54 protein-coding genes are annotated in these 57,671 nt (G+C 33.1%); 15 read left to right on the forward strand and 39 right to left on the reverse strand.

The genetic code is table 11. The features are described 5' to 3' along the window. Positions 1–251: 251 nt before the first annotated feature. The 3 genes from ACQKCJ_RS12790 to ACQKCJ_RS12800 all read left to right on the forward strand — a co-directional run bounded on the left by ACQKCJ_RS12790 (position 252) and on the right by ACQKCJ_RS12800 (position 2,141). The gene (locus tag ACQKCJ_RS12790; RefSeq protein WP_271336937.1) at positions 252–704 is read left to right on the forward strand and encodes a thioredoxin family protein; all 453 of its coding nucleotides are present in this window, start codon (positions 252–254) and stop codon (positions 702–704) included. A gap of 273 nt (positions 705–977) precedes the next feature. Then, positions 978–1,424 (forward strand): thioredoxin family protein, encoded by a 447-nt coding sequence (locus ACQKCJ_RS12795; protein WP_271336938.1) that lies wholly within the window; start codon positions 978–980, stop codon positions 1,422–1,424. 267 nt (positions 1,425–1,691) lie between these two features. After that, entirely contained in the window at positions 1,692–2,141 is a 450-nt protein-coding gene (locus ACQKCJ_RS12800) for a thioredoxin family protein (RefSeq protein ID WP_427402117.1), read from the forward strand. 14 nt (positions 2,142–2,155) lie between these two features. Here the strand turns inward: ACQKCJ_RS12800 and ACQKCJ_RS12805 are convergent, their stop codons facing one another. The 5 genes from ACQKCJ_RS12805 to surE form a co-directional block, all read right to left on the reverse strand. Further along, positions 2,156–4,177, reverse strand: a complete 2,022-nt coding sequence (locus tag ACQKCJ_RS12805; RefSeq protein WP_427402118.1) for a ComEC/Rec2 family competence protein — start codon at positions 4,175–4,177, stop codon at positions 2,156–2,158. A gap of 58 nt (positions 4,178–4,235) precedes the next feature. Then, positions 4,236–4,721 (reverse strand): C40 family peptidase, encoded by a 486-nt coding sequence (locus ACQKCJ_RS12810; protein ID WP_271336941.1) that lies wholly within the window; start codon positions 4,719–4,721, stop codon positions 4,236–4,238. A gap of 12 nt (positions 4,722–4,733) precedes the next feature. After that, the gene (lpxB, locus tag ACQKCJ_RS12815) at positions 4,734–5,852 is read right to left on the reverse strand and encodes a lipid-A-disaccharide synthase (protein WP_271336942.1); all 1,119 of its coding nucleotides are present in this window, start codon (positions 5,850–5,852) and stop codon (positions 4,734–4,736) included. Between the two features lie 67 nt (positions 5,853–5,919). Then, on the reverse strand, positions 5,920–6,192 hold the full coding sequence (locus ACQKCJ_RS12820) for a hypothetical protein (RefSeq protein ID WP_271336943.1): 273 nt from the start codon (positions 6,190–6,192) through the stop codon (positions 5,920–5,922). Then, positions 6,185–6,964 (reverse strand): 5'/3'-nucleotidase SurE, encoded by a 780-nt coding sequence (surE, locus tag ACQKCJ_RS12825; protein WP_271336944.1) that lies wholly within the window; start codon positions 6,962–6,964, stop codon positions 6,185–6,187. The genes ACQKCJ_RS12820 and surE overlap by 8 nt, the downstream gene beginning before the upstream one ends. 212 nt (positions 6,965–7,176) lie before the next feature. On the opposite strand from surE, the gene ACQKCJ_RS12830 reads away from it, so the two are divergent. Continuing rightward, on the forward strand, positions 7,177–9,363 hold the full coding sequence (locus ACQKCJ_RS12830; protein ID WP_271336945.1) for a carboxy terminal-processing peptidase: 2,187 nt from the start codon (positions 7,177–7,179) through the stop codon (positions 9,361–9,363). 96 nt (positions 9,364–9,459) lie between these two features. Next, positions 9,460–10,230 (forward strand): DNA/RNA non-specific endonuclease, encoded by a 771-nt coding sequence (locus ACQKCJ_RS12835; RefSeq protein WP_427402119.1) that lies wholly within the window; start codon positions 9,460–9,462, stop codon positions 10,228–10,230. Between the two features lie 187 nt (positions 10,231–10,417). Here ACQKCJ_RS12835 and ACQKCJ_RS12840 read toward each other — a convergent pair whose 3' ends face one another. Further along, a complete protein-coding gene (locus ACQKCJ_RS12840) occupies positions 10,418–11,953 on the reverse strand; it encodes an MFS transporter (protein WP_271336947.1) in 1,536 nt (511 codons plus the stop codon). Positions 11,954–12,041: 88 nt separating this feature from the next. Between ACQKCJ_RS12840 and ACQKCJ_RS12845 the strand changes: the two genes are divergently transcribed. Beyond that, positions 12,042–12,881: an AraC family transcriptional regulator gene (locus ACQKCJ_RS12845; RefSeq protein ID WP_271336948.1), complete on the forward strand. Its 840-nt coding sequence runs from the start codon at positions 12,042–12,044 to the stop codon at positions 12,879–12,881. Between the two features lie 73 nt (positions 12,882–12,954). On the opposite strand, the gene rpe is transcribed toward ACQKCJ_RS12845, so the two are convergent. From rpe to ACQKCJ_RS12915, 14 genes are all read right to left on the reverse strand, one after another. Then, positions 12,955–13,617 carry a ribulose-phosphate 3-epimerase gene (rpe, locus tag ACQKCJ_RS12850; RefSeq protein ID WP_271336949.1) on the reverse strand — a complete coding sequence of 221 codons (663 nt, stop codon included), beginning with the start codon at positions 13,615–13,617 and terminating at the stop codon, positions 12,955–12,957. A 344-nt stretch (positions 13,618–13,961) separates the two neighbouring features. Continuing rightward, entirely contained in the window at positions 13,962–14,825 is an 864-nt protein-coding gene (locus ACQKCJ_RS12855) for a sigma-70 family RNA polymerase sigma factor (RefSeq protein WP_140508168.1), read from the reverse strand. 129 nt (positions 14,826–14,954) lie between these two features. Further along, positions 14,955–16,691, reverse strand: a complete 1,737-nt coding sequence (locus ACQKCJ_RS12860; RefSeq protein WP_271336950.1) for a hypothetical protein — start codon at positions 16,689–16,691, stop codon at positions 14,955–14,957. Next, entirely contained in the window at positions 16,679–17,902 is a 1,224-nt protein-coding gene (locus ACQKCJ_RS12865) for a DUF4249 domain-containing protein (RefSeq protein WP_427402120.1), read from the reverse strand. The genes ACQKCJ_RS12860 and ACQKCJ_RS12865 overlap by 13 nt, the downstream gene beginning before the upstream one ends. Positions 17,903–17,908: 6 nt before the next feature. Then, on the reverse strand, positions 17,909–20,650 hold the full coding sequence (locus tag ACQKCJ_RS12870) for a TonB-dependent receptor (RefSeq protein WP_427402121.1): 2,742 nt from the start codon (positions 20,648–20,650) through the stop codon (positions 17,909–17,911). A 20-nt stretch (positions 20,651–20,670) separates the two neighbouring features. Continuing rightward, a complete protein-coding gene (locus ACQKCJ_RS12875) occupies positions 20,671–21,390 on the reverse strand; it encodes a hypothetical protein (RefSeq protein WP_271336953.1) in 720 nt (239 codons plus the stop codon). 199 nt (positions 21,391–21,589) lie between these two features. Then, entirely contained in the window at positions 21,590–21,841 is a 252-nt protein-coding gene (locus tag ACQKCJ_RS12880) for a hypothetical protein (protein ID WP_271336954.1), read from the reverse strand. A gap of 197 nt (positions 21,842–22,038) precedes the next feature. Next, positions 22,039–22,785, reverse strand: coding sequence for a LytR/AlgR family response regulator transcription factor (locus ACQKCJ_RS12885; protein WP_271336955.1), 747 nt, complete (start codon positions 22,783–22,785; stop codon positions 22,039–22,041). A 250-nt stretch (positions 22,786–23,035) separates the two neighbouring features. Then, a complete protein-coding gene (locus ACQKCJ_RS12890; RefSeq protein ID WP_271336956.1) occupies positions 23,036–23,173 on the reverse strand; it encodes a hypothetical protein in 138 nt (45 codons plus the stop codon). A 27-nt stretch (positions 23,174–23,200) separates the two neighbouring features. After that, positions 23,201–23,341 (reverse strand): hypothetical protein, encoded by a 141-nt coding sequence (locus ACQKCJ_RS12895; protein ID WP_271336957.1) that lies wholly within the window; start codon positions 23,339–23,341, stop codon positions 23,201–23,203. A 57-nt stretch (positions 23,342–23,398) separates the two neighbouring features. After that, positions 23,399–23,539 carry a hypothetical protein gene (locus tag ACQKCJ_RS12900; RefSeq protein WP_271336958.1) on the reverse strand — a complete coding sequence of 47 codons (141 nt, stop codon included), beginning with the start codon at positions 23,537–23,539 and terminating at the stop codon, positions 23,399–23,401. Between the two features lie 372 nt (positions 23,540–23,911). Further along, entirely contained in the window at positions 23,912–25,642 is a 1,731-nt protein-coding gene (locus tag ACQKCJ_RS12905) for a tetratricopeptide repeat-containing sensor histidine kinase (RefSeq protein ID WP_271336959.1), read from the reverse strand. A 134-nt stretch (positions 25,643–25,776) separates the two neighbouring features. Further along, positions 25,777–26,205: a hypothetical protein gene (locus tag ACQKCJ_RS12910; RefSeq protein WP_271336960.1), complete on the reverse strand. Its 429-nt coding sequence runs from the start codon at positions 26,203–26,205 to the stop codon at positions 25,777–25,779. Between the two features lie 211 nt (positions 26,206–26,416). Beyond that, complete coding sequence (locus tag ACQKCJ_RS12915; RefSeq protein ID WP_271336961.1) at positions 26,417–27,379, reverse strand: hypothetical protein; 963 nt, start codon at positions 27,377–27,379, stop codon at positions 26,417–26,419. A 102-nt stretch (positions 27,380–27,481) separates the two neighbouring features. Between ACQKCJ_RS12915 and ACQKCJ_RS12920 the strand changes: the two genes are divergently transcribed. Beyond that, positions 27,482–28,228 carry an LA_2272 family surface repeat-containing protein gene (locus ACQKCJ_RS12920; RefSeq protein WP_427402122.1) on the forward strand — a complete coding sequence of 249 codons (747 nt, stop codon included), beginning with the start codon at positions 27,482–27,484 and terminating at the stop codon, positions 28,226–28,228. A gap of 3 nt (positions 28,229–28,231) precedes the next feature. Then, on the forward strand, positions 28,232–28,834 hold the full coding sequence (locus ACQKCJ_RS12925) for a CDP-alcohol phosphatidyltransferase family protein (RefSeq protein WP_427402158.1): 603 nt from the start codon (positions 28,232–28,234) through the stop codon (positions 28,832–28,834). A gap of 153 nt (positions 28,835–28,987) precedes the next feature. Here ACQKCJ_RS12925 and ACQKCJ_RS12930 read toward each other — a convergent pair whose 3' ends face one another. From ACQKCJ_RS12930 to ACQKCJ_RS12945, 4 genes are all read right to left on the reverse strand, one after another. Continuing rightward, positions 28,988–31,123: a polyribonucleotide nucleotidyltransferase gene (locus tag ACQKCJ_RS12930; protein WP_271336963.1), complete on the reverse strand. Its 2,136-nt coding sequence runs from the start codon at positions 31,121–31,123 to the stop codon at positions 28,988–28,990. Positions 31,124–31,301: 178 nt separating this feature from the next. Next, positions 31,302–31,568, reverse strand: a complete 267-nt coding sequence (rpsO, locus tag ACQKCJ_RS12935) for a 30S ribosomal protein S15 (RefSeq protein ID WP_041516556.1) — start codon at positions 31,566–31,568, stop codon at positions 31,302–31,304. An 88-nt stretch (positions 31,569–31,656) separates the two neighbouring features. Further along, the gene (locus tag ACQKCJ_RS12940; RefSeq protein ID WP_427402123.1) at positions 31,657–32,610 is read right to left on the reverse strand and encodes an energy transducer TonB; all 954 of its coding nucleotides are present in this window, start codon (positions 32,608–32,610) and stop codon (positions 31,657–31,659) included. A 38-nt stretch (positions 32,611–32,648) separates the two neighbouring features. Further along, entirely contained in the window at positions 32,649–33,104 is a 456-nt protein-coding gene (locus ACQKCJ_RS12945) for a GAF domain-containing protein (RefSeq protein ID WP_271336965.1), read from the reverse strand. Positions 33,105–33,280: 176 nt separating this feature from the next. Here ACQKCJ_RS12945 and ACQKCJ_RS12950 point away from each other — a divergent pair, with 176 nt between their 5' ends. From ACQKCJ_RS12950 to ACQKCJ_RS12965, 4 genes are all read left to right on the forward strand, one after another. Next, positions 33,281–33,679 (forward strand): HYC_CC_PP family protein, encoded by a 399-nt coding sequence (locus tag ACQKCJ_RS12950; RefSeq protein ID WP_427402124.1) that lies wholly within the window; start codon positions 33,281–33,283, stop codon positions 33,677–33,679. 113 nt (positions 33,680–33,792) lie between these two features. Then, positions 33,793–35,799, forward strand: coding sequence for a TonB-dependent receptor plug domain-containing protein (locus ACQKCJ_RS12955; RefSeq protein ID WP_427402125.1), 2,007 nt, complete (start codon positions 33,793–33,795; stop codon positions 35,797–35,799). A 36-nt stretch (positions 35,800–35,835) separates the two neighbouring features. Beyond that, positions 35,836–36,177: a heavy-metal-associated domain-containing protein gene (locus ACQKCJ_RS12960; protein WP_427402126.1), complete on the forward strand. Its 342-nt coding sequence runs from the start codon at positions 35,836–35,838 to the stop codon at positions 36,175–36,177. A 130-nt stretch (positions 36,178–36,307) separates the two neighbouring features. Further along, positions 36,308–36,988, forward strand: a complete 681-nt coding sequence (locus ACQKCJ_RS12965; RefSeq protein ID WP_271336970.1) for a DedA family protein — start codon at positions 36,308–36,310, stop codon at positions 36,986–36,988. Positions 36,989–37,520: 532 nt separating this feature from the next. Here the strand turns inward: ACQKCJ_RS12965 and rodA are convergent. The 6 genes from rodA to purH form a co-directional block, all read right to left on the reverse strand. After that, on the reverse strand, positions 37,521–38,756 hold the full coding sequence (rodA, locus tag ACQKCJ_RS12970; protein ID WP_271336971.1) for a rod shape-determining protein RodA: 1,236 nt from the start codon (positions 38,754–38,756) through the stop codon (positions 37,521–37,523). Positions 38,757–38,770: 14 nt separating this feature from the next. Beyond that, complete coding sequence (gene mrdA / locus ACQKCJ_RS12975) at positions 38,771–40,726, reverse strand: penicillin-binding protein 2 (protein WP_271336973.1); 1,956 nt, start codon at positions 40,724–40,726, stop codon at positions 38,771–38,773. Further along, positions 40,723–41,229, reverse strand: coding sequence for a rod shape-determining protein MreD (locus ACQKCJ_RS12980; protein WP_271336974.1), 507 nt, complete (start codon positions 41,227–41,229; stop codon positions 40,723–40,725). The genes mrdA and ACQKCJ_RS12980 overlap by 4 nt, the downstream gene beginning before the upstream one ends. Further along, on the reverse strand, positions 41,222–42,046 hold the full coding sequence (mreC, locus tag ACQKCJ_RS12985) for a rod shape-determining protein MreC (protein WP_271336975.1): 825 nt from the start codon (positions 42,044–42,046) through the stop codon (positions 41,222–41,224). The genes ACQKCJ_RS12980 and mreC overlap by 8 nt, the downstream gene beginning before the upstream one ends. A gap of 109 nt (positions 42,047–42,155) precedes the next feature. Continuing rightward, on the reverse strand, positions 42,156–43,184 hold the full coding sequence (locus ACQKCJ_RS12990; RefSeq protein WP_026983887.1) for a rod shape-determining protein: 1,029 nt from the start codon (positions 43,182–43,184) through the stop codon (positions 42,156–42,158). Between the two features lie 54 nt (positions 43,185–43,238). Further along, positions 43,239–44,765 (reverse strand): bifunctional phosphoribosylaminoimidazolecarboxamide formyltransferase/IMP cyclohydrolase, encoded by a 1,527-nt coding sequence (purH, locus tag ACQKCJ_RS12995; RefSeq protein WP_271336977.1) that lies wholly within the window; start codon positions 44,763–44,765, stop codon positions 43,239–43,241. A 165-nt stretch (positions 44,766–44,930) separates the two neighbouring features. Here purH and ACQKCJ_RS13000 point away from each other — a divergent pair, with 165 nt between their 5' ends. Beyond that, positions 44,931–46,178 carry an ABC transporter permease gene (locus ACQKCJ_RS13000; protein ID WP_427402127.1) on the forward strand — a complete coding sequence of 416 codons (1,248 nt, stop codon included), beginning with the start codon at positions 44,931–44,933 and terminating at the stop codon, positions 46,176–46,178. 99 nt (positions 46,179–46,277) lie between these two features. Then, positions 46,278–47,324: an NAD(P)-dependent alcohol dehydrogenase gene (locus ACQKCJ_RS13005; RefSeq protein WP_271336980.1), complete on the forward strand. Its 1,047-nt coding sequence runs from the start codon at positions 46,278–46,280 to the stop codon at positions 47,322–47,324. A gap of 585 nt (positions 47,325–47,909) precedes the next feature. Here the strand turns inward: ACQKCJ_RS13005 and ACQKCJ_RS13010 are convergent. The 5 genes from ACQKCJ_RS13010 to ACQKCJ_RS13030 form a co-directional block, all read right to left on the reverse strand. Next, positions 47,910–48,311 carry a helix-turn-helix domain-containing protein gene (locus tag ACQKCJ_RS13010; protein ID WP_271336981.1) on the reverse strand — a complete coding sequence of 134 codons (402 nt, stop codon included), beginning with the start codon at positions 48,309–48,311 and terminating at the stop codon, positions 47,910–47,912. A gap of 196 nt (positions 48,312–48,507) precedes the next feature. After that, a complete protein-coding gene (locus tag ACQKCJ_RS13015; protein WP_271336982.1) occupies positions 48,508–49,110 on the reverse strand; it encodes a hypothetical protein in 603 nt (200 codons plus the stop codon). A gap of 87 nt (positions 49,111–49,197) precedes the next feature. Continuing rightward, positions 49,198–50,052 carry an acetyl-CoA carboxylase, carboxyltransferase subunit beta gene (accD, locus tag ACQKCJ_RS13020; RefSeq protein WP_271336984.1) on the reverse strand — a complete coding sequence of 285 codons (855 nt, stop codon included), beginning with the start codon at positions 50,050–50,052 and terminating at the stop codon, positions 49,198–49,200. A 113-nt stretch (positions 50,053–50,165) separates the two neighbouring features. Next, entirely contained in the window at positions 50,166–51,233 is a 1,068-nt protein-coding gene (gene fbaA, locus ACQKCJ_RS13025) for a class II fructose-bisphosphate aldolase (RefSeq protein ID WP_271336987.1), read from the reverse strand. Positions 51,234–51,291: 58 nt separating this feature from the next. Further along, positions 51,292–53,865, reverse strand: a complete 2,574-nt coding sequence (locus ACQKCJ_RS13030; RefSeq protein WP_271336988.1) for a BamA/TamA family outer membrane protein — start codon at positions 53,863–53,865, stop codon at positions 51,292–51,294. A 34-nt stretch (positions 53,866–53,899) separates the two neighbouring features. Here ACQKCJ_RS13030 and ACQKCJ_RS13035 point away from each other — a divergent pair, with 34 nt between their 5' ends. Beyond that, on the forward strand, positions 53,900–54,628 hold the full coding sequence (locus tag ACQKCJ_RS13035; protein WP_271336989.1) for a TrmH family RNA methyltransferase: 729 nt from the start codon (positions 53,900–53,902) through the stop codon (positions 54,626–54,628). A gap of 9 nt (positions 54,629–54,637) precedes the next feature. Here the strand turns inward: ACQKCJ_RS13035 and ACQKCJ_RS13040 are convergent, their stop codons facing one another. The 4 genes from ACQKCJ_RS13040 to ACQKCJ_RS13055 all read right to left on the reverse strand — a co-directional run bounded on the left by ACQKCJ_RS13040 (position 54,638) and on the right by ACQKCJ_RS13055 (position 57,494). Beyond that, on the reverse strand, positions 54,638–55,348 hold the full coding sequence (locus tag ACQKCJ_RS13040) for a porin family protein (RefSeq protein WP_271336990.1): 711 nt from the start codon (positions 55,346–55,348) through the stop codon (positions 54,638–54,640). Between the two features lies 1 nt (position 55,349). Continuing rightward, positions 55,350–56,081, reverse strand: coding sequence for a bifunctional demethylmenaquinone methyltransferase/2-methoxy-6-polyprenyl-1,4-benzoquinol methylase UbiE (gene ubiE, locus ACQKCJ_RS13045; protein WP_271336991.1), 732 nt, complete (start codon positions 56,079–56,081; stop codon positions 55,350–55,352). A gap of 572 nt (positions 56,082–56,653) precedes the next feature. Further along, positions 56,654–57,136 carry a dihydrofolate reductase gene (locus tag ACQKCJ_RS13050; protein ID WP_427402128.1) on the reverse strand — a complete coding sequence of 161 codons (483 nt, stop codon included), beginning with the start codon at positions 57,134–57,136 and terminating at the stop codon, positions 56,654–56,656. A 13-nt stretch (positions 57,137–57,149) separates the two neighbouring features. Continuing rightward, positions 57,150–57,494, reverse strand: coding sequence for a 2TM domain-containing protein (locus tag ACQKCJ_RS13055; RefSeq protein ID WP_271336993.1), 345 nt, complete (start codon positions 57,492–57,494; stop codon positions 57,150–57,152). Positions 57,495–57,671: the final 177 nt, after the last annotated feature.

Genomic DNA, 57,671 nt, shown 5'->3' on the forward strand with positions numbered 1-57,671 from the left:
TATCGTAAATTAAGAACCGCCTTGGTACGGATCCGTATGCCGGGTGGTGTGGAAGGTCGCCTAGGGAATTAATCCCTAGGCTCCTATCCGATTAGTAAGAAAAGTTATTCAATGTTTTGTGCTGTTTTAGGATTTTAATATTTTATTGTATTAAAAAAAACATATAATATATTTTTTGTATTAATAAAAATTGGAAAATTAAAATAATATGTTAATTTCGTCATGCTATACTAACCAAGACCAATTATATTATGACTAAAAAATTACTTATCCTACTATTTTTTTTAGGTTCATTCTTTCTGCATTCGCAAAACTTAGTTTGGAGAACAAACATGACTGATGCTATTGCAATAAGTAATGAATTAAGAAGACCAATGTTAATTTTATTCACTGCCTCAGGTGTACCCGAAAATCTTCAAAACGAAATCTTTAAAACCCCGGATTTTGCCGTATGGTCCCGTGATAATGTAGTCCTTGTTAAACTGGATTTATCAGATCCTAACGCAGATCAAAGTGATAAAGATCAGAATATCAAATTAAAAAATGCTTTTGGTGTTCAGGACCTGCCGGAAGTTTGTTTTGCAAGTGCTTCGATTCGAAAAAGTAAAACAACATTTAGTGCATTAGGAAAAATTGCTTACAAACCAGGCGGCGCAAAAGCTTGGATAGCAGAATCAAATGCAATTTTGCACCCAAGTGAATAATAAAATTTAAATTAAGTTTCTTAGTTTAATTTGTAGATTCCCTTTTCGTTTTTTAAACGGAAAGGGATATTTTTTTATAGGTCTGTTTCAGCAAGTTAATTAGGAGTTTAGCTATTTAAAACGGATTATTTTTTAGTTTTCTTAAAAAATTAGTGTTTTATTATTGTATTGCTGTTTTTGTTGTTTTTTATGTATTTTGTGTTTGAATATAGCTTGTTTGGTGAGGATATTATGTTAATTTAGTCGCGTAAACCTACTTAAAACCAATTTAATATGACCCAAAAACTACTTATTCTACTCTTATTTTTAGGCTCATTTTTTCTGCATTCACAAAACTTAGTTTGGAAAACAGATATGAATGATGCTATCGTGGCAAGTGATACACAAAAACGACCATTATTGATTTTTTTTACTGCTACCGGTATTTCGACAAGAATCCAGAGCGAAATTTTTGCAACACCGGATTTTGCAGTCTGGTCACGCGACAATGTTATTTTAGTCAAACTGGATTTATCTGATGCTGCAGCATCTGATGTTGTAAAAGAACAAAATGTGAAATTAAAAAATGCTTTGGGTATTGACGAATTGCCACAGGTATGCCTTTTATTGGCTTCTGTCAGAAAGGGAAAGACAACTTTTAATAATATGGGTTTGATTCCTTATAGACAAGGAGGGGCAAAAGTGTGGATAGCAGATGCAAATTCGATCCTGAATCCATAAATAATTTAAGTTAAACTCCTTTAATCTAAAAGACCCCTTTTTGTAGTTTAAGCAAAAAGGGATTTTTTATTTTAATCTCTTTTTTTGATTGTTAGTCAGAACTTTATAAAATAAAGCTTGATTTTTTATTAAACAATTAAAAACCTATGGATTTATTGTTTAATCTGTATTTGTGTGTCTTTTTTAGCATTTTTAATTAATAAATATTAATTTTTAGTGTCATTTGTGTTAAATTGGCTAAATAAATGTAATTTAAAAAAGCCTCATATGATTAAAAAATTACTTGTCCTGCTATTTTTTTTAGGTTCATTTTTAGTTCATTCGCAAAATTTGGTTTGGAAAACAAATATGAATGATGCAATCAAAATGAGCGATGAGCAAAGAAAGCCCTTGTTGATTTTTTTTACTGCAAATGGTATTTCTAAAAGCATACAAAGCGAAGTTTTCGAAACATCAGATTTTCTGGACTGGTCAGGTAAAAATGTTGTTTTATTGAGGCTCGATTTGTCAGATTCTTCAATATCTGATGAAGAGAAAGAACAAAATATTAGATTAAAAGAAGCTTTGGGTATCGAAGAGTTGCCGCAAGTGTGTCTTGCTGCAGCATTTATTAGAAAAAACAGGCCAAGAATCGACAAACTGGGACTGCTCAGTTATAAAGTTGGAGGAGTAAAACAATGGATCTCTGACGCTAAAATAATATTGCTTGGCGAATAAAAGCAAATTTCAATTTAGTTTAATTTATAAAATCCCTTTTCATTTGTAGCGTGAAAAGGGGTGTTATTTTTCAGGCAGGTCGTTTTCCATATTTTCTGGATAGCATATGAATTTGAAGCATCGGCAATTATAATTTTGGGATGTAAATCTTCTAAAATGCGTTCTAAGTTTATTTTCGGTGATTGGGTTAGTATCAAAATATCAGGTTGAATTTTACTTTCGTAAGTTCCTGAACTATCGATTACAAAAATCTTTTTTCCGTTGTAGAATAAAGTGTTTTTAATTCTTTTAGTGGATTTTATTTTACTGAAATTTCCAACTAAATAAGAATTCAAAGCGTTATTTTTAGAAAAAGTGTCTTTTGTAAAGACAGTGATTTCTTTGCCTTTTCGTTTTGAAATCAGTGTGTTTTTCTTTGTGTTGTATACAATTAATTCATTTCCGTTTTCGATTTCTTTTTTTGTGCAGATCAAAGAAGCCTGTAACGAAACTATTGTGATTAGTAAGAATACTAATTTGCTGTACGTTGGTTTTTTACTCCAGATTACAGCTGAGATAATCACTAAATAAAGAGTCAGCAGATAATAAGAATTAAAACTAATATCTCGTATAACAAACCATTCAAACGATGCTACAATGTGAATTGTTTTGTTTAAAAGATAAATGCTTTTTTCGAAAATTTCAATTAATAATATTGGCGGAGAACAGTAAATGGCAATAAGCATTACGATGATTCCCGCAATCATTATAAAGGATAAAAGTGGAATTATAATAATATTGGTAACAAAAAATAAGCCCGGAAATTGATGAAAATAGTACAAGCATAACGGCAGAGTGCCTATCTGAGCAGCAAATGAAACGGTAAGTGCATTCCAGATCGTTATTTGGATTTTGTTTTTAGGAGTCCATATTTTTTTTAATACAGGCTGCAGCCAGACAATAAAAAATAACGCAAGATAACTCAGCTGAAAACCAACATCAAATAAAAAATAAGGTTCAAAAAGTAATATTAGCAACATAGAAACTAATAAGGTATGATAAATACTTCCGCTTCGTCGCAAATGGTTGCCTATTGCCAGAAACGAAAACATTACGACAGAACGTAAAACAGACGGAGATAATCCTGAAATTACAGCAAAAGTTGTGAGAGATAATAAAATAGAAAGCAGTTTTATTAGGGAGCCTTTTCGTGTATTTGGAATTGGTTTTAAAATAAAATTGATAAAAATCATGATAAATCCCACATGCAATCCTGAAACCGAAAGTATGTGAGTCGCTCCTGAATATTGGTAATCCTGAATAATATCTGACGCAATTTCTTGTTGCTGTCCCAGGATAAGAGCCAATGCTACATTCATTTCTTCTTTGTTGAATTTGGCCTTTTCAAGATTGCGGACTATTCGGGAATGAAGTTTGCCGGAGTAGTACCAAATATCTTTTTTGAGTTTTTTATTAATTGTAATTTCAGCTTTGTTAATATAAACCTGAGCATAAATTTGCTTGTTGGCCAGATATTTACTGTAGTCAAATTGGTTTGGATTTTTGTTTGAAGTGTTTTGCTGTAATGTAGTTTTTACTTTTATGACGCTTCCTATAATTGGGTTTTTAAGGCTGTCTTTTTGTATGTTGACAATTATTTTGCCGGAATAAGCCTGATTGTTAATCGTGTTTATTACTACAGTAAAGCGGTCGCTATAGGAGTTGCTTTTGAGTTTTTCCCGTAATGTAAAGGTTATAAATTGTGGCGTTTCGAAGGCTTTTTTGCAATGAATGTAATTGGATTTCTGAAGGGAATTAGTGTGCAGTAATAAAGTTAAAATACCCACGAAGAAAGAAATGAAATAAGTGCTTGAACCAAAAAGGATATTCAGGTTTTTATTTCTTTTAATCGTAAAATAAGAAAGTAAAAAAATAATTAAACCAATACTAAATACTGGAAGGACAACATATATTGACGGTTGACAGTAGTAACAAAATAAAATACCGATAAGAAACCAAATTGTAATTTTTGTTAAAGGAAAATCTAATACTTTCATTTGCTAAAAGTATTAAATATTTTGTAAGAAAAGAATTGTATTTTATTTTTAAGGCAATCTATTCGATAACCCTGTTAATCTGTACATATGAATTTTGATAATAGGCTTCTTTAGTAGACGAAATAATGACTCCTTTTGAAGTAGAAGAATGCACAAATTTTATTTCGGTAGAATTGACTTCGACAATAAGGCCAACATGATTGATTTGTTTACTTCTGTTGGTTTTAAAAAAGATCAAATCACCTTTTTGAGCATCGCTGAATTTGATTATTTTTCCAACCTTTGCCTGTTCATAAGAAGGTCTTGGCAATTTAATATTTTCAGACTCAAATGTAGTATATACTAAACCGGAACAATCATAGCCATTTCTTGTTGTTCCGCCAGCTTTATAGCGAACACCAATATTATCTGTGGCTTTGCTGATCAAATTGTTTACCACGTATTTGTTCTCTTTTTTCGACTCTTTTTTGCTCACAGCAGTCGAAGTCGATTTACAAGAAGCAAAAAGCACTGATAAAAGGAGTAAGATGTATATTTTTTTCAAACCAAAAAATCTTTAAACTTGTTTTAAATCAGCAACAATAAGTTTCGCCGTTTTTTTGCTTGCACCAACTCCGCCTAATTTTTGCTCAAGGATATCATAATTCTTAAGCAGTTTTTCGCGATAATTCGGTTCCAGTAATTTTTGTAATTCTTCTTTGATTCGTTTTGTATTGCAATCGCTCTGAATCAATTCAGTTACAACCTCCTCGTCCATGATTAAATTCACCAGAGAGATGTATTTTAGAGTAATAATACGTTTTGCAATTTGATAAGAAATAGTACTTCCTTTATAACAAACTACTTCCGGAACTTTAAAAAGAGCCGTTTCAAGAGTTGCAGTTCCTGAAGTTACCAAAGCCGCAGTCGAAGAACGCAATAAATCATAGGTTTTATTCGAAATGAACTTAATGTTTTTATTGCTGATAAATTGTTGGTAAAACTCAAAATCCTGACTAGGAGCTCCTGCGATTACAAATTCATAATCCTGAAAATCATCGACAACACTTAGCATGACACTCAGCATTTTGGTAATTTCCTGTTTTCGGCTTCCGGGCAAAACCGCAATAATAGGTTTTTCGCCTAACTGGTTTTCTTTTCTAAAAGTAGCTTCATCAAAAGGCGGCTGATTCTGAATAGCATCAATTAATGGATGCCCAACGAATTCTACAGGAAAATGATGTTTGTCCTCATAGAAGCTTTTTTCGAAAGGTAAAATCACAAACATTTTATCAACGTCATGTTTGATCGCTTTAATTCGGTTTTCCTTCCAGGCCCAAATTTGAGGTGAAATATAATAATGAGTTTTATAATTTAATTCCTTGGCCCATTTTGCAATACGCATATTGAATCCCGGATAATCAATAAAAATCAAAACATCAGGTTGAAATTCCAGAATGTCTTTTTTGCAAATTTTGATATTGTTTAAAATGGTTTTCAGATTAAAAATCACTTCAATAAAACCCATAAATGCCAATTCACGATAGTGTTTTACTAAAGTTCCTCCGGCTTTTTGCATTAAATCACCTCCCCAAAATCTAATATCAGCCTGAGGATCTTCCTCATATAAAGCTTTCATTAAATTAGAACCATGCAGATCTCCGGAAGCTTCGCCAGCTATTATGTAATATTTCATATAAATTTTCTTGAAAGTGTGCTCCAATAATCAAACACAACATTTTTTTGCATAGCAAAGATAAGATTTAAATAAATAAAGTAGAAATTGCAAGAACAATCACTGCAAGAACAACACCTCTTGCCATGAGTTCCTCATTTCTTTTTAACAGAATTCCAAAAACCGCAAGATCCAATACTGTTCCTATAGTGATTACTTTTCCCATGTATCCTTGCTGTTTTATGGTTTGAATTCCTGTAGAGATGTCAAACTTTGTAAAAAAAGCAACAAATAAATAACTGCCTAATAATGCAGTAAAAATCCCGATGATAAAACCAATAAGGATGTCTTTCTTACTCATTTAAGTTCCATGTATTAAGGAGTTGCATAGAATGATGTGCCGTTAGGTCAAATTGCACCGGAACTACAGAAATATAACCATTTTCTAAAGCCCATTCATCAGTATCTTCACCTTGGTCTTCGTTAGTAAATTTGCCTGTAAGCCAGTAATAATCTTTACCGTGAGGTGTTTGGCGCTTGTCGAATTTCTGTGCATAGTACGCTTTCGCCTGACGGCAAATTTTGATTCCCTTAATCTCTTCTTCTTTTAGTTTCGGGAAATTAACGTTCAGAACAACACCCGGAGGAAGCTTGTTTTTAAGCGTTTCCAAAGTGATTTTTTTTACGAATGATTTTATTTGTTCAAAATCAGCATTCCAGTCAAAGTCTAAAAGGGAGAATCCAATGGCCTGAATTCCTTCTATTCCTGCCTCGACAGCAGCACTCATGGTTCCGGAATAAATTACATTTATAGAAGAATTTGTACCGTGATTAATACCTGAGACACATAGATCAGGTTTTCTTTTTAGGATTTCATTTACTGCCAGTTTTACACAATCAACAGGAGTTCCTGAGCAGCTGTATTCGGTTATAGGATCTTCTTCTTTCGAAATTTTGTCAAGAAATAAAGTGTTGTTTATGGTAATTGCATGACCCATTGCGCTTTGAGGTTTGTCCGGAGCTACTACAACTACCTCTCCAATAGTTTCCATAACACTTATCAGAGCCCTGATTCCGGGTGCTAAGATACCATCATCATTGGTTACTAATATTAGGGGTTTTTCATTTTTCATGCTGTGATATTTATTCTGATTTGTCAAAATTAAGACTTATAAAAACAAATGTAGTAACAGATTTTAGTAGAATACTAACAAATAAGTAAAAATTGTAAACTAAATTCAAGAAGACTTTTGAGCGTCAAACATTTTTATATCTTTAACAAAAAATTATAGTGAACTTGGCAAGTTGACATAATTTTTACAGTTAACTTAGATTAAAAAATTTGATGAATGCTATTATTAAGTTTATGAAAAGAAATTATAAAATACTTATAGCCGTATTATGCTTGTCTTTAACCTTATTTGCTTTTAAAATTAATGCAGATAAGTCAGTTGATCCGGACCCGAACAGAGATAAAACACTTTTAGAATTACTTGCATTTGTTATTGAAAAAGGACATTATAGTCCTGCGGAAATAAATGATGAATTTTCTAAAGGAATTTTTAAAGATTACGTAAATGCACTGGATCCTTCAAAAAGATTCTTCTTACAGTCTGATATTGATGAGTTTAAGCAATATGAGCTGCAATTAGATGATCAGTTTTTGAATAAGGATTTAACGTTTTTCAATCTTACTTACACAAGATTGATGAAACGTATGGAAGAAAGCAAAAAACGTTATAAAACGATTTTAGCTCAGCCATTTAATTATGATGTTGATGAAACTTTCAATGCTGATTATGATAAGCTGCCTTATGCAAAAAATGCGACAGAGATTAATGAAAGATGGAGAAAACAAATTAAATTGTCGACACTTTCTTCACTTGTAACGAAGCAAAAACTAGAAGAAGATAAAAAGAAAGCAGATCCTAATTATAAGGAAAAATCTTTCGAGACTCTGGAAAAAGAAACTCGTGATAGTTCTTTAAAATCATTAGATGATAACTTTAGCCTTATTAAAGATCTTAATAAAGAAGATTGGTTTTCTGTATATGTAAACTCAATTATGAGTCGTTTTGATCCGCATACAAGTTATTTTGCTCCGGAAGAAAAAGATCGTTTTGATGTAAATATCAGTGGAAAACTAGAAGGTATCGGAGCAAGATTAACCAAGAAAAATGATTTCACTCAAATAGATGAGTTAATTTCCGGCGGACCAGCCTGGAAAGGAAAACAACTGGAAGCAGGAGATTTAATCTTGAAAGTAGCACAAGGAAACGAAGAGCCTGTAGATGTTGTAGGGATGCGTCTGGATGATGTTGTGAAAAAAATTAAAGGTCACAAAGGAACAGAAGTAAAACTAACAGTTAAAAAAGTAGACGGAACTATCAAAGTAATTTCGATTGTCAGAGATATTGTCGAAATTGAAGAAACCTATGCTAAATCTAGTATTGTAGAAAGAAACGGATTGAAATATGGTGTGATTTATTTACCTAAATTTTATATCGATTTTGAAAATAAAGACGGTCGTGATGCAGGAAAAGATATCGCTCTTGAAGTTGAGAGATTGAAAAAAGAAGATATCAGCGGTATTGTACTTGACGTTCGTGATGACGGAGGTGGATCTTTATCTACAGTGGTTGATATTGCAGGTTTATTTATTGAAGACGGACCAATTGTTCAGGTAAAATCAGCAGGTAAAAAGAAAGAAGTTTTATACGATAAAGATAAAAAAATCGAGTGGGACGGACCATTAGTAATTATGGTAAACAGCTTCTCAGCTTCGGCATCAGAGATTTTGGCTGCTGCAATTCAGGATTACAAAAGAGGTGTGATCATTGGTAGTAAACAAACTTACGGAAAAGGAACTGTGCAAAATGTTCTGGATTTAAATCAATTCGTTCGTAATGCCAATTATGGTGATTTGGGAGCATTGAAAATTACAGGACAAAAGTTTTACAGAATCAACGGAGGTTCAACTCAATTAGAGGGTGTTCATAGTGATGTTGTTATGCCGGATCGTTATGCTTACCTAAAAATGGGAGAGCGTGATAATGAAAATGCTATGCCATGGGATAAGATTGATCCAGCGGATTATACTACGTGGAAATCGAATGAGAATTTTGCTAAAGCAATTGGCAATAGTAAGAATAGAATCGCTCAAAATGCACAATTCAAATTAATTGAAGACAATGCAAAATGGATCGATGTTAAAAACAAAGAGAACACTTACAGCTTAAATATCAATAGCTTTAAAGCAACTCAGGAGCAAGTTGAAAAAGAAGGTAAAAAATACAAACCAATTTCAGATTATAAAAATGATCTGGTTTTTAAATCTTTGCCATACGAAGAACTTGAAATGAAAAGTGATGCGAGCTTAAAAGAAAAAAGAGATGCATGGCATCAGTCATTGTCTAAAGATATTTATGTAGAAGAGGCATTGAATGTTTTAGATGATTTGCAATCTAAAGGTGGTGTCGCAAAAGGATCTGTTTCTCCTAAAATGAAAAAGGATAAATTAGTAAAATCTTAATTCTTTAAAGGATTAATTTGTTAGAAAACGCTTCAAAAAGTACTGCTTTTTGGAGCGTTTTTTTTGTAAGTTTAACTCAAAATTAAATACGGATAAATGAGGAATTGTATTGTTTTAGGTTTGATGGTCTTTGCATTATTGTCATGCAAAAAAGAAATGAGTGATAATGTTATGATTCAGGAAAAGGAATCTGGTTTTGTTTCCGGTCAAAATAGTACAGACTCACTGTATACATTTGCCTATCTGCCAAGTTCTACAACCAGACAAATTGTAAAACATCAATATTATACACTTTCTTATAATGAAAAGTTTGAGCAGGCTGAATGGGTTGCTTATGAATTAAAGAAAGAATACCTGAAAAATTCAAATTACAAACGTCCTTATTTTATTGAAGATCCAAAGGTAACAACACGTTCTGCAGATTGGAGAAATTACAAAAATTCAGGCTATGATAAAGGACATCTTTGTCCTGCCGGCGACATGGAATTTGATCAGAATGCTTATAATGATACCTTTTATACTTCAAATATTTCACCTCAGGATCATGATTTTAATAGCGGAATCTGGAATAGACTGGAGCAAAAAACACGCTATTGGGCAGATAAATACAATGATATTTATGTAGTAACAGGAGGGATTCTGAAAGATTCAGATAAAAAAATAGGAACAGAAAAAGTAGCTGTTCCTAAATATTTTTATAAAATTGTCCTCGCTAAAACGGGAAAAGAGCATAAAGCGATTGCTTTTTTGATTCCAAATGAGGACAGCAAGAAATCGCTTTATGATTTTGTAGTTCCAATTGAGACTTTAGAAAAAATGACAGGAATTGATTTCTTTCCCAATTTAAAAAACAGTAAGGATTTTTAGGATAGCGCTGCTTTCATAAGAACTCATTACTAAAGATATTTAGCGCAAAATAAACACGAATTAGTTGGTAAAATAATGTCACAAACTAAGTTAGCGTAATTAAACTTTGTGCAAGTTCTTACAATTGGTGTTTATAATATTTTTGTCTATAATAGTAGCTATTGGAACAGTCATCAGAATTGGAAAATTACAAGTTTTTTTGTGCTTTTCCCGGGTTAAATAGCATATAACTTAATAAGGCTAAAATCCAGACACCAATTCCTCCGTACAATAATACCATCTCAAAACCATGGGCAAGAGCTGCATGTAAAACAGATCCGGAAGAGTCTAAGATATTCAATTCCGGAAAATCCTGATTCAGGGACGAAAAGTTTCCGGCTGCCACTTTTTCTGCAATAGTGTGCAAGGCTGTTTTATTAAGAGATCCTGCAAAAGCAGCATTCAGATAAGAATAAATTCCCTCGACCAGAATAAAGCCCATTAATGCAATGTTAATAGATAGTGCAATCATTCTTGCGCTCATATCGATACCGGATGCCATACCAGCCCGATTACTCGAAACTGAACCTGTGGTGGTATTGGTCACCGGAGTATTAGTAAAACCAAGTCCAATACCGGCCATCAAAGAACCCGGAAGCATTGTAACCCAACTTGGATTGTCTGCAATCATACCATATCGCATCAAAATAAACCCTAATCCTAATATAAAAAGGCCAAATGGAATTACGATTCCTGAACGATATCGAACCGAAAAATATTCGGCAAATGGAGGAATGATTAAAGTAGGCAGCGTGTAGGCAAGCAAAGAAAGTCCTACTGAGACCACATCATATCCTAAATAGGTTTGAAAATAAATAGGCAAATAAATTATAAAGGGCCAGAAGCTGAAATTCATTCCTATAGAACCCATGATTGCGCCCGAAAAATCACGTATTTTGAATACAGAAAAATCAAACATGGGATATTCATTTGTTTTTTCGACCCATATAAATAAGATAAAACTTATTGCTGCAACAATTATACTGCCCAAAGCTATTGGGCTTGTGAAACCTAGATCCGGTCCTTGTGTAATAAAATAAATTAAGCCAAAAATAGCTGCCGACAAGGTAATCATACCCCAAATGTCGATTTTTTTAGCATGAGAATCCTTAGACTCGTCTACATAACCGTAAACCAAAGCCACGGCAAGAATAGCAATGGGAAAATGAATTAGAAAGACCCATTCCCACGATAATAATGCTATTATTGATCCGCCAATAATAGGTCCGAACCCTAATCCGACACCAAGAATAATTCCCCAGATACTAAATGCCCTGCTGCGTTCCTTTCCTTCCTGAAATTGATGGGATAAAGTGGCTACCTGACAAATTAACATTGCCCCGCCGCTTACTCCCTGAAAAAAACGGCTAATAACCAGAAACGTTATATTTTGAGCGAGACCGCAAGCTAAAGAAGAAATCCCAAATAAAATTAAGGTTATTATAAGAATGCGTTTTCGGCCATATCGATCAGCAAGAGTTCCTGCGGCCATTAGAACCGTAGTACAGCCAATAGTATAAATATTCATGATCCATTGCATGTCTCTAAGGTTCGCTTTTAGTACTTTTTCTAATGTTGGGAGTATTACGGGAACACTTGAGATTTCGAGAGAAAACATTAATGTAGCCAGGCAAATGGCGATTAAGGCAATTGTGTTTTTGGTTGAGGAAATTTTTTGCTCCATTTCTTATGTTGTTTTATGTTTGGCAAAAATAAACTGCTATAAGATGTTATTTCAGTACTATTTTGTTATAAAAAGGTATCTTTGCAGGATGAGAAAAGAAAACATGCATCAATCTGTCGAAGTGCTTTATAAAAAAGTAGATGAATGCCCAATTGTAAATTCACAATTTAGTTTCTTTCAATTGGTATATGTTATTTCAGGAAATGGATTTCTTCATATCAACGGCAATTGTATTTCTTATCAAACAGGGAATCTGATGTTGCTTACTCCAAATGACTATCACACATTTGATATTACAAATACAACTGAGTTTTTGTTGGTAAAGCTTAATAGCGAATATGTAAAAGAGTACAGGTCTAAAAGTATTGATCATATCGAATGTTTGTTGCATTATGCAACGCATTTGTCAGGCTGTATTTTGAATAGAAAAGAAGACGAGTTTCTTGTCAGTTCAATATCAGAATCGTTAGTACATGTTATAAACAGCAAAGATATTTATGATGAGGATTTAATAATTCACTATGTAAATGCGCTAATTGTAATTGCCGCAAGAAACATTGCAAAAATAAAACCACTGGGAATAAAAGAAAGTGCTGATAAAAGAATTCTTGAAATCATCAATTATATTCAGGCTAATATTTTCTGTCCTCAAAAAATAAAGGTCTCCGTTATAGCAGAGAAATTTGATATATCAGATTCCTATTTAGGAAGTTATTTTAAAAATCATTGTGGCGAAACGATCCAGTCTTTTGTCTCCAATTATAAAATAAGATTAATAGAGCACCGCTTAAGTTTTAGCGATATGAGGATCAATGAAATTGTAGATGAATTTGGTTTTTCTGACGAAAGCCATCTCAATAAATTTTTCAAGAAACATAGAAATATAAGCCTCACAGGATATCGAAAAGCTAAGATTCTGTTGGCTTAATTTTCGCTCTAAATGGATACAAAAAAAGCCGAAGATTACTCTTCGGCTTCTGTTATTTTTATCAGTTTTGAGCTTAGAAAGCAGTCAAAGCTTTTAATTCTGCAATAGTCTGAGTTGGATTCTCTGCTTTAAAAACAAAGCTTCCTGCAACTAATACATCAGCACCGGCTTCTACCAATTGTTTGGCATTTTTGCTCGTTACACCACCATCAATTTCGATAATTGTAGAAGCATTTTTGCGGGTAATTAAAGCTTTTAGCTTTTTAACTTTATCATAAGTGTTTTCTATAAATGATTGTCCTCCAAAACCTGGATTCACGCTCATAATGCAAACTAAGTCAATATCGTTTATTACGTCTTCCAGCAAATCAATATTAGTATGAGGATTAATCGCTACTCCGGCTTTCATTCCTTCTGCTTTGATTGCCTGAAGAGTTCTGTGAAGGTGAGTACACGCTTCATAATGAACAGTTAGGTTATTTGCACCTAAATCTGCAAAAGTTTTGATATATCTGTCCGGATCAACAATCATCAAATGAACGTCGATTGTTTTTTTTGCATGTCTTGAAATTGCTTCTAAAACCGGCATTCCAAAAGAAATATTAGGAACAAAAACACCATCCATAATATCAATATGAAACCAATCAGCCTGACTGTTATTGATCATTTCGATATCACGTTGTAAATTGGCAAAATCAGCTGCAAGAACAGAAGGAGCAATAAGTGTATTCTTCATTGTGTAGTTGTGTGTAGTGTTATTTTTGCAAAAGTAAGACTTTAGTTTTTGTTTACAATGAAATTAGATTTCATTTTTTATGAACCATTAAGAGATTAAGCTAATTAAGTTTAGTTTGCTTAATTAGCTTATTTTAAATTCATTGATAATTTAACTTTATGAAGCTTAATATGTTAATGGTTAAAATAAACACAATAAAAAACTCCGGTAATCAGCCGGAGTTTCAATCATCAATCAAAAAACGAACAGTCAATCAAACTGTTGTTTGCGTTAAAAAAATTCCAAGTTTTAAGTTTCAAGTTACTCAAAGTAGCCTGAAACCTGAAACCTGAAACAAATATTTTTTATCCTAAGTAAGTTTTAAGAATTTTACTTCTTGAAGTATGTTTTAATCTACGGATTGCTTTTTCTTTAATCTGACGAACACGCTCACGAGTAAGGTCGAAAGTTTCTCCAATTTCTTCTAAAGTCATTGGGTGCTGATCGCCAAGACCAAAATACAAACGAACAACATCTGCCTCTCTTGGAGTTAATGTTTCTAATGAGCGCTCGATTTCAGTACGTAATGATTCGTGAATTAACTCTCTGTCCGGGTTTGGAGATTCTCCAGAACGTAAAACGTCATAAAGGTTAGAATCTTCACCTTCAACAAGAGGTGCATCCATTGATAAGTGACGACCGGAGTTTTTCATAGACTCTTTTACGTCATTTACAGTCATGTCAAGTTCTTTTGCAATTTCTTCAGCAGAAGGCGGACGCTCGTTAGATTGCTCTAATAAAGCATACATCTTGTTGATTTTATTGATAGAACCAATTTTGTTTAATGGTAAACGAACAATACGGGATTGTTCAGCCAAAGCCTGAAGGATCGATTGACGAATCCACCATACAGCATAAGAGATGAATTTGAAACCACGAGTTTCATCAAAACGCTGAGCAGCTTTGATCAAACCTAAGTTTCCTTCATTAATTAAATCCGGAAGAGTTAATCCTTGATTTTGATATTGTTTAGCAACCGATACAACGAAACGCAGGTTGGCTTTTGTTAATTTTTCTAAAGCTTTTTGATCACCAGCCTTTATTCTTTGTGCTAATTCTACCTCTTCATCAGCGGTAATTAGGTCAACTTTTCCAATTTCTTGTAGGTATTTGTCTAACGATGCAGTTTCACGATTGGTTACCTGCTTGGTGATTTTAAGTTGTCTCATGTTTTTTGTCTCCTCAATTTTTAAGTGTACAAGTAGTTATACGTAAAGAGATGCGAAAAGGTTACAATATTTTTTATTTTTTTATTTTTCTAATAAAAAGAAAGCTCTTATTTGAGAATTGTTAAAGTTCTAATTCAGGCTTGAGCCCTTTATATCGATGATTTCTTTGATGAAAACGGGTTTTCCGGTGGACGAAAATCCTTCTAAAATTATTTCGAATTTACCTGAAACATCAGATGCGTAAAACTTTATTTTTGAATCAGCGGCACTTAAATCTACTTTTGGCAACCATAATAACTGATGTCTGTAATCAGGAATTCTGGCATTTTTAGGAGTGGCATAATCAGGACTGAAATATTCTTTTTTAGACTGAGGTCTCAAAAGCTCCGGTCTTATGATAAAACTTCCTTTAAGTTTTGTTTCATAATCTCCGTTTTTGGTAGTAAACGCAACCACACCATTAAAAGATTTTGAGCCATAATAGTAGATTCCTTTTACAACATTGATTTTATAAATATTTTTAGGATTATAGGCAAAGAGTTCATTCAGGTCTTCTATTATTAATCCGTCAACAATGATTAGTGGAGGCAGCTCAGATTCGTAATTTTGGTCGAAGTCGTAAACATGAATCGCATAGTTGTTTTTGTTCTTTGTATAGTACGTACCGTAGACAACCTCAGTTATAGTTTCCTGTACCGTTGGAAATCTTGTATAATCATCTAGTTTGTATTCTTTTGATAAATTACTGTAAAAAGGAATCGTATCGTTTGAAGATAATATGCTGTCTTTTTTGATGTTGTAATAAGCATTCTCTATTTGACTCGCGATTAACCTTTCGGAAATGTTTTGTTTGAATTCTGAATTGAAGGAAAGAGTAGGGAATGTCAGGCTTGAGAAATCGAGATCTTTTGGTTTGTCTATTTCAATAGTATAATCCTGTTTGTTGTCTTCGATGATTTGAACAACGAGATTTGAACCGGTATTGGATTTTCCCAGATTAAAAATGAATCTGCTTTCAGCATCAGTTTTGGTTAATTTTAAAACATAATTTTTGCCTACTATAGACAGGGCAACTTTTTTATTTTTAGTGTCTGAACTGGCGGAGGATATTTTTCCTGAAATTATTTCACCACGTAATTCCGGTAGAATATAATTGGTATTGTGTATTGCATTATCAGAGTTTTTATTGAGATTGCTTATTTGCAATTCTTTGAAGTTGGTTTTGTTTTGAGATAAAAAACCATCCGCTTTTTTTATTGAAAGGCTATAGTTGCCCTTGGTAAAATCATCAGAATTTGTTTTTATTTTAAAAGCTATTAAATCCCTGTTTGTATATGTTTTGCTTGTTAAGTCAAAAGATATATTTTCATCAGTTGCATTTTCTGAAAGATTTGATTCTTTCTGAGAAATTGTGTTTGTTACTTTTTCTTTATAGGGATTTACAATATAGAGATCGATATTGCAATATTCCGCAGCTCTTTTGTTTAGCATCCAATTGGTATAACCAATTAGTTTATAGTTTCCTGTTTCGAGCGTTGTAGGAATAAAAAAATCACTATTAGCCGTGCCGTCTTCAAGAAATAACTTATGAGTAAAAACGGTTTTTTTATTGCTGTCGATCAGTTGTAGGTAGGCAATCTTGCTGTATTTCGAAACTTGATTTGTTGATTTGTCGATACAGAAAACCTTGTACAATAAAGTTTCTCCCGTAAGATACGCATTAGCATTTGTGCTGATATAAAGCGACTCGTTTAGCGTTTTGTCTATCTCATTGAGTTCAGTAATAGAATTGGTTTTTTGAGCAAACGAACTTTGCTGTAAACTAATTGCCAGAGCTACGAGTAATATGTATTTTAATCTATCCAAAATAATGGTTTTATATTTGATGAAAATGAAGTGCAGTCTCCGCATTCTATAGGATATAATATATAGTCTCCGCTTTCGTCAGGAAAGTATGTTCTTAGTCCGCTTGCCAATAAGTTTAGAATTACATCTCCTTGGCAAGGCGGTTCATCAAAGCAATATTTATAAATATAGCTGTCCTTATCTGCTACAGGAATTGGAGCCGGACAATCATACTGATATTTTGGGATAAACTGCCCGGGAAGAACATCAATAAAATTGAAAAATAATCTCTTTTCTGAATAAGAAGATACCTCAAAATAACCAATTACTTTTTCTCCGGGGTTGTCAACCGGATTAATGTTTCCGTAAAAGAAACCGGGCTGGGTTTGTGATAAAATACTTCCGTTATTTGATATTTCTTTCAATGTTTCAAAGAAAGTATGAGCAGCAAGACTCTGAACATATTGTTTGACTAATATGCTATATCTGCTTCTGATAATAGGATCTTTACTGCTAATGAATCTCACAGGAAAATTAATTACTCTGTCCTCGCTCAGCTGGTTGGTATTTGTTAAGATTAATTCATTTGATTTCTGGCTTAAATAACAAATTCGGGCTTCTGAGGTTCTGTCTTCAAAAACGACTTTTCCTCTTGGTTTTGTACCGGGAGTAAAAAGAACCGGAACAGCTTTTTGATAATACCATTTAGGGGCAACAACCCTATAGGTTTCTTCGTATTCGTACCTGTAATATCTTGATTTATTGGTAGGATCTGCACTGTTTACGGTAATTTCGACACCAAGTTCACCATTTTTTGTTACCGCTTTAGATTCTAAACTGTTAATCTGGGTTTGTTGCGGCAATTTTTCTGTAGTCGAAACATAAGATCTTCCATTGCTTGTGCGAACATGCAATTGATATTGTCTGTCCGGACTTGCCTGAAATTGATCTGAAGAAACATACAAATCTTTAGTTTCCTGAAAATCATATTTAGTGCCAAGATCATCCGTTATAAACACTGTTGCTTTAGTCTCGAAGGTTGGTGTTTTTTCTTCAAGTTTATAGGTTCGGGATAATTTTATTTCCTGATGCTTATATTCATTAGTAATTGTTGCTTCTATCACAATAGCATCTTCAAACCCATTGGTCTGATACTGATAAGGTGTCGTACAGCCCAATACCGAAGAAAGAACTAATAGTACAAGAAATCTATATAGGAAGATTTTTTTCATAACCTTTTAAAATTTAAAATTATAGGTAATAGTTGGTATCGGCACCGAGAAAATAGAAGTCTGGTAGGCTTTTACCTGGCCTTCTTTAGTCACAAAAAAGATAGAGTACGGATTGTTTCGGCCTAATACATTATAAACAGAAATATTCCAGAAACTGTGAGCCAGTTTTTTTATTTTGTGATTCCCCTCAATATTTAATCCAATATCTAATCTGTAATAATCCGGTATTCTGTATCTGTTACGATCACTATACATCGTGTATTCTGCTCCGTTATACGTATATTTTCCAATAGGATATGTAATTGGACGTCCGGTTTGATAAACAAAATTCGAAGAAAAACTATAGCGATGAGTGATCTTATAATTCATTACGATACTCACATCATGAGGTTTATCAAAATTCGTTGGAAAGAAAGCACCATTGTTTACTTTTTCATCATTAAACTGACTGTCCAGTTTTATAAATGTTCTGGAATAAGTGTATCCAATCCAGCCATTAAGTCTTCCTGTTGATTTTTTTAGTAAAAACTCAATACCATACGCCTTACCATTTCCTTGTAATAATTCTGTTTCTAAATTTTCATTTAAAAGAATGTTTGCACCCACCTTATAATCTAATATGTTTTTAGATGTTTTATAATAACCCTCCAGGCTCAACTCAATATCTTTATAGTCTAGTTTTTTAAAGATCCCCAGAGAATACTGCAAGCCGCTTTCAGGTTTTACATTCAGGTCAGACAGTTTCCAGGTGTCAGTAGGCGATTGGGTTGTATTGTTCGTCAGGAGATGAATGTATTGATAGTTTTTATCAAAACCGGCTTTAACGAACAGGCTTTCATCAAAAATATAACGTAATCCTATTCGGGGTTCAAACCCTCCGGAAGAATTTATGACTTCATTATTCGCATAAACTTTTTCTTCTGTTACAGTCGACGGAGTTTTGGGAACGCCCTCTTGATAAATTTTTTGAGTAGAAGGGCCAAGAGCTGCATAATAAGAATATCGGGCACCAATGTCTAACAATAATTTTTCGGTGATTTTATATTTGTCAGAGAAAAACAAAGCCGATTCCAGACCTTTTTCATCGTCAATTTTTATAGAATTCACTAAGGATGATGCTCCGTTTGGATTAATTTCTCCCGGATTGACTTTGTATAATTTACTGGCTATTCCGTAAGTTAATCTGTGTTTGCTGTTCAACTCACTATTGAATTTCAGGCTTGCCTGAGTTTCGTTTATTTTATATTTAAAAATAAAAGATTCAGGATTCGCTGATTCATAATCAATGCTAAATTTATATTCACTGTTCGTCACATTAAGCTCACTGTTGTTTTTCTCGTTAAAAGAATGTTTCCATTTCAAAGAAACAAGACTGTTGCTGTACCTGTACAAAGAGTCAGGCGTTATGCTGTATTTGTCTTTACTATAATAACCCGTAGCCTCAACTGAATTGTTTTTATTTATTTTGTGACTGTATTTTGCAAATAAATCATAGAATGATGCCTGGCTATTTTTCAGGTTCTCATCGTCTAATGATTTTAAAATCCAATCAGAGTATGTGGCTCTTCCGCCCACTAACAAACTCGCTTTTCCTTTTACAACAGGAATAGAAGCAGTAAGATTACTCGTTACAGGACCAATACCTCCTTCTCCGGAAAATTTTTCAGTGTTGCCGTTTTTAGAAGTGATATCAAAAACAGAAGACAATCGGCCTCCAAATTCTGATGGTATGCCGCCTTTATAAATATCAACTTTATTTATCGTGTAGGGATTAAGAGAAGAGAAAAATCCAAAAAGATGAGCAGGATTGTAAATGGTTCCGTTATCCAGCAACATCAAGTTTTGATCTTCTTTTCCGCCTCGTACATTAAATCCTGAAGAACCTTCTCCAGCCGTTTTTATTCCCGGAATGGTTAAGGCAATTTTTAGTACATCTCTTTCTCCCAGAACCAACGGAACGGTTTTTATGCCCTCGGCTTCAATTGTTGTAACGCCTGTTATGGCAGTTCTGATGTTCTGACTGTTCTTTCCTTTTACAATAACCTCTTTTAATTGATTTATTTTTTCGATTATAGAAAAATCTAACGTTCCGTTACTATAGATCATTATTTTTCGGGAAGTATTATTGTACAAAATCGACTGAATTTCGATCGTAGCCAAACCTACCGGAAGTTTTAAACTATAAAATCCTTCACTATTAGTTATCGTTGATATTTCCGTATTTTTTACCTTAACAGTTACATCTCCTAATTTTTTGTCATCTTTTAGATCTGTTATATGACCGGAAAGCGTATAAAAATCAATCTCAGTATCTATCGTTTCCTTACCGATTAATGCGATTGGAGCTGTTTTTTCGGCTTTGTTTTTGGTAACCGAGTCGTATTGCTGAAAAAACACCGGGACATTTATATCCTTTGTTTTAGTATTCTGAAACGTATTATAAATGATGCTGTTTTTTGTTAAGATGATCCTGTTCTTATCCATAAAGAAGTTAAGGTCAGTATCTTCAAAAACTTTAGTCAAAACATCCTGGAACGGTTTGTTCGAAAAATTTCCTGACACTAATATCGTCGTATCAAACCAATCGTCCTGAAAATAGAACCTGTAATCAGTAGAAGTTTCTATTTTTTTTAAAACATCTATCCTGTTGATGTTGCTGTAACTAAGGTTGATATTGTTTTTTTGATCTTGTGAATAGAGCAATGGATTAAAACCGAAAAATAATAAAAAGATGATAAATATTCTCATTTGGCTAATTTCTACTGATTTTAATTATTGATATATTTTAAAAGATTCTTTGTGAATAGCGGAATATTCTCTTTTTTTAAGTTTCTATAAGTAAGGTAGAAATCATTTATTTTTCTTTTGCTGTCAGGGAACAATGCTATGATTTCTTTTTTATCATTGGCGGGGTAAAATTTGCCTTCTTTAAGTATGATAAATTCATGTTTGGGTATGAATTCTATTAAATCAATTTCTTGGTTGCTGTTTTTCTTCCTGTCTTTATAATATTTTATATAAAGAACAATGTTATTTCCTGCCGGAACCTCCTGATAGTATCCTTTTCTAAAAATGGCAGAATTAAATTCTTTAAGGTTGACAAATTTTTCAGTTCCTATTTTAAAAGAGCTGATGTTATTTTTAATAAGATTGATTTTTGTGGTGTTTTGGTCACCATACGGTTTTAGAACCAGTTCATCGCTATAAGTGTCAAGATTTAGAAGCAAATCAAAATATTCCTGATCGTTATAACGAATGCTTCCTTTTATAAAATCCTGCGAAATATAATAGCGATTGTGACCACTGATGGCCCTGTCAAAGTTTAAATGGGCAGGTCCGTTTTCAAATTCCAGCGATTCTACACCAAGGTTTTTATCGAACCAATTGTAGGCAGTGATTTCATTGCTGGTTTGGCAATAAATGGCGGGAGTATTTAATAATATTCCAAATAGAATAAAAGAAAGAGACTTTTTTTGAAGTTTTTTCAAAGGATTGGTGGTTTGAATGTTTTGGTATAGCTTTCCAAAAATATCAAAAAAATGTTAATATTTGATTTATTTTTATTAATATTTGTTATTTTAATGTGAATTTTGAGTAAAATAAGGGCTTGGTCTAAAATAAAAAAAACACCCAGACTTAAAAAAATTAAGCTGTAGTGTTTTTTAGCGAAAAAAGGGGCAAACTTTTTTATTCGGATAAGTCATCATATGCATCAAGCATATCATCGAATATTTTTTTTAATGATTTTATATAAATCGGAAATGCAATGAATAATAATATATATTCCTTTCTGAAAACAGTAACGTCATCAAGAATTTCATATAAGCTAGGAATAATTAATGTTAATGAAACCGCAACACCAACCCACGGATTATCTTTTATTTTTTTTAAAATGTCTAAAATTTTCATGTCTGCTTGTTTGGTTATTGCAATTTTCATTTTAGGCTATCTTGATTTTGGGGTTTCTAAGGGTAAATGTAATTTTGATTTCCCCGTTTGGTATAAAAAATGTCACGAAAGCCTTTTTTTATGTCATGAAATCTGGAGAACTTCTTTTGGATTGGGATATTTCTTTCAAAACAAAAAATCCTCCCGGGATGGAGAGGATTTTTAGAAATGTTTTTCGGATTGGTTTTTTAAGATAAAATATTCATTTTCTTTAAAAAATCTTTATACGTATCGCTAAGATTTATTTTATGATCGCCTTTCAGGATAATCAGATTATCTGCCAGAATAATCTCTTCGATTTTATCTGTATTGACAATCGTATTGCGGTGTGTTTTTACGAATTTATTCTTATCTAATAAATTACTGATTTTAGTCAGTGAGATCTGAATGACAAATTTTTCCTTTTCAGTAATGATATTGCAATAACGTTCTTCGACTTCAATATAGATAATGTCATTTAAGGCTACTTTTTTCAGAGAGCTTTTTTTCTTTATAAACAAGTAATCATTGCTAATCACGGTATCTTGTTCTTCGCTCATGAAAACATTTGTTTGAGCATAGAATTTTTCTACAGCCATTTCGATCGCATATAGAATTTCAAGTTCATTAAATGGTTTCATCAAAAAGCTAAAAGGTCTTGTGAGTTTAGCCCTTTCAAAAATTTGACGGTCTTGCGAACTGGTCAAAAACACGAATGGTTTCGAAGCATTAGGAATAATATTGATGGATTCTGCAAAAGTTATTCCGTCTGGTTTCCCGTCCAGAAAAACATCGATGATAATAATGTCTACAGGACTTTCGTAAAAAAGTTTTAATGCGTCTGTAAAATTTGCAGCAACTCCCGCAACGTTATAATTGTTTTCAAGTAAAACCTTGATAAGGGCATCACTTTGTTCAGGAGTATCTTCTATGATTAATACATTGATATTATCCATTGTTTATTGTTTTTGGAAGGCAAGCAGGTATGTGGTATTTTAAAGAAGTAAAGTAAAGAATTATTATAGAGAAAATGATTGTTTAAAAAAGGATTTTTTCAGGATGTTTGTTTCAAACAAAAAGACATATAGTTTTTTTTAAGATCAGTCAGGCTTATTTATGTTAGAGCATGCGCTAAAATGAAACCCCAATGTTTCTATTTAAAGAAAGATTGGGGTTTGTAAATATTAGTTTTTTAAATTCAATGAATTAATCTGATATACTTGTTTTTGTACCTCTAGATGTTTTAGGATCTTCCCCTCCCGCAATAACTTGTAATTGTTTTCTGGAAAGAGCAGTAAAGTTTTTAAGGCTCGATGTTTTTGCCGTGTTTGTTTTATTTTTCATGGTCTGTCTTATTGATTTGGTTTTAAATTAATCAGCTACACTCGTCTTTGTACCTCTAGATAGTTTTGGATCATCTCCTCCTGTGATAACTTGTAATTGTTTTCTGGAAAGAGCAGTGAAGTCTTTTAGGTTTGATGTTTTTGTAATTGCTGTGGTTTTGTTTTTCATAGGTTTATATTCTTTTTAGTTATCTAATGTTTCAATTTGTCTTAAATCATTTTTGAATTAATCATTTACACTCGTCTTTGTTCCTCTAGATGTTTTAGGATCGTCTCCTCCTGTAATAACTTGTAGTTGTTTTCTGGAAAGAGGAGTGAAGTCTTTTAGGTTTGATGTTTTTGCCGTTGCTGTGATTTTGTTTTTCATGGTATTTTATTTTTTTGATTATAGCAATAAAAATAAACAAAAAAATAAGGCGAGTACATAAAAAAATGTAGGATAATTTAGAGTGAAATAAGTTTATTGATTTGTTTAGTAGATTATTACGAGAAACCCGTTGGGTGAAATGCCTAAATATTTTAATTGGCACCCATAGAAATATAGCATTTATGATTGTGAAAAAAGTAAAATAAAAAGAAACTCGTTTCTCACACATAGTCCAGATAGCTATCGGGATGTGTTAATGCTGGTGAAACGCCTTTTTTAAGTTCAATAATTCTATGTTTCTATGTGTTAAAAATAATTACACCCAACGAACGGGTTATGAGAAATAAAAAAGATTGCCCAATAGAAAGATTTTTAAGCAATCGTTTTTGGGAAAGTCAATATCATTTTAGTTCCTTTTCCAATTTGACTTTCTATGGCTAGCGTGCCACTATTTTTTCGGATCATTTGTTTGCATAGTTGCAAGCCTAAACCAGTTCCTATAATCTCTGAGTTTTCTTTTTTTGCCAACAATTCGTTCTCAGTAAGCAATTCTTGAATAGTTTGCTGGCTCATTCCAATTCCGTTGTCCTCAATGATAAGGGTGCAGAAATCGGGATTAATTTCCTGAGTATAAAAACTTATTTTTCCATCTCTATTAGAGAATTTAATGGCATTGTCTAGTAAATTCCTAAGCACAATCTTTAGGGAATCAAGATCTACATAAATAAAAATATTTTTCGAAACCGAATTATCAAAAGTAATCGATTTGTCCAGAAGCAAAGGTTTGTAGTTGTATTCGATTTGCTGAACGATAGAATACAAATGAATAGATTCCTTATGAAAATACAATTGTTTCGTTTGCAGCATCGCCCAATGCAGTAAATTGTCTAGTAAGCTATAAGCGCCATTGGCAATAGTGCTATTCTGGATGATAAGTTGATGAAGTTCATCATAGTTTTTAGTTTCGAGTGTAGCAGATAATTTAGCGTTACTCGTTTTTAGTGCATTTACAGACGATCTCAAATCATGACTAACAATAGAGAACAATTGATCTTTAGTAGCATTGAGTTCATCGAGTTTGTTTTTTTGGAGTAAAATGGTCTTCGCGTTTTTTACTTTTTGACCGTATAAGTAAACGCCTCCGGTTAAAATTAAAAGTAAGCCTATTGAGGCAAAAAACAGACTGTTGCGTTGAGTATCTTTTAGCTTGTTCTCGACTTCTAGTACTTTAATTTGTTTTTGTTTTTGAGCAACAGTAAACTTTTTCTCAAAATCAGCGACTGCCCATATTTTGTTTTGGTTGTTTAGAGAGTCCTTCCAATCTTCTGCTTCTTTTCTGTAATCTATAGCTTTTTTATAATTGCCTCTATTTTCTTCTACAACAGCCATGTTGAAGGCTGTGGTTTGTTTAAGGTCGAAATCTTTTATGTCTTTAGATAAATTATAAGCTTTTTGAAAATAGTATATGGCTTGTTGGTCTTTATATTGTGCATAATAGAAATTGGCGATGTTTATGTTAGCTCGTACAACACTTTTTGTAATATGTTTTGGATTTAAAAAAATATCGTTTGTTAAATAAAACTCCGCTTTATCAAACTGTTTTAAGTGTAAATAACAGATCCCAATATTTCTGTATAAATCGGCTATTTCAGTTTCGTCTTTATGATTTAATATTTCTTTTTGAGCCTTTAAAAAATAAATAATTGCTTTTTCAAAATTTTTCTCAAAATAAAATAACAATCCAATATTATTATCAACTAAATAATAATATTGGAATGATTTACTTATTAAGTCAAATTCAATACGTGATTGTTGGTAGAGCCCTTTCATCATCAATGAGTACCCTCTGAAATAATGACAATATTGTTTAGTTGCTAAATCGGTATTAGAGTTTAATTGTTTTACAGAATATACTAATGTAGAGTCCCATTCTTTTCTTAAAAAAAAAAACTGTGCCTTGCTGAAGTTTTTTTCGCTTTTTATGGTAGCTGCTTTTTTTTGAACAGCAATATCAAAATACTTCGAGTTCTTTTCTTGTTGAGAGAAAATTATTGAGGGTAAAAAAAGAAACAATAAAAGAAAGGTGTGTATTTTTTTTGTCATTATTAGTATTTAATAAAATCAATAATGTTCAATTGTATTTATGATTTATGGATTGTAAACTTAATAATTGTCAAATATTTACTGCAATGTATATACAGATGATGAAAATGTGATAGAGATGCCTTTCTTTTATATTAAGTTGATGCACTTGTTTTTGTGCCTCTAGATATTTTTGGATCTTCTCCTAAACCACCTCCAACATGAGTTGTTGAATTTAAATTTTTCAAATAAGAAACAACTTCTGTGATGTTTCCAACGGTTTTAGAAGTGTAGTCGATCTCTACGTACCAAACATCATAAGTTTCTGGTGAGGCATCATCCCAATCGTAATCGAAAAAAATTTCGAAAACATTCTCATCTTCTGATAGGCTTCCCACAACCGGGGTTTTTGAATCTTTAGAATTAATGTAGATCGTAGCACAGATTTTTAATGTGTCTACGCCATTGTCTGAAAAATGGTTTGCCGAAGCTAGGGGAGGAACAGGAAAGGTAAGATTCTCTGTGTCTGTGAATTTGAAATCGATGTTGTTGATTTTGGTAATCTGGATAACTTTAAATTCCATAAAAGGGGTTTTAGGGTTAATATGTTTATTTTTGGTGGGTTAAAGTTATTTTTTTTCTTCGAATAAAGAGTGAATTTGGTGTGTTTTTTTTGGTTGTATTCTTGTTAAAAATGTTTTTTATTGTGATTGCCGTTTTAAGATAAAAACGAAAAACCCCAATTCAACTAAATGAACTGGGGTTTGTGTGAATAAACTTTTAGTAAAAGATGCTTCAAAAAAATAAATCAACTTGAGCATTTATTTTTTCGACATAATACTCTATTTTTCTAATCGCTCTGTTAAAGAATAGATTTTGTTCTTTAATCCCGGACTGTCCTAAAGGCTTAGAATTGGAGATTTGCTGTTTGAAAAACCGATATACATTTTTGCAGCTCTCTTCATTATCAGTAATAAAGTAACCTAAAAGTGTATAAGGTACAAACATCGTTAGTTTTTCGTTTGCTTCTATAAGCATGTTATTATTCAGTAATATTAGCTCATTATAATAGATAGAGAAGTTGTTATTGGGGTCGTTGCATTTTTCTTTAATCAAATTGATGATTCTCTTTAAGTCAGTGCATAATGCGTTGGCATTTTTCAGATTAAGCAAGCCAGCTTCATAGAAGTATAAGATTTGCTGTAAACTGCTGTTTATCGTAGTGTCGTTCCAGATTTCATTTACCGTTCTGTTTTCGTAGGCATTTTTTAGTTTTTGCATGTATTCTGTAAAAGATTCTTCGATTACAAAGTTTTCAAAGGCAACTTTATTCTGATTTGTATTCAAAAGATTCAACCATACGAAAGCTTTAAATTTTGATAAAATAGTGCCGTCCATAAAATAGAATAACGGAATATCCTTAGCAGAATAGAAAAGTGTGGTTTGCGGGTTTTTAGTCAGTAGTTCAATTTGCTCCGCCGATGTTTTGAAATAGTGGTGCATGTCTTTCAGTGTCTCAATTTCGATTGTTTTCTCTACAATTACTTTTTCCTTTTTTGAAAATAAATTATCAAGAGAAATATTGAAATGATCCGCCAGCGTAATAGTTTCATCAATAGAAAATTTACTTTTTCCCGATATCCTGCGATGCGATGCATCGTAACTGATTTCTAAAACAGTTGCAATTTCATCTATTAGAGAAATTGAGGTTTGAATTTTATTTCTGATTGCTTTTAAAAACGTTTCCTGATATTTCATAATTTGCGATAATCGCAAATATACAAAATACCATTATTGATTTCTGCAAAATTATATGTGATAATTGCAATAGGTTTGTCCTGTAATTTTAAAACTATAATTATGAAAACATCATTTTTAGTGCTCTTGTTATTTGTCTTTGGAGTAATGCGCGCTCAGGATACAATTAAAAATCAGGCCATTGATTCTGTTGAGCAGCATTCGAGAATTTTTAGTCTTTCGCCCATTTCTAAAAAAACAGACAAAGTAAACGGATTGGTTCTGGGGGTTGGACATGTTGAAAATAAACGCATAAGTTCTCAGACAATTAATGGTATAAATATAGAGGCAAATCCGGCGCCGGCAGCAGGAGTTTTATATGCTTTTATGTGTTTAATGTATATGGAAAAAATAATCGAAAATTATAAAAAGGAAGTGATTGTAAAAGCGACCGAAGAAGATTATAAGATTAAAAACATGAATTATACGCCCTATTTAAAATTAAATGGTCTAAATGTTAGTTCCGGGTGTTTTTTTACAACCACAAGTATGAACGGGCTGAATATTTCTGCTGGAAACAAATTCAAAAATTTCAACGGACTTTCAGTTACTGTTTTGGGAACTATTGCTGATCAGCAAAACGGAATTTCAATTGGATTGTATAGTGCAAATAATAATTTGACAGGTTCAGCGATTGGTGTTTACAATAGATCGTATCAATTGAGCGGTTTGCATATAGGAGTTTTTAATCAAGCCAGAATTAATAAGGGGTTGCAGATTGGTATTTTTAATAAATCAGACTCTAAGGGTTTTCAACTGGGTTTTTGGAATGTAAATAACAAAAGGGCAATGCCTTTTTTAAATTTTTAAATGATGAAAAAAGTTCCTTTTATACTTATTGCTATTCGATTAGTGCTAGGTTTTGTGATGATTGTGATAGCAAATAACAATTTTACTTATGCCAGATTAATTTTAGTGGCACTAATGATATTGGGATTATTAACCGATATTCTCGATGGTATCATTGCGCGAAGAGTAGGTGTGTCATCAGAAAAATTAAGAAGGATGGACAGTCAGGTCGATTTGGTTTTTTGGCTTTGTGTTGGTTGGTGCGCCTGGTTGTTAAATCCCGAAATTATTATAGAACATAAATATGCTATTTATTTAATTTTTGTGATGGAAGGACTAACCTATGTTTTCAGTTTTTTAAAATTCAAAAAAGAAACCTGTACACATGCTCTTTTGTCTAAATTGTGGGGAGTAACATTGTTGCTTGCATTTGTCTCTATGATTGGTTTTGGTCACGCTGGAATTCCTTTTTTTCTGGCTGTTTTTTTTGGTGTAGTGGGGCATATTGATGTATATCTGATAATCTATTTTCTTCCTAAATGGACACATGACGTTCCTAGTTCTTATCATGCATATTTAATCCGTAACGGAAAATCAATTAAAAGACATAAATGGTTCAATGGATGATTGTTCAATAATTACTCAATTAATGGTTGGAACTTGACTAAATGAGTGTAATGTTGTAATTATTTAGCAGTAGGCATAAAAAACGAAAAACCCCAATTCAACTAAATGAACTGGGGTTTTCTATGAATAAACCTTTAGTAAACTAAGATCTGATTACTCTTTTTTCTCCTCACGTGGAGGTCTTGGTAAAAGTGCTTTTCTTGACACTTTTTCTTTTCTTGTTTTAGGATCAAGTCCTAAATATTTCACCTGGAATACATCTCCCATGTTTACTACATCAGTAACATTTTCTGTACGTTCCCAAGCAAGTTCAGATACGTGAAGCAATACTTCGTTTCCTGGTGCAGCAGTATATTCTACTACAGCTCCAAAATCAAGCATTTTGATTACTTTAACTTCGTAAGCTTCTCCCATTTGAGGTTTGAAAGTGATAGATTGGATTTTTGCCAATACCGCTTCAATTCCAGCAGGATCTGTACCTAAGATTTCGATAACACCTTCTTCGTTTACTTCGTTGATCACGATAGTTGTACCTGTAGCTTTTTGTAATTCCTGAATTACTTTTCCACCAGGTCCAATTAATGCTCCAATAAAGTTTCCAGGAATAGTTCTGGTAATGATTTTTGGAGAATGCGCTTTAACATCTGCATTTGGTTTTGCAAGTGTTTCAAGTAATTTTCCTAAAATATGCAAACGTCCATCACGAGCCTGAGCCAAAGCCTGCTCCATGATTTCGTATTTCAATCCGTCAATTTTGATATCCATTTGACAAGCTGTGATACCTTCAGAAGTTCCAGTTACCTTGAAATCCATATCTCCTAAATGATCTTCATCACCTAAAATATCAGATAAAACTGCAAAACGGTCACCATCAGTAATTAATCCCATTGCAATTCCAGAAACTGGGCGAATCATTTGAATACCAGCATCCATTAATGCTAATGTTCCTGCACAAACTGTAGCCATAGAAGATGAACCATTTGATTCCAATACTTCAGAAACAACTCTGATTGTATAAGGATTTTCAGCAGGGATCATGTTTTTCAATGCTCTTTGTGCTAAGTTTCCGTGACCAACTTCTCTTCTTGAAGTTCCTCTTAACGGACGAGCTTCTCCTGTAGAAAATGGAGGGAAGTTATAGTGCAAATAGAATTTTTCTTCTCCTTGTTCAGATGGTGAATCAATTTGGTTTGCTTCTCTGGATGTTCCTAAAGTTGCAGTTGCCAATGCTTGAGTTTCTCCACGTGTAAACAATGCAGAACCGTGTACAGATGGTAAATAATCTACTTCACACCAGATAGGTCTGATTTCTGTAGTTTTTCTTCCGTCAAGACGAGTTCCTAAGTCTAAAGTTACGTTACGAACAGCTTCTTTATTGGTTTTGTAGAAGTATTTAGAAACTAAATCTCCGTTTTCTGCCAATTCTTCTTCTGTAAATAATGCTTTTACTTCCTCTTTTACAGCATCAAATGCAGCAGAACGTTCGTGTTTAGCCGAACCAACTTTTGCAATGTTGTAAATTTTATCATAAGCCGCTGCTTTTACTTTTGCGTAAATAGCATCGTCAGTTTTTTCAGTTTCATAAGTACGAACTTCTTTTTTTCCAAAAGCAGCCTGTAAACGTTCTTGAGCAGCAATTTGGTTTTTAATATGTTCGTGAGCAAATTTAATTGCTTCTAACATTTCAGCTTCTGAGATTTCTTTCATTTCTCCTTCTACCATTGCGATAGAATCAGTCGAAGCTCCAATCATCATATCTATATCAGATAATTCTAATTGTGCGCGAGATGGATTGATGATAAATTTACCGTCAATTCTTCCAACTCTTGCTTCAGAAATTAAAGTTTCAAAAGGAATGTCAGACAATGCAAGAGCTGCCGAAGCTGCTAATCCTGCTAATGCATCCGGCATCACTTCTTCGTCATGAGACATTAACTGAATCATAACCTGAACTTCTGCGTGATAATCACTTGGGAAAAGCGGACGTAAAACACGGTCAACTAATCTCATTGTTAATACTTCGCTATCGCTTGGGCGAGCTTCTCTTTTGAAGAAACCACCTGGAAAACGACCTGCTGCTGCAAATTTCTCGCGGTAATCTACCGTTAACGGTAAAAAGTCAATACCCGGACTTGCTTTTCTTGATGATACAACTGTTCCTAAAATAACAGTTTTACCAATTCTTACTACTACAGAACCATCAGCTTGTTTGGCTAAACGTCCTGTCTCGATTGTGATGCTTCTGCCATCACCTAAATCGATACTTTCTACAAATAATTGTGGAATCATAATTTTTTCCTTATTGGTTATACAATGGGTTTTAGTTGTGTTGTAGTTGTTGTGTGTAGTTGTTGTTTATTCTAAAACCCAATGAAAAACCAAACTTTTTTTCTTTTTAAAAATGCTTGTAATATATATAATCTGTAAAAACAAAAAGAGGCACTTTCGCACCTCTTTTCTATATTGATTATTTTCTGATATTCAATACTTTGATAATCTCACGATATCTGTTGATCTCTTTCTTTTTCAAGTAATCAAGCAACGATCTTCTTTTACCTACTAATAGTACTAATGAACGCTCAGTATTATAATCGTGACGATTTTTTTTCAAGTGCTCAGTCAAGTGACTAATTCTGTAAGTAAACAATGCGATTTGAGCTTCTGCTTTTCCAGTGTTTGTTGCTTCACCGTGTTGTGCAAAAATCTCTTCTTTTTTCTCTTTAGTTAAATACATTCCAATATTATTTAATGATTTTTATGTATGTCATACATCTTTTGTAAGACGGGTGCAAAATTAGAACTTTTTTTTGGAAAAAAGAATTTTACGACCTGTTTTTTACAATTGTTATAGGTAACGAGTAACGAGCTCTTACCGGGATACCTCTTTTTGTGCCCGGATTCCAGTCTTTAGCATTTTTTATAGCCAGGATTGCAATTTCATCCAATCCGTATCCAACTCCTTTTAATATCTTAGGATCAACTAAACTTCCGTCTTTATCGACGATAAAAGTCAGGTATATTTTTCCATATGCTTTATTTCTGGCTTCTAACGGTATGTACATTGCTTTACTAATATAACTATAAAAGGACTTAATACCTTTTTTAGGACTAGGGCGCTGTTCGGCAATAGTATAAGGATGTTCAATATTTAAAGAATCTAGGGTTATTCCGGAAACCAGTTTGCCGTTTTCATGATTCTCTGTAAAACTATATTTTGATTTTAGAAACTTACCTTTCCAGATTCCATCTCGTAAACCGTTTTTTACTTTTCCATTTTCTTCTATATATTCATCTTTATAGTCGAGATCTCCATTGCCCGAAATTACTTTTTGCTCCTTTTGATCGTTCCAGTAATTATTTAATTTATAATCTGTGTTATCATCATTAGTAGTAAAATATTCAAATTCAGATTTTATGTTGCCGTTTTCATACCAGTTAAATTCTTTTCCGGTCTTTTTTCCGTTCAAATAATTAACAGTCGATTTTTTGTTTCCGTTTTCATAATAGTAAACAAACTGGCCTTCACGCTTGATAACATCTTTATCTGCAGAAGTCCCAATCATTTTTAAAACTTTGGATTTGTAGTACTCTTTTAAAACGTAAGCCTTCTTGTCTAAAAAATATTCTTCAACAATTCTAATGTATTTATAGTTGTCCTCCGTACTTTCGACCCAACTGGAGTCCAGATAAGTGATCTTGCTCGCTGGAATTGTAGTTTGAGAAAATAGTTTTGTCGAAATTGTGAAGAAAATAAAAACGCGTAAAATTAGTTTCATATTAATAGTTAAAAGTAAGTTAGGCGAATGTGTTATTTTTAGTACAATTTAGCAACTTCCTGATTTACAAATTCTAAAAATCTTTCATCAGCTTCTGTAAATGGATCTATCACATGACTGTCAATATCAATTTGACCAATGTTTTGCCCGTTGACAAATAAAGGAACAACGATTTCAGATTTTACCGTAAAGCTACAGGCGATGTAATTGTCCTGAGCGGCAACATCCGGCACCACAAAATTGGCGTTACTTTCGGCTACTTGTCCGCAAATTCCTTTTCCAAATGGGATAACGGTATGATCTGTTTCTGCTCCTATATATGGACCTAAATGTAATGTTTTGGTTTCGTGATTGGCAAAATAAAAACCAACCCAGTTGTAGTATTCGATTTCTGCATTTAAAAGCTGGCAGATCGATAATAATTTTTCGTCTCTAAGAGTTTTAGTGTCAGCAACAATAGCGCTTATTTTTGGTTGTAATTCCTGAAATGTCATGATGTGAAAATTTTATACAAAAGTATTTAAAGCTAATCTCAAAAAACATATAAATCTCAAAATTTTTTCTTTAAAAAATACCTGCTAAAATTTAAGTCTTACTGGGATACTATATATTGCATTTTTTCCTGTATAGATAAATTAGTTTATATTCTTTTTTTAGGTAATTTTGCAGCATGAATTTAAAAAAGTGCACAGGACTATTTTTAGCATTGCTCTTGTTGGTTTCCAACATAGGGTTTGCTTTTGATGTGCATTATTGCGGAGGTAGAATCGCTTCGGTTTCATTAAATACTTCCGTTTCTGCATCTCACGGAAAGAAATGTTGTGGAGTGTCTGAAAAAGAATCTTCTTGTTGTAAGGACAAAGTGGTTCATTTTGAAAAAAAATCAGACGATGCTACTCTTAAGTTTTTCTTTTTTCAATTTGCTTTTGCACCTGTAGTACAGGAATTCAAATCAATTGTTTTTGTAACAATTCCAATTTTTAAAAGCAGTCAGATCATTTCGTATTATTCTGATGCGAATGCTCCTCCTTTATTTAAATTATATCACCAGTATATTTTTTATTCCTGATTTTGATAGTTTAGAGTCAAGCCATCTTTTGGTTTGCAATACGCTGTTTGCTTATTTCTCAATTGAGGATATGCTTAAAAACAGCTTTTCTAATTACTATTAAAATCTTTTTCATGAAAAAAAATATGATGCTTTTGGGCGTGATTTTACTTTCTTTTTCTGCTTTTTCACAAGAGAATTTAGAGGAAGTGAAAATTACCAAAAAGCAAAAAGGAATCAAAAAATCCTATACGCTTACTGCCAATACAACTGTTATTACAAGCAAAGAACTGTTAAAAGCCGCTTGCTGTAATCTGGCCGAAAGTTTTGAGACAAATCCTTCAATCGATGTGAATTTTTCTGATGCTTTAACAGGAACCAAGCAAATAAAAATGCTTGGTCTGACAAGTCCTTATTTAATGATTACAGAAGAAAATATTCCTTCGGTTCATGGCGCTTCCCAGGCTTACGGTTTGTCATTTACACCCGGAACATGGATCGAGAGTGTTCAGATTACCAAAGGTGCCGGTAGTGTTGTAAACGGTTACGAGAGTATTTCAGGACAAATAAATACAGAACTTCTAAAACCTTTAAGCGACATTCCGTTCTTCCTGAATGTTTATGGTTCTACCGATGCCCGTTTTGAGGTAAATACTCATTTTAATAAAAAACTGTCTGATAAATGGGCAACAAGTTTATTTGTTCACGGGAATGCCCGTGTTGCAAAAAATGATATGAATGATGATGGTTTTCTGGATAATCCGTTAGGGAAACAAATCAATGTCCTGAACCGTTATCAATATTATAATCCCGAAAGCGGTATTGTGAGTTTTATCAATTTTAGATATATGAATGATAAAAAACAAACGGGAGAAGTTGATTTTGATAAAGACAGAGATCGCGGTACTACAAATCATTGGGGATCTGAAATTAATACAGAACGTTTTGATGTGTCTACAAAAGTAGGTTACGTTTTTAAGGATATGCCATATCAGAGTATTGGTTTTCAGAATGCTTTCAACAGTCACAATCAAAACTCTTATTTTGGGTTGAATTTATATGATATCAGACAGAATAGTTTTTATTCTAATTTAATTTTCAATTCGATTATCAATAATACAAAACACAAGTTTTCGACCGGTTTAAATTTTACTTACGATCAGTATCAGGAATTTGTTAATGTAACGGATTACAGTAGAATTGATAATTCGGTTGGAGCATTCTTTGAATATACATATGATAATAATGATAATTTCAGTTTGATTTTAGGAGGCAGAGTTGACAATCATAATCGTCTGGGGTTCTTCGCGACACCTCGTTTGCATATGAGATATAATCCCTGGAAAGATGGAGTACTTCGTTTTTCTGCAGGAAGGGGAAAACGCTCAGCGAATATTTTTGCTGAGAATCAACAGCTTTTTGCTAGTTCCAGAACGTTCTCCATTTTAGATACCGGAGGAAAGATTTATGGATTGAATCCTGAAATTGCATGGAACTACGGTGTGAGTTTTTCTCAGAAATTTAAACTTTTCAGTAAAAATGCTGAGGTAGGATTTGATTTCTATCGTACCGATTTTAAGAATCAGGCAATTGTAGATTTGATGCAAAGCCCGCAAGAGGTTTCGTTCTATAATTTAAGAGGAAGCTCTTTTGCAAATAGCTTTCAGTTCGAGTTTAATTATGAGCTGATTCATAACTTGAATTTAAGAACTGCTTATAAATATTATGATGTTCAAACGGATTATTTAACGGGTACTTTTCAGCGTCCGTTGCAGGCAAAGCTTCGTTTTTTAGGAAATCTGGAATATGAAACCCAATTGAAAGATGAAAAACAATGGAAGTTTGATTTTACCTTTAACTGGTCCGGAAAACAACAGCTGCCTTATACAGCATCAAATCCTGTGGAGGATCAGTTTCCTGATTTTTCGCCATCATATGCCGTTATGAATGTTCAGGTAACAAGAGTTTTTTCGTCAGTTTTAGAAGTATATGCAGGAGGGGAGAACATTGGAAATTACAAACAGAAGAAAGCTATTTTGGGTGCCGGAGATCCTTTTGGTCCTAACTTTGATGCTTCTATTGCATATGCTCCAATTTTTGGTCAAATGTATTACGCAGGATTACGATTTAAAATAAAATAAAGAATTCAATTTCAAAAATCAATAACAAATAATAAAATGAAAAATTTAATTTTAATTGCAATGATCACTTTTTTAGGATTTTCGGCTCAGGCTCAAACTAAAAAAAATAAGAATTTAAAATACACAACAGAAGTAAACGGTAATTGTGAGCAATGTAAAAAGCGTATCGAAAAAGCAGCATTTAGTGTTCCTGGAGTAAAATCAGCTATCTGGGATATTAGTTCGCATCAATTGGCAGTAATTTTAAATGAAGAGAAATCGTCTCCGGAAGATTTGAATAAAGCCGTTGCTAAAGTAGGGCATGATACTAAGGATGTTAAAGCAACTGAAGCTGATTATGAGAATTTGCATTCTTGTTGTAAATATGTAAGAGAATAATTATTTTGAGAGCCCATGTTTTTGTCAGGGCTTTTTAATAGTTAATTTATCTTTAAAATAGAGCAAATTATTGGTGTTGAAGCAAATTATTGTTAATTTCACGAACTTATAAATATAACCAAACGCATTTATGAATAATTTTGATTGGAGTCAATTAATTAACCCTGAATTTTATATTACATTAAGTATAGGAGGTGTTCAAATTGGTTTGTTTATTGTTTTGTTTATTGTTTTTGCAGAGACAGGACTTTTTGCAGGTTTCTTTCTTCCGGGAGACAGTTTACTTTTTTTAGCGGGTATTTATAGTCGTGACTTAATGCTGAATGTTGTTGATATTCCGGCAGATTTCATAAATGTATTTGTCCTTTCTACTCTTGTTGCAATAATGGGAGTTTTGGGTAATATGACAGGATATTGGTTTGGTGCCAAAAGTGGATATTATTTGTTTAAAAAAGAAGATTCATTTTGGTTCAAAAAGAAGTACTTGTTACAATCTAAGGATTTCTTTGAGAAGTATGGCGGTAAGGCGATTATCTATGCGCGTTTTCTTCCAATTTTCAGAACATTTGCACCAATCATTGCAGGGATCGTTTCTATGGATAAAAAGAAATTTATGTTCTTTAATGTTTTAAGTTCATTTTTATGGTCGTTCATCCTGATTTTTGCAGGTCATTATTTGTATGGAATTTTTCTAAGACAAGGAATTGATCTAAAGCACCATATTGAATATATCATTATCATAATTGTTATCATATCTACATTTCCGGTTTTGGTAAAGCTTTTAAAGAAAAGACCAAGCGAAAAGATATAATTAAATATACAAATACAAAAAAGTCCGAAGTTTAAAGCTTCGGACTTTTTTTATGCTTGATAGTTTTTTTAAGTATGGCGATGATTTAAACGTTGGAGCACAATATGAATCAATGCTAAATCTTGTGGAAAGTATAAAAAAATATACAAAGTGACTATTTTTTACCGCAGAGAAAGCAAAGATTTTTCGCAGAGTTCACTAAGATTTAAGTTGTGTTTACATAATCTAAGTGTACAAAGCTTTGTGTCTCGAGGCTTTGGGCAGTATCATTAAGTTAACGAATGGGTAATAGACAGAGAAGTAACCACAAAGTTTGTCATCTCGACGAAGGAGAGATCACACTAGTATTTCCGTTCAGCTATTCGCTAATCTTTGTCGATTTTTTTGTATGATCTCTCCTGCGTCGAGATGACAAGATTACGGATTCTGAAAGAGTTAATTCGCATTAAAAAATTTCTTAACTTAATGACATTGTCCGAGCGATAGCGAACAGGTGCAGCAATTTTTTAAATTTAGAATTTATCCCAAAGGATTACCATTCATTTACTTTATTGGCATCCATTTTCAAGAAGATAAACAATAAAATAGTGAATCCCCAAAGTCCGGAACCGCCATATGAAAAGAACGGCAGGGGAACCCCAATTGTTGGGAAAATTCCAATAACCATTGCAATGTTTACAAAAAAGTGAGTGAATAAAATTCCGGCAACACAATAGCCATAAACTCTGCTGAATTTTGTTTTTTGTCTTTCAGCCAGATAGATTACTCTTAATAATAAACCAACAAAAAGTGCGATCACAACCATTGATCCTGCAAAACCCCATTCTTCGCCTACAGTTGTAAAAATGTAATCGGTGTGTTGTTCCGGAACGAATCCTCCTTTTGTCTGAGTTCCTTCCAGAAAACCTTTTCCAATCCAGCCTCCTGATCCAATGGCAATTTCTGATTGGTTGGTATTATATCCGATCCCTTTCATATCGACAGTTTTACCTAGTAATATGTTAAAACGGTCACGGTGGTGTTGTTTGAAGATATTGTCAAAAACATAATCTACAGATAAAACAAAAGCCGAAATAACAGCTAATAAAATACTGCTTAAAATTATATTTCGATCAACGGCCCTGCCTTTAAAATGTATAATAATTAATACACCCAAGGCAATTAAAATAACTGCGTAAGGTTCTAAAACAAGCGTTAAGACAAATAATACTATGGTGATAAAACCAGTCCAGACATACCATGAAGGCAGCCCTTCGCGATACAAAACAACAATAAAAATACTGTAAATTAAGGCACTCCCGGGATCCGGTTGTGGTAAAATCAATAATACAGGCAAAAATACAATGGCTAAAGCCTGAACTTGCCTGTTTACATCTTTCAGATTGATTTGTGTATCACTTAGATATTTGGCCAGCGCTAATGATGTGGCAGCTTTTGCAAACTCAGAAGGCTGTATGGTAAAACTTCCAATAGCGTACCAGCATCTTTGTCCTGCGATGGTTTTTCCAAAAAGAAATAAACCGGCTAAAGACAAAAGGGAAACCCCGAAAATAATACTGGCATATTTTTCATAAAACTTTCCATCAACAAAAAGTACGATAAAAATCAAAGGAATTGTACAACCAATAAAAATTAATTGCTTTTGATAAGTTCCGTCCGTAGATAATAATGATGAGGAATAGATGTTGAGCCACCCCAGTATTACCAACGCAGTGTAAATAAAAACACTTATCCAGTCAATGTTATTTTTTATACTTTGGTTTTTCATTTGAAATAATGGTATTAATTTTCTTGGGTGGTGTCTAAACGTACTTTTTTTACTTCTACTTGTGGTTGCTTTACCATTTTAGCTCTCATAACAGAGTCTTTTGGAGTAGATTCAATAGCGCTCGCTGCAGTCATTCCTCCTAATTTTGCATATTCGCTTACAAGACTTTTGTTTAATACCCTAATTTCTAAATCATTTCTAGTAATTTTCTTTCTTAGGTATTTTTCTATCATCAAACTTGCAATTGGTCCGGCAACTGCAGCACCAAAACCTCCATTTTCAATCATAATTGCGATTGCGATCTTAGGATTGTCTTTTGGCGCAAAGGCTACAAATATTGAGTGATCTTTAAGCTGTGTTCTTTTTCCGTTTATTTTAGCAAAATTCTCCGCTGTCCCGGTTTTTCCACAAATATCAATACCTTCAACTCTTAATGCACGCGCAGTACCAAGGTTGTAAACATCAAACAAACCGCTGATAACCGGAGGGAAATATTTTTGATCTACCGTAGTAACGTGTTTTGTGGTAAACTTAGCATCAATTTTTTTGCCCTCAATTTTTTTTATGATATGAGGTGTATAATAATAACCTTGATTCGCTACAGTAGCCATCATATTCGCTAACTGAATAGGCGTCATTAAAACCTCTCCCTGACCAATAGCATTCGATACAATTGTGGTACTTCGCCATCCTCCGTTAGGATATATTTTTTTGTACGTTTTAGATGTTGGTATATTTCCTCTTTTACCGGTTGGTAAATCATATCCCATAAACTGACCTAGCCCAAAACTTTTTACGTGATCACTCCATACATCTACAGCTTTAGCCGGATCTGCATATTTATTTATAGTTAGCATATAAGTCTGTGCGAAATAAGTATTACATGAATTGTAAATACCATTATGTAACTGTTGGTTTGGTGCGTGACTATGGCATTTCATAAAACGACCTCTTCCATAACTGAATCCATTATGACAAAAAAACGTGGTGTTTTCGTTTATTACCTGTTCCTGTAAGCCAATTAAACCTGTTAAAATTTTGAAAGGTGAACCTGGCGGGTATTCTGCAAGTAATCCACGGTCATATAATGGTTTTGCTATAGAATCATGATATAATAAAGTATAGTTTTTAGAGCGTTGTCTTCCTACCAAGATACCCGGATCATAAGACGGTGCAGTAACTAGCGCTAAAATTTCTCCTGATTTAGGTTCAATAGCGACAATTCCTCCTCTTTTATTGATCATTAATTCTTCTCCGTACTTTTGAAGTTCAGCATCAATAGTCAGATTAATGTCTTCTCCGGCAACAGCGATAGTGTCGTATTTACCTTCTTTATAAGAACCAATTTCTCTATTATATTTATCTTTCTGGATGTATTTTACGCCTTTTATTCCGCGTAAAACTTCTTCGTAGCTTTCTTCAACACCTTGTCTTCCAATCAAGTCACCGCTATTGTAATAAGGGTTTTTAGCAATTAATTTTTCATTTACCTGTAAAATAGAGCCAAAAATATTGGCGCCATAATCTACTTCGTAATCACGAAGTGATCTTTTTTGGAAATAGAAACCTTCATATTTTCTGATCTTTTCCTGAAAAGCGGCAAATTCAGATTTATTTAATTGCGGTAAAAATACAGAAGGTAATCGTGGGCTGTATACTTTGGCTTTTGCAATGCGCTTATCGTAGTCTTCTTTGGTGATATTCAGTAATGCACAGAATTCAGTGATATTTAAGTCATCTTTGATTTCTCTCGGAATAACCATGATATCGTAAGAAGCCTGATTGGCTACTAATAATTTCCCGTATCGATCATAGATATATCCCCTTTCAGGATAGTCGTACTGTTTCTTTATTGCGTTATTATCTGATTTTAACTTGAAAGAATCATCTATAATTTGCAAATAAAATACCCTCATCACAAGCAAAGATGCTGCGATAATAATTAAAGAGGGCAGCAGAACTTTTCTCATCGTTTATTGGGCTTAATAAGGTAAATTATTATAATTGAGGTGATTATTGTAAATATAGAACTAAATAAAGTTCGGAGCAAAATGTCTCCAATAAATCTAAATTCAAAAGCTTCCAGTATAAATAATACAATATGATGTATTACAACAGAGACCAGAATAAATGAGAATCGTTCAGGAGTTAATGAATCGTTCAGCTTTATAGTTTGGTATTCATAACTAAGCCCAAATGAGAACTTAAAAATATAAGGTCTGTAATAGGCGAGAATAACACATGCCGTAGCATGAATTCCTCCGGAATTGCAAAACATATCCATTGTTAGACCAAGTAAAAAGCTCGAGAAAATTAATCCCGCCTTGTTGCCGTTTACCGGATACAAAATAATGTATAGGATGTATGGGAAGGGACTTATGTACCCTAAAAAATTCATATTATTGAAAATAACAATTTGAATTGTTAGTAACATAATAAAACGAAGAATATTGACTAACAAAGCGCTATTCATTTTTTTTCTTGTTTTCTAAATTAATAAGTTCCTCTCTGTCCCTGCTCTTAATAATATAAACGTGTCCTAAGTTGGTCATATCGTTAAATAGTTTAACGTTTATGACATAGGAACTAGTGTTCGCTTTTGTTGAAATCTTATCGACAGTACCAATGTTGATTCCTTCAGGGAAAATTACAGATTGGCCACCTGTAACAATTGTATCTCCTTTTCTGATAGAAGCTAATCTTGGCACATCTTCTAATTGAACAAATCCGGTGCTTTTTCCGTCCCAGGTTAAAGAACCAAAGTGATTTGATTTTTTAAGTTTTGCATTAATATGCGATCTCATATTCAAAATACTAACTACTGTAGAGTATCTTGGCGAAGTATTATCAATTATACCAATAATTCCTAAGCTGTTGATTACTCCCATATCCGGCTTGATTCCTTCGTTTGCTCCGGAATTTAGCGTGATAAAGTTCTCATGCGTATTGTATGAGTTATGAATTACTTTTGAAACAATAATATCTGCAGGTTTTACGCCTTTGATAGTATCCGGTGGAGGAAGTTTTGTGGTATCTTCTTTATTAAATAACAGGCTTTTTAATCTTGCATTTTCAAGTACAAGTTCGTCATTTTCAGTTTTTAAATTCAAATATTCGTTTACACGATTAATTTTTTCATAAACACCGCCGCTTAAAAAATTAGCAGAACTGATTACTTTACTTCTATGATAAGAATGGGATTGAATTGTGAGAGCCAACGAAATGCCTAAAAGCAGCAAAAACAGCAATCGATTACTGTTTCTTATAATAAAATTAAAAATTTGCTGCATTTCTTGTTCGATTATTTTGTTTCAGGATATGCTTTTGGGTTCAAGTTTTACAAGAGTCAGATTAATCGAACCTGACTCTTGTAAGGATATGTTTTATTTGTTTAGTGTCTTATTTGATTAAGATACTTTTGAATTTTGCAATGTTTTTAAGTGCCATTCCGGTTCCACGAACTACAGCTCTTAACGGATCTTCGGCAATATAAACAGGTAAATCTGTTTTTAGCGAAATACGTTTGTCAAGACCTCTTAGCATAGATCCACCACCAGCTAAATAAATACCGGTGTTATAGATATCTGCAGCTAATTCAGGAGGAGTTTGCGATAATGTTTCCATTACAGCATCTTCAATACGTTGAATCGACTTGTCTAATGCTTTAGCGATTTCACGGTAAGAAACATCAACCTGTTTTGGTTTACCCGTAAGTAAATCTCTACCTTGAACTGACATATCTTCCGGAGGTCCGTCTAAATCTTCGATAGCAGCCCCAATTTGAATTTTTATTTTTTCAGCAGTACTTTCTCCCACAAAAAGATTGTGTTGTGTACGCATGTAATAAACAATATCGTTTGTAAAAACGTCACCTGCAATTTTTACAGATTTGTCACATACAATACCACCTAAAGCAATAACTGCAATTTCAGTAGTACCACCACCAATATCTACAATCATATTACCTTTTGGCTGCATAATATCGATACCAATACCAATTGCTGCTGCCATTGGCTCATGAATCAGGTAAACTTCTTTTCCGTTTACTCTTTCACAAGATTCTTTTACAGCTCGCATTTCAACTTCAGTAATACCGGAAGGAATACAAACTACCATTCTTAAAGCTGGAGTAAACATTCTTTTTTTCAAAGCAGGAATACTTTTGATGAACATATTGATCATCTTTTCCGAAGCATCAAAATCAGCAATTACACCATCCTTCAAAGGCCTTATGGTTTTGATATTTTCATGCGTTTTACCTTGCATCATATTGGCTTCCTTACCAACAGCAATGATTTTGCCTGATATTCTATCACGTGCAACGATTGACGGACTATCAATAACAACTTTATCATTATGTATGATTAAAGTGTTTGCGGTACCAAGGTCTATCGCAATATCCTCGGTCATGAAATCAAAAAATCCCATAAGTTTTTTAGGGGTTTAAAATGTTATAAATTATTTTGAACAAAGTTAAACAAATTAATGTTTAAAATGACGTGTTCCTGTAAATACCATTGCAACATTATTTTCATTGCAATAATTTATGCTTAATTCGTCTTTTATTGAACCTCCCGGCTGAATTACTGCTGTAATTCCTGCATTTTTAGCTAATTCTACACAATCCGGAAATGGGAAAAATGCATCACTCGCCATAGAAGCGCCGGTTAAATCAAATCCAAAAGCTTTAGCTTTATCTACAGCTTGTACCAAAGCATCAACTCTTGACGTCTGGCCTGTACCTGAAGAAATTAATGTTCCGTTTTTTGCAAAAACAATCGTGTTCGATTTTGTGTTTTTACAAATCTTAGAAGCAAATATTAAATCTTCTATTTCCTGAGCGGTAGGCTCTGTAATTGTAACGGTTTTTAAATGCTCTTTAGTATCTGTAATATTATTTCTGTCCTGAATTAACAAACCATTAAGACATGTTCTTACTTGTCTTGAAGGCAATTCAACTTCATTTTGAACTAATATGATTCTGTTTTTCTTTTCTTGTAAAACTGCAATTGCATCGTCATCATAACTTGGTGCGATTACTACTTCACAAAACAATTTGTTGATTTCCTGTGCAGTAGCCAAATCAATTTTAGTGTTTGCAATCAAAACTCCGCCAAAAGCAGAAGTTGGATCACAAGCCAAAGCTGCTAAATAAGCTTCGCTAATTGTTTTTCTGGAAGCCAGGCCACAAGCATTATTATGTTTTAAAATTGCAAACGTTGGACCATCAGTTTTAAACTCATTGATTAAGTTTACTGCAGCATCAACATCTAATAAGTTATTGTATGATAATTCTTTTCCGTGAACTTTTTTGAACATTGCGTCAAAATCGCCAAAGAAGAAACCTTTTTGATGAGGATTTTCTCCATATCTTAAAATCTGACCACCTTCGATACTTTCTTTGTAGATTGTTTCGTCAGTATTGAAATAATTAAAAATAGCACCATCATAATGAGATGAAACGTGGAATGCTTTTGTAGCAAGCAATCTTCTGTTTTCAAGAGTTGTTGCTCCGTTTTGTTCTGTGATCAAATCTAGAAGCAAACTATATTCGTTTACCGAAGCTACGATTACAGTGTCTTTGAAATTTTTTGCACCGGCACGAATCAATGAAATTCCGCCAATATCAATTTTTTCAATAATATCCTGCTCACTTGCACCTGAAGCAACTGTTTTTTCAAACGGGTACAAATCAACAATTACCAAGTCAATCTGAGGGATATCAAATTCCTTCATTTGCTGAACGTCACCTTCGTTATCCTGACGGTTTAAGATTCCACCAAAAATTTTCGGGTGCAATGTTTTTACTCTTCCACCAAGAATTTCAGGGAATGAAGTAATATCCTCAACCGGAACTACAGGAATTCCAAGGTTTTTAATAAAATCTTCTGTTCCTCCAGTCGAATAAAGTGTTACGTTTTGTTCGTGTAATTTTCTAACGATTGGCTCAAGTCCGTCTTTTGAAAAAACAGAAATTAATGCCGATTGTATTGTTTTAGTTGTGCTCATTGTGTAGTTATGATTTTCAGACTGCAAAAGTAGTTTTTTTAAATATTATTTTAAAGAAAATTAATGTAACATTATGCTAAAAAAAACTACTGATGAGTAAGTTAACTTTTATTAGGTTTTTGTTTTTAAATTATTGAATTTTACTTTAATGAAAAATACACATACATGCTTGTTTATCTAAGGTTATTAAAAGAAAGTTTTCGCTTTGCCATAAACGCTTTGCGAAATAATAAATTACGTACCTTATTGTCACTGTTGGGAGTTACGATTGGTATTTTTTCGATTATAGCAGTATTGGCTGCTGTAGATTCCTTAGATCGAAAAATTTCAAAAGATTTAAGCAGCTTAGATAAAAACACGATTTATTTGATGAAATATTGTTTCGGGCCTTCTGAAATTCCGCAATGGAAAAGAGAGCAGTTTCCAAATGTGAAATATGATGAATATATCAGTCTGAAAAATTCTCTTAATAATACAGAGCAAGTGGCGTATCAGCTTTTTGTAAATCATGAAACTTTAAAATACGATTCAAAAACCGTTAGCGATGTTAATGTAGTTCCTTCGTCAAGCGAAATGGTCGATATCGAAGGATTGAGTTTTGATAAGGGAAGATTTTATAATGAATCCGAATCAAATTCAGGAAGTCCTGTTATTGTTTTAGGATATGATATTGCCGAAGGCCTTTTTGGAACAAGTGATCCCATCGGAAAAAATATTCGTTTGTATGGGCAGCGTTTTACTGTAATTGGAGTAATAGCAAAACAGGGTGCCGGTTTTTTTGGGAATAGTAATGATACATCTGTTTATTTGCCAACTAATTTTTTACGTCGCATGTATGGTGATAGTGATTCAATGACTCCGGTAATTGTACTAAAACCTGTAAAGGGTGTAGATATGGAGGCGTATAAGGCTGAAGTTGCCCAAAAACTAAGAGCAATTCGCGGAATGAAAGCAGGGGAGGCAGATAATTTCTTTATTAATGTGCTTTCTGGTTTTACTGATTTTGTTGACGGAATTTTAGGGAGTTTAAGGTTTGGAGGAATTTTTATAAGTTTCTTCTCTTTCCTTGTTGGAGGTTTTGGAGTGGCAAATATTATGTTTGTTTCGGTAAAAGAGCGTACGAACTTAATTGGAATTCAGAAATCCTTAGGGGCAAAAAATAGATTTATATTGTTTCAGTTTTTGTTTGAAGCCGTTATACTTTGTTTAATTGGCGGAATAATTGGTTTGTTGATTGTTTGGCTAATGTCTATTCTTTTAACCAATTTGTTAGATTTTGAATTTGTGTTAAGTTTCTGGAATGTTATTATTGGGGCAGGATTGTCAATTATGGTTGGCGTGATTTCAGGAATTTTGCCTGCAATTTCAGCATCGAAACTTGATCCTGTTGAAGCAATCAGAACCGGAATGTAAAGTCAATCCTTGAAAATTTCATCTTTTTACAACTTCAAATTTTGATTTGTTATCTTATTTTGTCGTAATTTTAATAGCTTAAATTAAAAATACAACAATATGATACCAGTAAAAGCGTATGCAGCCTATGATGCCGAAAATCCCTTAAAACCTTATACGTTTGAAAGAAAAGAAGTAGGTGCTCATCAGGTTCAGATAGAAATTTTATATAGTGGCGTTTGCCATTCTGATATTCACACCGCAAAAGGAGATTGGGGACCTGTAGATTATCCTTTGGTTCCGGGACATGAAATTGTAGGCCGAATCGTTGCTGTTGGAAGCGAAGTTTCTAAATTTAAAGTTGGAGAGTTAGCCGGAGTAGGTTGTTTCGTAGATTCGTGCAGAGTTTGCCCAAGTTGCCAATCTGGCGAAGAGCAATTTTGTGACGAAGGAATGACGGGAACTTACAACAGTGTCGAAAGAGGAACAAATATCCCAACTCGCGGAGGATATTCAACCAGCATCATTGTCGATGAAAGTTATACGCTTCATGTATCTGAAAAATTAGATATAAAAGGAGTGGCGCCATTATTATGTGCAGGAATCACCACTTATTCGCCATTACGTTATCTAAAAGTAGGTAAGGGGCATAAAGTTGGTGTTTTAGGCCTTGGTGGTTTAGGGCATATGGCAGTGAAATTTGCTGTTTCGTTTGGTGCAGAAGTTACTATGTTAAGCCATTCGCCATCTAAGGAAGCTGATGCTAAAAAATTAGGCGCACATAAATTTGCATTAACTTCAAATCCTGAAACTATGGAATCTATGGCCAATAGTTTCGATTTTATCTTAAATACGGTTTCAGCAAAACACGATCATAATGCCTATTTGAATTTATTAAAAACTAACGGAACCATGATTGTAGTAGGAGCTCCGCCAGCGCCTGCTGAAATTCCTGTTTTTACTTTAATCATGAAACGTAGAAGTATTATGGGAAGTTTAATTGGTGGAATCAAAGAAACTCAGGAAATGTTAGATTATTGTGCTGAACACAATATTACATCAGATGTTGAAATCATCGATATGTCATACATTAATGAAGCATATGATCGTATGAATAAAAGCGATGTAAAATATCGATTCGTAATTGATATGGCTTCACTTAAATAGGTTCAAAGGAACAGAGTTGCAAAGGTTCAAAGGTTTTTCCAGTATTGGGCTACAACTTTGTGATTTTAAAATTAATAATAAAGTTCCGGAGGAACGATTTATATTGTAGGGATGGATTTTAATCCATTCTTCTCCATCCATATTGCAATCTATCACTATCACAATTGATATCGCATTTTTGTCATTTCGACCAAAGGGAGAAATCACATAAAGTGGCTCGACAAAGATTGTCGCTAATTTGTACGGAGTTACTTGATGAGATTCCTCGTTCTTCTCAATGATGTCGCATTTTTGTTATTTCGACCAAAGGGAGAAATCACATAAAGTGGCTCGGCAAAGATTATCGCTAATCTGTGTGGAGTTATTTGATGAGATTCCTCGTTCTTCTCAATGATGTCGCATTTTTGTCATTTCGACCAAAGGGAGAAATCACATAAAGTGGCTCGATAAAGATTATCGCTAATTTGTACGGAGTTACTTGGTTAGATTCCTCGTTCCTCGGAATGACAAAAATACTCACATAAAAAAAATCCTGAGAAAATATTTCTCAGGATTTTTTTATAGCAATCAATGTATTTTAGAATCTTATTTTTCTTTTAATAATTTTTCTAAATACTCTACTTTTTCTTTTTCTGCCTGAAGCATACGCTCATAAAGTTCAATTACTTTGTCTAATGGGTTGAATGAACAATGACTAGGACTGAATATTCCATTTACACCATTACTAATGCTGTTGTCGTAAAAATTATTAAAATAACTTATCATGTTTTCTTCAGTAAAGTTTTTTATAGCTTCAACACTTACGCCAAGGGCTTTTGCTATATCAGCAAGTTTTCCATCATCTATTGTTTCGCTGTTTTCAATAGCCGAAATTGCCTGTTGGTTTGTTCCTAAAGCTTGTGCCAATGCTTCTTGCTTCATGTCTTTCAGTTCACGAATACGGCTAATTTTTCGCCCTATATGGTTTGGTTTTGTTGCTGCGCTCATAATTCAAAGATATTTATATTCCTTTAAAGAAAAATGCTTTTGGTAAAAAACAAGTTAGTTTATGTAAGTTACATTTTTTTTGTAAGGCCATTATTTACTTTTTTAAAAAAGTAAAAGTACAATTTTTCAGACAAGTATTGATCAGCGATAGAATATTTAGATATAAAAACAAAAAGCGAATCTTGTCTTTCTGTTTTTACTTTCTATTAGAGAACTTGATTTTAGTTCGATCCCATTTAATAGAATCAGAGTAATAATAATCGTTATTCATTTTGTATTTCAAAACAGTATCTTCTTCTTGAGTGGTTCTTCTAATTTCGTAAGCTTGTAATTGATTCTTGTTTATAAACTGCATAAAGAAAGTGTTCTTTATGGTGTCGTTTTGGGAAGCGACAATTAATATTCGTCTGTTTTTTTCTTTGCTAAGAATATTTTCTGATAAAAAATCAACTAAGCTTGTTTCTGGAATCTTAACAATGTCTTTTGGCTGTAGGTCAAGAAAATGTGGAAGTGTATCTTTTTCGCTACCATAACTACAGAATTCAAGAAAATATCTTTTTTGATAAAAATATAGATTTCCTTTTTTGTCAATTATTAATTGGCTTTCTGCATAGAAAATTTTTCTTGGCGGCAGAGCAACTCTGCTAGTATTTGTTTTTATGGAATCGTAATATTTTTCAAGTTTCTTGTCTTCATAGGAGATTATATAAGGTTTATTTTTTGCAATAAGTTTTTCTTCTTTCTTGGCACAATTCAAAAGAAAGAGACAAATTATAAAGCCAATAAAAACTCTTTTCATAAAAACTAAGATTTAAAATAAAGATATAAAAAAATCTCACCTGCAATTAAGCTGATGAGATTTTATATGTTTTAGAAGTTTAAAAAACTATCTAATTGTATTATTCTGAATCAAATCGATATATAAGTTAATCTTATCTTTCAATTCTTTTCTTGGCGTGATAAAGTCTAAGAAACCGTGCTCTAATAAGAACTCAGCAGTCTGGAAACCTTCCGGTAAATCTTTTCCTGTAGTGTCACGAACAACACGAGGACCAGCAAAACCAATCAAAGCTCCGGGCTCAGAGATATTGATATCTCCTAACATGGCATATGATGCAGTTGTTCCTCCGGTTGTAGGATCTGTACATAAAGAGATGTAAGGTAATCCTGCTTCTGCAAGTTGAGCAAGTTTTACAGATGTTTTGGCTAATTGCATTAATGAATAAGCCGCTTCCATCATACGAGCTCCACCTGATTTAGAAATCATTAAAAAAGGCATTTTGTTTTTGATCGCGTGATCAATACCTCTGGCAATTTTTTCTCCAACAACAGCTCCCATAGATCCACCAATAAAGGCAAAATCCATACAACAAATAACAAGTTCTTTTCCTTTAGATTTTCCCACTCCTGTACGCACAGCGTCCTTTAGGTGGGTTTTTTCCATTACATCTTTAAGGCGATCAGCATATTTTTTTGTATCAACAAAATGCAATGGATCTTTTGATGTCATGTTTTTATCTAATTCAACAAATTCGTTATTGTCAAATAAAATTTCAAAATAGGTTGCGCTTCCAATTCTAACGTGAAAATCATCTTCAGGGCTTACAAATAAGTTTCTGGCTAATTCGTCAGCATCAATAATTTTTCCCGTAGGAGATTTGTACCACAATCCTTTCGGAACGTCCATTTTATCTTCAGTCGCAGTGGTAATCCCTTTTTCTTGTCTTTTAAACCAAGCCATTTGTCTAGTATTCAGTGTTCAGTAATCCGTTTTCAGTATTCAGCTTTTAATAATCAGTTTTTAAGTATTCAGCATTTGAGAACTGAATACTTAAAACTGTAAACTGAATACTTTTATAGTGTATTCACATTATTCAAGTCAGCAAAAGCTTGCTCAAGTCTTGTGTTGAATGTTACTTCACTTTCACGTACCCATCTTCTTGGGTCATAATATTTTTTGTTAGGAACATCAGCACCTTCTGGGTTACCAATTTGAGATTTTAAATAGTCAATGTTTTTAACCATATAATCACGAATTCCTTCAGTATATGCAAATTGCAAATCAGTATCGATGTTCATTTTGATAACTCCGTAGCTAATTCCTTCTCTGATTTCTTCAAGTGTAGAACCTGAACCTCCGTGAAAAACGAAATCTACCGGGTTAGCACCAGTGTTGAATTTGTTTTGAACGTAATCCTGAGAATTTTTTAAGATTTTTGGAGTTAATTTTACGTTTCCTGGTTTGTAAACACCGTGAACGTTTCCAAAAGCAGCAGCAATTGTAAATTTAGGGCTTATTTTAGATAATTCTTCATAAGCATAAGCTACTTCTTCTGGTTGAGTATATAATTTTGAACTATCAATGTCAGAGTTGTCAACGCCATCTTCTTCACCACCTGTAATACCAAGTTCGATTTCTAATGTCATTCCCATTTTGCTCATTCTAGCCAAGTACTCTTTACAGATTTCGATATTTTCTTCGATTGGCTCTTCAGACAAATCGATCATATGAGAACTGAATAATGGTTTTCCTGTTTCTGCAAAATGTTTTTCAGAAGCATCTAATAAACCATCGATCCAAGGTAATAATTTTTTTGCACAGTGGTCAGTATGTAAGATTACAGTTGCACCGTAAGCTTCTGCCAAAGTATGAATATGTTTTGCTCCGGCGATTCCACCAGCGATTGCTGCTTTTTCACCTGCATTAGATAAACCTTTTCCAGCGTTAAATTGTGCTCCTCCGTTAGAAAATTGAATGATAACCGGTGCATTAAGTTTTGCTGCAGTTTCAAGAACTCCATTGATTGTGCTTGATCCAGTAACATTTACTGCAGGTAAAGCAAATCCTTTTTCTTTTGCATAATTAAAAATTTCCTGTACTTGATCTCCTGTAGCTACTCCGGGTTTAATATTGTGTGCCATTGTAATTTTTTTTAGTTGTTTTTAGTTTTTAGGTTGCAAAAATAAGAATTAATTAGCATTAGAATGGATAATTTATCCCAAAATTTAAAACCGAATGACCAAAATTGTATTCTTTGAACCAGCGATCTCCTTTCTCATGTGCTGGGTTATAGGTCTTAAAGCCTAAATCTAAACGAATAACAAAAAAGCTTAAATCGTAACGTAAACCGAATCCTGAACCTAAAGCAATTTCAGCTAAATCGTTTAAGTTGTTGAATCTTGCCTTCTCGTCAATCACATTATCGAGCACATTCCAGATATTTCCGGCATCTGCAAAGATAGCTCCCTTCACGTCACCAAAAAGTTTGAATCGGAATTCAGCACTCATCGCAATTTTCATGTTTGCCTCGTTAAAATCGTTCGCTGCATTCGTACTGCCCGGACCCAATTTGTAGGGTTGCCATGCACGGTTATCGTTTGATCCTCCGGCGTAATAACTTCGTGAAAACGGAATGTAATTTGAATTGCCAAACGGAACTGCTATCCCAAAAAAGCTTCTTACTGCTAATACTTTTTCTTTACCAAAGTCCCAGTGTTTGATATAATCAAATTCTGTTTTTATGTATTCTGAATATTCTAAGTTGAATATTTCATAGTTGCCATTTGTGTTTTTAGGTAATTTTGCAATGTCAGATATTGCAGTTAATAAAGTTCCTGCAGATTCTATTTTTGTTCTAAACTGATAAAATGTATTGTCAGCAAGATCTTTTTTAGTGGTTTTGCTAAAAGTATAACTTGTAGCTAAGATAAAATCATTTTCAGTCAGACGAACTCTTCTTTCTTCTATACTTTGTACATCCTTATATTGAGGATCTCCGGGAAGTAGAGCAGTTTTATTTGTTAAGACATCACTAGTAAAGCCTGTAGTTCCTGTAGGAATAGTCAGGTCTTTTCTCGCTTGCTCCTCAGGTGTATCTCCCCAATTTAGAGGTGTAGTATTGTAGTCTTTACCAATACCATTTAACTCGTTGTAAGAAGAAGTATAGACTTTGAAATAGTTGCCCGGATTTAAGTTTCGTACAAATTGAGCATTAAGTAATTCAAGCTTTGCAGTATTGTTTCGTTTAGGAGACCAGTTGTAAGCAAGTCCGCCGGTAAAGTTTTCCTTGTCCAGACCAATATTCCTTTGCTTAGAGAAACCTGCTGTAATACTGGTAGAAGGAATCATCCTTTTCGGGATAATTTTTTCAGTCCCAAAAGGCATCAGGATTCTTGGGAAGTTTAATTTTAAATCGACACCATATTCTGAAACATTAAAGAAATTATCATTAGGGTTGGCCATATCTTTAGAGGAACCCAAATTTAGACGAGTAGAGATTTCGAGAGTTTCAGCTCTGTTAAATACGTTTCTAATAGTTTCAGATATACTTGCTCCAATACCAAAATCCTGAATATTAGAATGCGTCACATCAAAAGTAGTCCCAAAACTATATTTTTTTCTTGGGGTTAAATAAATATTAGCAATTAAGGATTGTGCAGTCGAGTCGCGTTTGTCAACCTGATATTGGATTGAAGGGTAATTAAAAATTTTCAGATTATTTAAATACCTTGATGAAAGAGTTGTTCTGGTATCAGAAAAAGTGCTTCCTTTATTAATAAAAATCGCATCAGTAATAGCGCGGGGTTTGTATTTTAGTTTTTTGTAGCTATACAGGTTAAAGTTGTTGTAGCTTATACTATCAGTTATTTTCTTTTTTGCATTTGCAGCAGAATAATCGGTGTAAATATTAACATCACTTATTTTGTAAAGCTTGAAAGGTTCTGTTCTGCTCGAATCTCTTTCCTGGATATTGTTGTTGTTTACAATTAAAGTAACATCAGCTTTGTTCTTCTTTCCAATCGTATCAATGTCGAAAGTAACATAAGTAGGCTGGAAAAAATAGGCGCCATGATTTCTGAAATAAGTAGTAAGTCGGTTTTTTTCTTCTTCAAAATCAGCAGTTTTGTACTGATTGCCAGATTTTAAAAATGAAGGTTCATTGTTGTTTTTGTATAATGAATCTAACGCCGGAGTCATAATATTAGTTCTGATAGTGTCTAATTTATAAGCTGGTCCGGTAGTAATGATATAATTTATTTTTGCTTTTTTTCTTGCAACGCTATCAATGCTGTAATCTGTTGCAACATTAAAATATCCAGTATTAAAATAGTAGAATTTTAAACGTAAAAGAGATTTTTTTGTTTTTGCGGTATCAATAACTACAGGCGCTTCGCCAGTGTTTTTCAGGAATTCACTAAGACCCTTGTTTAAAAAAGATTGTCCAAGTCTGTCAACTTGTTTTGCAGATAATATTTTTGCCTGACGCTCATATAGACCAGGATGTTTTTTAAATTTTGCCTGATAAGTAGAGTCCGGATTCAGGTTCGCCAAATTATATAAATTCAAGCGTAAGCGATATCCTAACAAAGTACCATTTGGTTTTTGATACATCTGGTTAGATGCTATTTCGTCATTTGTCGCCTTTCCGTTTACAAGAATAGTATTTTTAACAAGAAGGTTTTTTCCATCAGGAACTCTTTTTACAGCATTACAACCGCAAATAAATATTGCTATTAGAATAAATGCTGTTATTTTTGTGGAACTATTTTTCAAGTGTTAAATATTTAATTCAAAAGTACATTATTTTATGGTTAGTAAAAACCAAATAAAGCTTATCTCAGGCTTACATCAAAAAAAGCAACGTTTTGCAAATCAATTATTTTTCGCCGAAGGAGTAAAAGTAATTCAAGAATTGTTGCTTTCCAATTTTGAATTAGAGCATTTGTATACGACTCTAAATGATTTTGAAGAAGTTTCTTCTTCAAAACGTACGCTTATTACTGATCAGGAACTTAAAAAAATTAGTGCTTTATCAACTCCAAATTCATGTCTGGCAGTGTTTAAAATGCCAGCCGAAAATAAAATAATCAATTCAGGATTGATCGTAGCTTTAGACGATATTCGTGATCCTGGAAATTTAGGAACGATTTTGCGCCTTTGTGACTGGTTTGGTATCAAACAAATAATTTGTTCAAAAGAAACCGTCGATATTTATAATCCAAAAGTAGTACAGGCAACAATGGGGTCTATTGCGAGAGTAAATGTGAATTATATTGATTTAAAGACTTTTATTGCACAAACGGATCTCCCGGTTTTTGGAACCTTTATGGATGGTGAGAATATTTATCAATCAAGTTTACCTCAAAACGGAATCATTATTATGGGTAATGAAGCCAATGGGATTTCATTAGAGATTGAAAAAATGGTGACAAGCCGACTCACAATTCCAAGGTTTGGAGAACTACAAAAAACCGAAAGTTTAAATGTAGCTACCGCAACAGCAATTATTCTTAGTGAATTTAAACGAAATAGTTAGAGTTTTGTTTTAATGAAAAGTAAAATTAATTAAAAGAGCTCTGGATTTCATCGAATCGATATTGTCCGTCCATGGGCTAGGTCCGTTTGAAGGATTATCACGAATTAATTCATTAGTAATACCAAACATACCTCTGATAGAAGGAGAGAAGATAAAATACTCTGAGAAAATATCAATTCCAAAACCAACCTCATAAGCCGCAGTCCATTGCTTAACCCTGAACTTTCCTTCAAAGTTATCGTCTTTGGATTTTGCGTTGCTGGAGAGATTTAATGTAGTCGACATTCCGCCAACTAAATACGGACGGATATTTCCGGTACGTAATGCAGAGAATTTTAATAATAAAGGAAAGTGAATATAAGTACTGTTTACTTCTCTTAAATAATCTTTCTCTAATGGTTGATTTGGATAATATAAATCACGTTTTGTGTAATATAAACCTGGTTCGAAACGTAAGTTTATGTATTCCTGTAATCTTAAATCGGCAACAACACCAACATTAAAACCGGTAGTTTTTTTAATCTGAATATCCGGACCGGGAGTTTTGTAGTCAAATTTAAAATCGAAACTATTAAAACCCAGGTAATATCCAAAATAAAGACGTTGTTTTTGCCAGTTTTCCAGATTAATAATAGGATCTTTACTAAACATGCTTTTGGCAAATTGAGAGTATCCGTTTGTCGTTAAGACTAATAAAAGTAAGACTACAATTTTTTTCATACTATTTTTTAGAGGCAGAATAAATGGTTGCAACACCAAAAGTTTGAGGCATAGCTATAACATCTATAAACCCAATTTTTCTTAAAATATTGTTTAAGGCTTCTCCGTATGGAAAAACAGCAGCAGATTCAGACAAATAACCATAAGCAGAATTATCTTTAGAAAATAATTTTCCGATGATTGGAAGTATGTTTTTGCTGTAGAATTTATATCCTTGTTTATAAGGTGTTTTATCAGGAACCGATGTTTCTAAAATTACAAATACACCATTTGGTTTTAAAACCCTTAAAATCTCAGCAAAACCTTTCTCCAGATTCTCGAAATTTCGAACACCAAAACCTACCGTTATTGCATCAAAATGATTGTCTTCAAAAGGTATTTTTTCAGAGTCCCCTAAAACTAAGTCAATAATATTGGATAGTTTTTTTTCTTCGACTTTCCTTTTTCCAACTTCAAGCATTCCGGCAGAAATATCCAGGCCAATTATTTTTTCGGCATTCGTTTGTGTCATTAAAATAGCCAGATCACCAGTTCCTGTTGCAATATCAAGAATGATTTTTGGTTTTTTGTCGGACACTATTTTTAAAACTTTTTTACGCCACTTAATGTCAATTCCAAATGAAATTACGCGGTTTAAATTATCGTAGTTCCCAGAGATGTTATCAAACATTTGGGCAACTTGTTCTTTTTTACCTAAAGAAGAGTCTTTGTATGGGGTTATTTTTTCAGACATTTTTTTTATTTACGCAAATATAATACAATCTGACTTAACTGTAATTGAGTTTTTTTATTTGTAAATTAAATGTTGTCAGTAAAAGGCTTTTAATTGTTGTTTAACTGCTAATTTCTGCCCATCACTAAAAGTGGGTATTTTGAAAAAATCACTAAAAGTGGGTATTGTGGAGTATGAATTTTAGAGCCAACTTTGCTACAGTTAAAAGATAAAATTTTAATGATTGAAATAATGACTTAAGTCAGATGAAGGCTTTTTTTGCACTGGTATTTCATTTGTTCTTGTAAGCAGTTTTGAAAGTATTGTTCTTGGGACCAATATTCTTTTTAAAGTGCGAAATACGTTCTTAGGATTAAATTTGTTTTTGGAAATTTTAATTTTCTTGCCTTTAATATCTTAGTGGTATTTGTTATTAAAGGCTCTTTGAGACTCGTTCTCATTTAACATTATGTTATTCAGTTATTCAAATGTTTCTTAACATTTGAGTTTTTTTACCAAAACTATTACTTGAATTAGTCAGATTAAAAAATCAATCGTTTTTTAAAAAACATCCTTCACAAGAGGATGTTTTTTTATTTCCTTATGTATGTTTCATAAGTGTAATCGTAAAGATGTTTCTCGTCTTTCAGGTTTTCTTCAGATTCGACGAGTTGCCATTCATTTTTATTAATTTTTGGAAAAAAAGCATCCGCGTCAAAAGTGTGATGAACTTTCGTTATTTCTATGATATCTGTATAAGGTAACCCCAGATTATAAATTTCACCTCCGCCAATAATATAAGAATCTTCGTCTTCAGGACATACCGCGATCGCTTTTTCGATACTGTCTACTACAATGCAGCCTTCCGGATGATAGTCTTTTTGACGTGTAATTACGACATGAACTCTGTTTGGAAGTGGTTTTGGGAAGCTCTCAAAGGTTTTTCTTCCCATAATAATATGATGATTCGTAGTAAGTGTTTTAAATCTTTTAAAATCATTTGGTAAATGCCAAACTAATTCATTGTTTTTTCCAAGTGCATTATTTTCGGCTACTGCCGCTATCATTATAATCATAGCAATTTAATAACTAAATTTTATTTTCAGTATCATCATTTATTCTCGACTCTAATTGAGTAATTCTTTTTTGTTGCAAGCCAACAAGTCGGTCAATTTGTTCTCTTTCCCATTTTTTATTCATAAATCGATCTGTTATGTACACTTTTATAAAGTGTAGAATAAAGATAAAGAACCATATAGTAACGCCCCAAATACACCAGTTTTGTTCTGTGTTAGCGCCAAAACCAAAGAATCTATTGGCAATAAATAAAAATAAACTTCCTAGTAGAAAAAGTACAAAATGAAAATATAGAATTTTTTTTTGTCTAAGTCTTCTTCTGGCGTATTCGTATTGTTCGTGCACTTCTTTTTCCATAAGATATAAATGAGGTCATAAAGTTAAAATTTATTTTGTAATCACCCTATTTAGATTCGGGAATATTTCTTCTAAAGTGAGCTGAGAGTTTGAATTCCAAAATTTTATGCGGGTTAAATTATTGATACAGCTAAAATAATATTCTGTTTTTGATATTATCACAAATCGGATGTGAAG

The organism is Flavobacterium sp. NPDC079362, from assembly GCF_050267765.1.
GTDB lineage: Bacteria > Bacteroidota > Bacteroidia > Flavobacteriales > Flavobacteriaceae > Flavobacterium > Flavobacterium azizsancarii.

Coding starts and splice junctions, on each gene's coding strand:
- accD (WP_271336984.1), bottom strand. CDS start 50,052: ATGGCTTGGTTTAAAAGACAAGAAAAAGGGATTACCACTGCGACTGAA.
- ACQKCJ_RS12960 (WP_427402126.1), top strand. CDS start 35,836: ATGAAAAATTTAATTTTAATTGCAATGATCACTTTTTTAGGATTTTCG.
- ACQKCJ_RS12805 (WP_427402118.1), bottom strand. CDS start 4,177: ATGAAAGTATTAGATTTTCCTTTAACAAAAATTACAATTTGGTTTCTT.
- ACQKCJ_RS12790 (WP_271336937.1), top strand. CDS start 252: ATGACTAAAAAATTACTTATCCTACTATTTTTTTTAGGTTCATTCTTT.
- ubiE (WP_271336991.1), bottom strand. CDS start 56,081: ATGTCTGAAAAAATAACCCCATACAAAGACTCTTCTTTAGGTAAAAAA.
- ACQKCJ_RS12835 (WP_427402119.1), top strand. CDS start 9,460: ATGAGGAATTGTATTGTTTTAGGTTTGATGGTCTTTGCATTATTGTCA.
- fbaA (WP_271336987.1), bottom strand. CDS start 51,233: ATGGCACACAATATTAAACCCGGAGTAGCTACAGGAGATCAAGTACAG.
- ACQKCJ_RS12885 (WP_271336955.1), bottom strand. CDS start 22,785: ATGGATAATATCAATGTATTAATCATAGAAGATACTCCTGAACAAAGT.
- ACQKCJ_RS12845 (WP_271336948.1), top strand. CDS start 12,042: ATGAGAAAAGAAAACATGCATCAATCTGTCGAAGTGCTTTATAAAAAA.
- ACQKCJ_RS12925 (WP_427402158.1), top strand. CDS start 28,232: ATGAAAAAAGTTCCTTTTATACTTATTGCTATTCGATTAGTGCTAGGT.
- ACQKCJ_RS12900 (WP_271336958.1), bottom strand. CDS start 23,539: ATGAAAAACAAAATCACAGCAACGGCAAAAACATCAAACCTAAAAGAC.
- ACQKCJ_RS13055 (WP_271336993.1), bottom strand. CDS start 57,494: ATGGAAAAAGAAGTGCACGAACAATACGAATACGCCAGAAGAAGACTT.
- ACQKCJ_RS12945 (WP_271336965.1), bottom strand. CDS start 33,104: ATGACATTTCAGGAATTACAACCAAAAATAAGCGCTATTGTTGCTGAC.
- ACQKCJ_RS12910 (WP_271336960.1), bottom strand. CDS start 26,205: ATGGAATTTAAAGTTATCCAGATTACCAAAATCAACAACATCGATTTC.
- mreC (WP_271336975.1), bottom strand. CDS start 42,046: ATGCAGCAAATTTTTAATTTTATTATAAGAAACAGTAATCGATTGCTG.
- ACQKCJ_RS12950 (WP_427402124.1), top strand. CDS start 33,281: ATGAATTTAAAAAAGTGCACAGGACTATTTTTAGCATTGCTCTTGTTG.
- ACQKCJ_RS12905 (WP_271336959.1), bottom strand. CDS start 25,642: ATGACAAAAAAAATACACACCTTTCTTTTATTGTTTCTTTTTTTACCC.
- ACQKCJ_RS13000 (WP_427402127.1), top strand. CDS start 44,931: ATGCTTGTTTATCTAAGGTTATTAAAAGAAAGTTTTCGCTTTGCCATA.
- lpxB (WP_271336942.1), bottom strand. CDS start 5,852: ATGAAATATTACATAATAGCTGGCGAAGCTTCCGGAGATCTGCATGGT.
- ACQKCJ_RS12965 (WP_271336970.1), top strand. CDS start 36,308: ATGAATAATTTTGATTGGAGTCAATTAATTAACCCTGAATTTTATATT.
- ACQKCJ_RS13040 (WP_271336990.1), bottom strand. CDS start 55,348: ATGAAAAAAATTGTAGTCTTACTTTTATTAGTCTTAACGACAAACGGA.
- ACQKCJ_RS12915 (WP_271336961.1), bottom strand. CDS start 27,379: ATGAAATATCAGGAAACGTTTTTAAAAGCAATCAGAAATAAAATTCAA.
- ACQKCJ_RS12855 (WP_140508168.1), bottom strand. CDS start 14,825: ATGAGACAACTTAAAATCACCAAGCAGGTAACCAATCGTGAAACTGCA.
- surE (WP_271336944.1), bottom strand. CDS start 6,964: ATGAAAAATGAAAAACCCCTAATATTAGTAACCAATGATGATGGTATC.
- ACQKCJ_RS13050 (WP_427402128.1), bottom strand. CDS start 57,136: ATGATTATAATGATAGCGGCAGTAGCCGAAAATAATGCACTTGGAAAA.
- ACQKCJ_RS12880 (WP_271336954.1), bottom strand. CDS start 21,841: ATGAAAATTGCAATAACCAAACAAGCAGACATGAAAATTTTAGACATT.
- ACQKCJ_RS12895 (WP_271336957.1), bottom strand. CDS start 23,341: ATGAAAAACAAAACCACAGCAATTACAAAAACATCAAACCTAAAAGAC.
- ACQKCJ_RS12920 (WP_427402122.1), top strand. CDS start 27,482: ATGAAAACATCATTTTTAGTGCTCTTGTTATTTGTCTTTGGAGTAATG.
- ACQKCJ_RS13035 (WP_271336989.1), top strand. CDS start 53,900: ATGGTTAGTAAAAACCAAATAAAGCTTATCTCAGGCTTACATCAAAAA.
- ACQKCJ_RS12830 (WP_271336945.1), top strand. CDS start 7,177: ATGAATGCTATTATTAAGTTTATGAAAAGAAATTATAAAATACTTATA.
- rpsO (WP_041516556.1), bottom strand. CDS start 31,568: ATGTATTTAACTAAAGAGAAAAAAGAAGAGATTTTTGCACAACACGGT.
- rpe (WP_271336949.1), bottom strand. CDS start 13,617: ATGAAGAATACACTTATTGCTCCTTCTGTTCTTGCAGCTGATTTTGCC.
- purH (WP_271336977.1), bottom strand. CDS start 44,765: ATGAGCACAACTAAAACAATACAATCGGCATTAATTTCTGTTTTTTCA.
- ACQKCJ_RS12980 (WP_271336974.1), bottom strand. CDS start 41,229: ATGAATAGCGCTTTGTTAGTCAATATTCTTCGTTTTATTATGTTACTA.
- ACQKCJ_RS12865 (WP_427402120.1), bottom strand. CDS start 17,902: ATGAAAAAAATCTTCCTATATAGATTTCTTGTACTATTAGTTCTTTCT.
- ACQKCJ_RS12990 (WP_026983887.1), bottom strand. CDS start 43,184: ATGGGATTTTTTGATTTCATGACCGAGGATATTGCGATAGACCTTGGT.
- ACQKCJ_RS12840 (WP_271336947.1), bottom strand. CDS start 11,953: ATGGAGCAAAAAATTTCCTCAACCAAAAACACAATTGCCTTAATCGCC.
- ACQKCJ_RS12800 (WP_427402117.1), top strand. CDS start 1,692: ATGATTAAAAAATTACTTGTCCTGCTATTTTTTTTAGGTTCATTTTTA.
- ACQKCJ_RS12795 (WP_271336938.1), top strand. CDS start 978: ATGACCCAAAAACTACTTATTCTACTCTTATTTTTAGGCTCATTTTTT.
- rodA (WP_271336971.1), bottom strand. CDS start 38,756: ATGAAAAACCAAAGTATAAAAAATAACATTGACTGGATAAGTGTTTTT.
- ACQKCJ_RS13015 (WP_271336982.1), bottom strand. CDS start 49,110: ATGAAAAGAGTTTTTATTGGCTTTATAATTTGTCTCTTTCTTTTGAAT.
- ACQKCJ_RS12820 (WP_271336943.1), bottom strand. CDS start 6,192: ATGAGTAAGAAAGACATCCTTATTGGTTTTATCATCGGGATTTTTACT.
- ACQKCJ_RS12930 (WP_271336963.1), bottom strand. CDS start 31,123: ATGATTCCACAATTATTTGTAGAAAGTATCGATTTAGGTGATGGCAGA.
- ACQKCJ_RS12955 (WP_427402125.1), top strand. CDS start 33,793: ATGAAAAAAAATATGATGCTTTTGGGCGTGATTTTACTTTCTTTTTCT.
- ACQKCJ_RS12890 (WP_271336956.1), bottom strand. CDS start 23,173: ATGAAAAATAAAACAAACACGGCAAAAACATCGAGCCTTAAAAACTTT.
- ACQKCJ_RS12870 (WP_427402121.1), bottom strand. CDS start 20,650: ATGAGAATATTTATCATCTTTTTATTATTTTTCGGTTTTAATCCATTG.
- ACQKCJ_RS13005 (WP_271336980.1), top strand. CDS start 46,278: ATGATACCAGTAAAAGCGTATGCAGCCTATGATGCCGAAAATCCCTTA.
- ACQKCJ_RS12940 (WP_427402123.1), bottom strand. CDS start 32,610: ATGAAACTAATTTTACGCGTTTTTATTTTCTTCACAATTTCGACAAAA.
- mrdA (WP_271336973.1), bottom strand. CDS start 40,726: ATGAGAAAAGTTCTGCTGCCCTCTTTAATTATTATCGCAGCATCTTTG.
- ACQKCJ_RS13010 (WP_271336981.1), bottom strand. CDS start 48,311: ATGAGCGCAGCAACAAAACCAAACCATATAGGGCGAAAAATTAGCCGT.